The organism is Limnospira sp. (assembly GCF_051859755.1).
In the GTDB taxonomy this organism is placed as follows: domain Bacteria; phylum Cyanobacteriota; class Cyanobacteriia; order Cyanobacteriales; family Microcoleaceae; genus Limnospira; species Limnospira fusiformis.
Genome location: NZ_JBIMLI010000001.1, coordinates 4,362 through 61,472, shown reverse-complemented (window position 1 = coordinate 61,472; position 57,111 = coordinate 4,362). Strand labels below are relative to the sequence as shown.

At 44.6% G+C, this 57,111-nt stretch carries 63 protein-coding genes and 2 pseudogenes (1 of these 65 cut by a window edge); 43 read left to right on the top strand and 22 right to left on the bottom strand.

All coding sequences use genetic code 11. From position 1 onward, the window contains the following. The 11 genes and pseudogenes from ACTIE0_RS00385 to ACTIE0_RS00330 all read left to right on the top strand — a co-directional run. Positions 1-387: the end of a TRM11 family methyltransferase gene (locus ACTIE0_RS00385; protein WP_006670536.1), read on the top strand. It extends 1,074 nt beyond the left edge of the window; only the last 387 of its 1,461 coding nucleotides appear in the window; the start codon falls outside the window, past its left edge; its stop codon occupies positions 385-387. Further along, a pseudogene (locus ACTIE0_RS00380) lies at positions 384-1,339 on the top strand (AvaI/BsoBI family type II restriction endonuclease). The gene ACTIE0_RS00385 and the pseudogene ACTIE0_RS00380 overlap by 4 nt, the downstream one beginning before the upstream one ends. 76 nt (positions 1,340-1,415) lie before the next feature. Next, complete coding sequence (locus tag ACTIE0_RS00375) at positions 1,416-2,153, top strand: cytochrome c biogenesis protein CcdA (RefSeq protein ID WP_006623141.1); 738 nt, start codon at positions 1,416-1,418, stop codon at positions 2,151-2,153. A gap of 28 nt (positions 2,154-2,181) precedes the next feature. Then, the gene (locus tag ACTIE0_RS00370) at positions 2,182-3,552 is read left to right on the top strand and encodes a cytochrome c biogenesis protein (protein WP_006670539.1); all 1,371 of its coding nucleotides are present in this window, start codon (positions 2,182-2,184) and stop codon (positions 3,550-3,552) included. A gap of 346 nt (positions 3,553-3,898) precedes the next feature. After that, positions 3,899-4,015 (top strand): hypothetical protein, encoded by a 117-nt coding sequence (locus tag ACTIE0_RS00365; RefSeq protein WP_006623143.1) that lies wholly within the window; start codon positions 3,899-3,901, stop codon positions 4,013-4,015. Between the two features lie 47 nt (positions 4,016-4,062). Beyond that, entirely contained in the window at positions 4,063-4,248 is a 186-nt protein-coding gene (locus tag ACTIE0_RS00360; protein WP_006670540.1) for a PDC sensor domain-containing protein, read from the top strand. Positions 4,249-4,473: 225 nt separating this feature from the next. Then, the gene (locus ACTIE0_RS00350; protein WP_006623145.1) at positions 4,474-5,217 is read left to right on the top strand and encodes a HAMP domain-containing protein; all 744 of its coding nucleotides are present in this window, start codon (positions 4,474-4,476) and stop codon (positions 5,215-5,217) included. Positions 5,218-5,801: 584 nt separating this feature from the next. Beyond that, positions 5,802-6,146 (top strand): PP2C family protein-serine/threonine phosphatase, encoded by a 345-nt coding sequence (locus ACTIE0_RS00345; RefSeq protein WP_228116628.1) that lies wholly within the window; start codon positions 5,802-5,804, stop codon positions 6,144-6,146. A gap of 91 nt (positions 6,147-6,237) precedes the next feature. Next, complete coding sequence (locus tag ACTIE0_RS00340) at positions 6,238-6,396, top strand: hypothetical protein (protein WP_006623148.1); 159 nt, start codon at positions 6,238-6,240, stop codon at positions 6,394-6,396. Positions 6,397-6,450: 54 nt separating this feature from the next. After that, entirely contained in the window at positions 6,451-8,241 is a 1,791-nt protein-coding gene (mrdA, locus tag ACTIE0_RS00335; RefSeq protein WP_235720284.1) for a penicillin-binding protein 2, read from the top strand. 187 nt (positions 8,242-8,428) lie between these two features. Next, entirely contained in the window at positions 8,429-8,719 is a 291-nt protein-coding gene (locus ACTIE0_RS00330; protein ID WP_006623150.1) for a Mo-dependent nitrogenase C-terminal domain-containing protein, read from the top strand. Here the strand turns inward: ACTIE0_RS00330 and ACTIE0_RS00325 are convergent. From ACTIE0_RS00325 to ACTIE0_RS00285, 9 genes and pseudogenes are all read right to left on the bottom strand, one after another. Then, on the bottom strand, positions 8,716-10,341 hold the full coding sequence (locus tag ACTIE0_RS00325) for a B12-binding domain-containing radical SAM protein (RefSeq protein WP_006670542.1): 1,626 nt from the start codon (positions 10,339-10,341) through the stop codon (positions 8,716-8,718). The two genes, ACTIE0_RS00330 and ACTIE0_RS00325, sit on opposite strands and share 4 nt — an antisense overlap. 185 nt (positions 10,342-10,526) lie before the next feature. Further along, positions 10,527-11,714: pseudogene (locus ACTIE0_RS00320) on the bottom strand (RNA-guided endonuclease InsQ/TnpB family protein). Positions 11,715-11,810: 96 nt separating this feature from the next. After that, positions 11,811-11,975, bottom strand: coding sequence for a PQ-loop domain-containing transporter (locus ACTIE0_RS00315; RefSeq protein ID WP_046318632.1), 165 nt, complete (start codon positions 11,973-11,975; stop codon positions 11,811-11,813). Positions 11,976-12,082: 107 nt separating this feature from the next. Continuing rightward, positions 12,083-12,202, bottom strand: a complete 120-nt coding sequence (locus ACTIE0_RS00310) for a photosystem II reaction center protein J (protein WP_006670544.1) — start codon at positions 12,200-12,202, stop codon at positions 12,083-12,085. A gap of 78 nt (positions 12,203-12,280) precedes the next feature. Further along, positions 12,281-12,400 carry a photosystem II reaction center protein PsbL gene (gene psbL / locus ACTIE0_RS00305; RefSeq protein ID WP_006616835.1) on the bottom strand — a complete coding sequence of 40 codons (120 nt, stop codon included), beginning with the start codon at positions 12,398-12,400 and terminating at the stop codon, positions 12,281-12,283. A gap of 9 nt (positions 12,401-12,409) precedes the next feature. Then, positions 12,410-12,544, bottom strand: coding sequence for a cytochrome b559 subunit beta (gene psbF, locus ACTIE0_RS00300; protein WP_006616834.1), 135 nt, complete (start codon positions 12,542-12,544; stop codon positions 12,410-12,412). Positions 12,545-12,564: 20 nt separating this feature from the next. Next, positions 12,565-12,813: a cytochrome b559 subunit alpha gene (gene psbE, locus ACTIE0_RS00295; protein WP_006623155.1), complete on the bottom strand. Its 249-nt coding sequence runs from the start codon at positions 12,811-12,813 to the stop codon at positions 12,565-12,567. Positions 12,814-12,932: 119 nt separating this feature from the next. Then, positions 12,933-13,937, bottom strand: coding sequence for a photosynthesis system II assembly factor Ycf48 (locus ACTIE0_RS00290; protein WP_006670545.1), 1,005 nt, complete (start codon positions 13,935-13,937; stop codon positions 12,933-12,935). Positions 13,938-13,960: 23 nt separating this feature from the next. Further along, positions 13,961-14,296: a rubredoxin gene (locus ACTIE0_RS00285; RefSeq protein WP_035759049.1), complete on the bottom strand. Its 336-nt coding sequence runs from the start codon at positions 14,294-14,296 to the stop codon at positions 13,961-13,963. A gap of 77 nt (positions 14,297-14,373) precedes the next feature. Here ACTIE0_RS00285 and ACTIE0_RS00280 point away from each other — a divergent pair, with 77 nt between their 5' ends. The 12 genes from ACTIE0_RS00280 (at position 14,374) to ACTIE0_RS00225 (ending at position 28,907) form a co-directional block, all read left to right on the top strand. Beyond that, positions 14,374-14,583, top strand: coding sequence for a hypothetical protein (locus ACTIE0_RS00280; protein ID WP_050786909.1), 210 nt, complete (start codon positions 14,374-14,376; stop codon positions 14,581-14,583). 150 nt (positions 14,584-14,733) lie between these two features. Next, the gene (gene ndhC, locus ACTIE0_RS00275) at positions 14,734-15,096 is read left to right on the top strand and encodes a photosynthetic/respiratory NAD(P)H-quinone oxidoreductase subunit C (RefSeq protein WP_006616830.1); all 363 of its coding nucleotides are present in this window, start codon (positions 14,734-14,736) and stop codon (positions 15,094-15,096) included. Positions 15,097-15,121: 25 nt separating this feature from the next. Then, on the top strand, positions 15,122-15,847 hold the full coding sequence (gene ndhK / locus ACTIE0_RS00270; protein ID WP_006623158.1) for a photosynthetic/respiratory NAD(P)H-quinone oxidoreductase subunit K: 726 nt from the start codon (positions 15,122-15,124) through the stop codon (positions 15,845-15,847). After that, positions 15,840-16,349 (top strand): NAD(P)H-quinone oxidoreductase subunit J, encoded by a 510-nt coding sequence (locus ACTIE0_RS00265; RefSeq protein ID WP_006623159.1) that lies wholly within the window; start codon positions 15,840-15,842, stop codon positions 16,347-16,349. Before ndhK ends, ACTIE0_RS00265 begins: the two co-directional genes overlap by 8 nt. A gap of 321 nt (positions 16,350-16,670) precedes the next feature. Beyond that, complete coding sequence (locus ACTIE0_RS00260) at positions 16,671-18,329, top strand: SdrD B-like domain-containing protein (protein WP_006669594.1); 1,659 nt, start codon at positions 16,671-16,673, stop codon at positions 18,327-18,329. Between the two features lie 239 nt (positions 18,330-18,568). Continuing rightward, the gene (locus ACTIE0_RS00255; protein ID WP_008055480.1) at positions 18,569-19,834 is read left to right on the top strand and encodes a M16 family metallopeptidase; all 1,266 of its coding nucleotides are present in this window, start codon (positions 18,569-18,571) and stop codon (positions 19,832-19,834) included. Between the two features lie 397 nt (positions 19,835-20,231). Then, positions 20,232-22,601, top strand: coding sequence for a phosphoribosylformylglycinamidine synthase subunit PurL (gene purL, locus ACTIE0_RS00250; RefSeq protein WP_039933218.1), 2,370 nt, complete (start codon positions 20,232-20,234; stop codon positions 22,599-22,601). Between the two features lie 152 nt (positions 22,602-22,753). Next, the gene (gene purF / locus ACTIE0_RS00245; RefSeq protein ID WP_006618471.1) at positions 22,754-24,235 is read left to right on the top strand and encodes an amidophosphoribosyltransferase; all 1,482 of its coding nucleotides are present in this window, start codon (positions 22,754-22,756) and stop codon (positions 24,233-24,235) included. A 66-nt stretch (positions 24,236-24,301) separates the two neighbouring features. Continuing rightward, positions 24,302-25,915, top strand: coding sequence for an apolipoprotein N-acyltransferase (lnt, locus tag ACTIE0_RS00240; protein ID WP_006669597.1), 1,614 nt, complete (start codon positions 24,302-24,304; stop codon positions 25,913-25,915). A gap of 143 nt (positions 25,916-26,058) precedes the next feature. Next, complete coding sequence (locus ACTIE0_RS00235) at positions 26,059-27,291, top strand: type IV pilus twitching motility protein PilT (protein WP_006618469.1); 1,233 nt, start codon at positions 26,059-26,061, stop codon at positions 27,289-27,291. 132 nt (positions 27,292-27,423) lie between these two features. Continuing rightward, complete coding sequence (locus ACTIE0_RS00230; RefSeq protein ID WP_006669598.1) at positions 27,424-28,218, top strand: circadian clock KaiB family protein; 795 nt, start codon at positions 27,424-27,426, stop codon at positions 28,216-28,218. A gap of 5 nt (positions 28,219-28,223) precedes the next feature. Beyond that, a complete protein-coding gene (locus ACTIE0_RS00225) occupies positions 28,224-28,907 on the top strand; it encodes a PD-(D/E)XK nuclease family protein (RefSeq protein ID WP_006669599.1) in 684 nt (227 codons plus the stop codon). A 44-nt stretch (positions 28,908-28,951) separates the two neighbouring features. Here ACTIE0_RS00225 and ACTIE0_RS00220 read toward each other — a convergent pair whose 3' ends face one another. The 10 genes from ACTIE0_RS00220 to ACTIE0_RS00175 all read right to left on the bottom strand — a co-directional run bounded on the left by ACTIE0_RS00220 (position 28,952) and on the right by ACTIE0_RS00175 (position 38,840). Continuing rightward, positions 28,952-29,902: a F0F1 ATP synthase subunit gamma gene (locus tag ACTIE0_RS00220; protein ID WP_006618465.1), complete on the bottom strand. Its 951-nt coding sequence runs from the start codon at positions 29,900-29,902 to the stop codon at positions 28,952-28,954. Between the two features lie 216 nt (positions 29,903-30,118). Further along, entirely contained in the window at positions 30,119-31,636 is a 1,518-nt protein-coding gene (gene atpA / locus ACTIE0_RS00215; protein WP_006623168.1) for a F0F1 ATP synthase subunit alpha, read from the bottom strand. A gap of 66 nt (positions 31,637-31,702) precedes the next feature. After that, a complete protein-coding gene (atpH, locus tag ACTIE0_RS00210) occupies positions 31,703-32,251 on the bottom strand; it encodes an ATP synthase F1 subunit delta (RefSeq protein ID WP_006623169.1) in 549 nt (182 codons plus the stop codon). Then, positions 32,248-32,781, bottom strand: a complete 534-nt coding sequence (locus tag ACTIE0_RS00205) for a F0F1 ATP synthase subunit B (RefSeq protein WP_006618462.1) — start codon at positions 32,779-32,781, stop codon at positions 32,248-32,250. Before ACTIE0_RS00205 ends, atpH begins: the two co-directional genes overlap by 4 nt. Positions 32,782-32,908: 127 nt before the next feature. Next, complete coding sequence (locus ACTIE0_RS00200) at positions 32,909-33,394, bottom strand: F0F1 ATP synthase subunit B' (protein ID WP_006623170.1); 486 nt, start codon at positions 33,392-33,394, stop codon at positions 32,909-32,911. Between the two features lie 131 nt (positions 33,395-33,525). After that, positions 33,526-33,774, bottom strand: a complete 249-nt coding sequence (atpE, locus tag ACTIE0_RS00195) for an ATP synthase F0 subunit C (RefSeq protein ID WP_006618460.1) — start codon at positions 33,772-33,774, stop codon at positions 33,526-33,528. A gap of 123 nt (positions 33,775-33,897) precedes the next feature. Then, positions 33,898-34,653 (bottom strand): F0F1 ATP synthase subunit A, encoded by a 756-nt coding sequence (gene atpB, locus ACTIE0_RS00190; RefSeq protein ID WP_006618459.1) that lies wholly within the window; start codon positions 34,651-34,653, stop codon positions 33,898-33,900. A gap of 58 nt (positions 34,654-34,711) precedes the next feature. Next, entirely contained in the window at positions 34,712-35,122 is a 411-nt protein-coding gene (locus ACTIE0_RS00185; protein WP_006623171.1) for an ATP synthase subunit I, read from the bottom strand. A gap of 145 nt (positions 35,123-35,267) precedes the next feature. Beyond that, positions 35,268-37,073, bottom strand: coding sequence for a proline--tRNA ligase (gene proS / locus ACTIE0_RS00180; RefSeq protein WP_006669600.1), 1,806 nt, complete (start codon positions 37,071-37,073; stop codon positions 35,268-35,270). Between the two features lie 111 nt (positions 37,074-37,184). Further along, positions 37,185-38,840: a phospholipase D-like domain-containing protein gene (locus ACTIE0_RS00175; protein WP_006623173.1), complete on the bottom strand. Its 1,656-nt coding sequence runs from the start codon at positions 38,838-38,840 to the stop codon at positions 37,185-37,187. A gap of 162 nt (positions 38,841-39,002) precedes the next feature. Here ACTIE0_RS00175 and ACTIE0_RS00170 point away from each other — a divergent pair, with 162 nt between their 5' ends. Further along, complete coding sequence (locus ACTIE0_RS00170; protein ID WP_006669601.1) at positions 39,003-39,407, top strand: DUF7682 family zinc-binding protein; 405 nt, start codon at positions 39,003-39,005, stop codon at positions 39,405-39,407. A gap of 69 nt (positions 39,408-39,476) precedes the next feature. Continuing rightward, positions 39,477-40,646, top strand: a complete 1,170-nt coding sequence (locus ACTIE0_RS00165; RefSeq protein ID WP_006669603.1) for a cysteine desulfurase family protein — start codon at positions 39,477-39,479, stop codon at positions 40,644-40,646. Positions 40,647-40,833: 187 nt separating this feature from the next. On the opposite strand, the gene ACTIE0_RS00160 is transcribed toward ACTIE0_RS00165, so the two are convergent. After that, positions 40,834-41,970 carry a histidinol-phosphate transaminase gene (locus tag ACTIE0_RS00160; protein ID WP_006669604.1) on the bottom strand — a complete coding sequence of 379 codons (1,137 nt, stop codon included), beginning with the start codon at positions 41,968-41,970 and terminating at the stop codon, positions 40,834-40,836. A gap of 59 nt (positions 41,971-42,029) precedes the next feature. Here ACTIE0_RS00160 and ACTIE0_RS00155 point away from each other — a divergent pair, with 59 nt between their 5' ends. Continuing rightward, positions 42,030-42,614, top strand: a complete 585-nt coding sequence (locus tag ACTIE0_RS00155; protein WP_006623177.1) for a DJ-1/PfpI family protein — start codon at positions 42,030-42,032, stop codon at positions 42,612-42,614. On the opposite strand, the gene ACTIE0_RS00150 is transcribed toward ACTIE0_RS00155, so the two are convergent. Further along, a complete protein-coding gene (locus ACTIE0_RS00150; protein ID WP_006669605.1) occupies positions 42,611-44,308 on the bottom strand; it encodes an NAD+ synthase in 1,698 nt (565 codons plus the stop codon). The genes ACTIE0_RS00155 and ACTIE0_RS00150 overlap by 4 nt on opposite strands. Positions 44,309-44,656: 348 nt before the next feature. Between ACTIE0_RS00150 and ACTIE0_RS00145 the strand changes: the two genes are divergently transcribed. The 7 genes from ACTIE0_RS00145 (at position 44,657) to ACTIE0_RS00115 (ending at position 49,598) form a co-directional block, all read left to right on the top strand. Continuing rightward, the gene (locus ACTIE0_RS00145) at positions 44,657-47,770 is read left to right on the top strand and encodes an NACHT domain-containing protein (protein ID WP_006669606.1); all 3,114 of its coding nucleotides are present in this window, start codon (positions 44,657-44,659) and stop codon (positions 47,768-47,770) included. A 21-nt stretch (positions 47,771-47,791) separates the two neighbouring features. Continuing rightward, positions 47,792-48,025 carry a hypothetical protein gene (locus ACTIE0_RS00140; protein ID WP_006623181.1) on the top strand — a complete coding sequence of 78 codons (234 nt, stop codon included), beginning with the start codon at positions 47,792-47,794 and terminating at the stop codon, positions 48,023-48,025. Between the two features lie 5 nt (positions 48,026-48,030). Beyond that, the gene (locus ACTIE0_RS00135; protein ID WP_006623182.1) at positions 48,031-48,240 is read left to right on the top strand and encodes a hypothetical protein; all 210 of its coding nucleotides are present in this window, start codon (positions 48,031-48,033) and stop codon (positions 48,238-48,240) included. Positions 48,241-48,387: 147 nt separating this feature from the next. After that, the gene (locus tag ACTIE0_RS00130; protein ID WP_006623183.1) at positions 48,388-48,657 is read left to right on the top strand and encodes a hypothetical protein; all 270 of its coding nucleotides are present in this window, start codon (positions 48,388-48,390) and stop codon (positions 48,655-48,657) included. A 66-nt stretch (positions 48,658-48,723) separates the two neighbouring features. Continuing rightward, positions 48,724-48,921: a hypothetical protein gene (locus ACTIE0_RS00125; protein WP_006623184.1), complete on the top strand. Its 198-nt coding sequence runs from the start codon at positions 48,724-48,726 to the stop codon at positions 48,919-48,921. Next, positions 48,918-49,325, top strand: a complete 408-nt coding sequence (locus ACTIE0_RS00120) for a type II toxin-antitoxin system VapC family toxin (protein ID WP_006617881.1) — start codon at positions 48,918-48,920, stop codon at positions 49,323-49,325. The genes ACTIE0_RS00125 and ACTIE0_RS00120 overlap by 4 nt, the downstream gene beginning before the upstream one ends. Positions 49,326-49,415: 90 nt before the next feature. Further along, positions 49,416-49,598: a type II toxin-antitoxin system HicB family antitoxin gene (locus tag ACTIE0_RS00115; RefSeq protein WP_006623185.1), complete on the top strand. Its 183-nt coding sequence runs from the start codon at positions 49,416-49,418 to the stop codon at positions 49,596-49,598. Between the two features lie 8 nt (positions 49,599-49,606). Here ACTIE0_RS00115 and ACTIE0_RS00110 read toward each other — a convergent pair whose 3' ends face one another. After that, complete coding sequence (locus ACTIE0_RS00110) at positions 49,607-49,849, bottom strand: hypothetical protein (protein ID WP_231296489.1); 243 nt, start codon at positions 49,847-49,849, stop codon at positions 49,607-49,609. Positions 49,850-50,032: 183 nt separating this feature from the next. Here ACTIE0_RS00110 and ACTIE0_RS00105 point away from each other — a divergent pair, with 183 nt between their 5' ends. The 10 genes from ACTIE0_RS00105 (at position 50,033) to ACTIE0_RS00060 (ending at position 57,010) form a co-directional block, all read left to right on the top strand. Further along, a complete protein-coding gene (locus tag ACTIE0_RS00105) occupies positions 50,033-50,386 on the top strand; it encodes a DUF433 domain-containing protein (protein ID WP_006623188.1) in 354 nt (117 codons plus the stop codon). 152 nt (positions 50,387-50,538) lie between these two features. After that, complete coding sequence (locus tag ACTIE0_RS00100; RefSeq protein WP_006623190.1) at positions 50,539-50,772, top strand: hypothetical protein; 234 nt, start codon at positions 50,539-50,541, stop codon at positions 50,770-50,772. Then, entirely contained in the window at positions 50,762-51,034 is a 273-nt protein-coding gene (locus ACTIE0_RS00095) for a PIN domain-containing protein (RefSeq protein WP_006623191.1), read from the top strand. Before ACTIE0_RS00100 ends, ACTIE0_RS00095 begins: the two co-directional genes overlap by 11 nt. 99 nt (positions 51,035-51,133) lie before the next feature. Further along, on the top strand, positions 51,134-51,703 hold the full coding sequence (locus ACTIE0_RS00090; protein WP_006669607.1) for a Uma2 family endonuclease: 570 nt from the start codon (positions 51,134-51,136) through the stop codon (positions 51,701-51,703). A gap of 38 nt (positions 51,704-51,741) precedes the next feature. Further along, complete coding sequence (locus ACTIE0_RS00085; RefSeq protein ID WP_006669608.1) at positions 51,742-52,329, top strand: Uma2 family endonuclease; 588 nt, start codon at positions 51,742-51,744, stop codon at positions 52,327-52,329. 8 nt (positions 52,330-52,337) lie between these two features. Continuing rightward, positions 52,338-52,802 carry a hypothetical protein gene (locus ACTIE0_RS00080; protein WP_006623194.1) on the top strand — a complete coding sequence of 155 codons (465 nt, stop codon included), beginning with the start codon at positions 52,338-52,340 and terminating at the stop codon, positions 52,800-52,802. A 157-nt stretch (positions 52,803-52,959) separates the two neighbouring features. Then, positions 52,960-53,550, top strand: coding sequence for an ATP-binding protein (locus tag ACTIE0_RS00075; protein WP_006669610.1), 591 nt, complete (start codon positions 52,960-52,962; stop codon positions 53,548-53,550). Continuing rightward, entirely contained in the window at positions 53,523-53,756 is a 234-nt protein-coding gene (locus tag ACTIE0_RS00070; RefSeq protein WP_006669611.1) for a hypothetical protein, read from the top strand. Before ACTIE0_RS00075 ends, ACTIE0_RS00070 begins: the two co-directional genes overlap by 28 nt. A gap of 461 nt (positions 53,757-54,217) precedes the next feature. Beyond that, entirely contained in the window at positions 54,218-56,626 is a 2,409-nt protein-coding gene (locus ACTIE0_RS00065; protein ID WP_006623196.1) for a dynamin family protein, read from the top strand. 231 nt (positions 56,627-56,857) lie between these two features. Next, complete coding sequence (locus ACTIE0_RS00060) at positions 56,858-57,010, top strand: type II toxin-antitoxin system PemK/MazF family toxin (protein WP_187695305.1); 153 nt, start codon at positions 56,858-56,860, stop codon at positions 57,008-57,010. The last annotated feature ends 101 nt before the right edge of the window (positions 57,011-57,111 follow it).

Genomic DNA, 57,111 nt, shown 5'->3' with positions numbered 1-57,111 from the left:
GAAAATCAAACTCTATTGCAAGCCATATTACAATTTTTAGAACAGCAAAAATCACAGGGCAAATTAAATAATAATAGTATATCTAGAATGGTGAAAGGATACTTTTACGAAATGGCTTGTGTGATTCAAGAATGCTCCCGCCTACTTAAACCCGGAGGACTTTTATTTATGGTTAATGACAATGTGCGTTATGCTGGGATTAGTATTTCCGTAGATATGATTCTTTCTGATTTAGCTGAAAATTTGGGTTTGGTTGTTGAAAATATACTTATTTTACCAGGCAATAAAGGTAACAGTAGTCAGCAAATGGGAAGTCATGGTCGTGAACCTTTAAGAAAATGTGTTTATGTCTGGAAAAAAACATCAATTAATCATAATTATCTATGAATACTTATCTTAACCACCTGAAATCTAGTAACGATTTGGTGACAACTTATGAAGCTGTCCGTGCGGGTTTTGTAGCACTGGCACTGGAGAGAAATCGACGAGCCACACCTTATGTTGCAGAAGCTCAAGCACTACAAGAAGCGGCTAGTCAAGCTACCTATCCTGCTGATTTACTGAATATTAGAGGTATTGATATCGGATTACTGACGGCAGCAGGACTATCTCAGAAATCCCTGAAATATTTGATGCCAGAGGATAAAATTGATGCAATAAATGGTCTGATTAAGAATTTTCTGGAGCCAGCAGGCGCAAATTTTGTAGAGGAATTAGTATTTAGATTTTTATTAACTCGTGGTGACAGTCTGGGGGGTCAATGCGTAACATTGGGGGAGTATTAGCACAAAGGAAATTAACCCGTGCTATTCTGGCAACTCTCAGCATTGCTGGGACAAAATATTCCTGGCAAGATTCCCGCAGCAAAAAATGGTTATATATGACCAATAATGATACAAAAATTGAGTTATATTTACGAGGTATAAGTTGGGAAAATAAACTAGGCAAGCGTACACTTATTTATAATCTAACAGTTCCAATAATTAATAGTAATGTAGATTTATGTTTATTTAATATGGCTTCCACAGAACTGGTAATTAATAAATCTACTGAGATTAATTTACAATCTATCCTAGCTTTAGGTGAACTGAAGGGAGGGATAGATCCAGCGGGAGCTGATGAACATTGGAAAACAGCACAAGCAGCACTAAATAGGATGCGACAAGCATTATATCAAGTGGGATATTCTCCTTATATTTTCTTTGTCGGCGCAGCCATAGCAACTAGGATGGCTGCGGAAATTTGGGAGCAACTAGAAAATGGGACGCTCCATAATGCAGCTAATCTCAATCAAGAAAATCAAGTAGCATCTATTTCTCGTTGGCTGTGCGATCTGTAGGAGTTTTATTTGAGATGTGGACTCGCTAAAAAAACGTTACAATCTTTGATAGTTCCCAAACTAATCAACTAGACTCATGAGCGAAACCCTACAAACACAACTCTATGAAATTGCACAATTTGCTAATACCCTAGTGCGCGAACAACTAACCCATCTGGGATGGCCAAGCGTTCTCATCCTGTTGGCTGCTGGGTTGCTAACCAGTTTGACCCCCTGTATGCTGTCTATGTTACCGATTACGATTGCCTATATTGGTGGATATGAAAATCAAAATCGCACCACAGCAGCTATTCAGTCTACCTGGTTTGCTTTGGGACTAGCAACTACTTTAGCGGGATTGGGGATTTTTGCGTCTCTGGTGGGACAGGTTTATGGTCAGATTGGCTGGGGTTTGCCTATTCTGGTGAGTGCGATCGCCATTTTGATGGGATTGAACCTTTTAGACGCCTTACCCCTGCAACTTCCGGCTTTTGATACCATGGGGTGGATTCCTGAAAACCTCCCCCATTCTGCGCGGTCTTATCTGTTGGGGTTAACTTTTGGTTTGGTGGCTTCTCCCTGTAGTACCCCGGTTTTAGCGACGATTCTGGCTTGGGTTTCTACCACTGGCGATATCCTTCTAGGGGGGGTGCTGCTGCTGTCTTACGCTGTGGGTTATGTGGCTCCGTTGATTGTGGCGGGTACATTTACGGCTACTATTAAAAGGTTGCTGGCTTTGCGTCAGTGGTCGGGTTGGATTACTCCGGCTAGTGGTGTTTTACTGGTAGGGTTTGGGGTGTTTTCTCTGTTGTCCCGACTGGCTCCGATCGCCTAGTTAACTTTTGCAAAATCTTGATTTAATTATGACTGCTAAAGATGTGGTTTTCTCTAAACTTTCTAGTTGGGGAACAGGACCCAGAAAATTTTTCCGAAAAGAATTACTTCCCGTGTTGGCGGATTTGCGATTAGCGATTGTTTTATTATTAGCGATCGCCATTTTTAGCATTTCTGGAACTGTCATCGAACAAGGACAGTCCGCCGCCTTTTATCAAGCCAACTACCCAGAAGATCCGGCTTTATTTGGGTTTTTAACCTGGAAGGTATTACTATTTATTGGGCTAGATCATGTCTACCGCACTTGGTGGTTTTTGTCAATCCTAATTTTATTTGGCTCTAGTCTCACCGCCTGCACTTTCACCCGGCAGTTACCGACATTAAAATCGGCACAACGTTGGCAATATTACGAACAGGAAAAACAGTTTAAAAATTTAGCTTTAAGTGCCGAGGTGAAAAATGTATCCCTAGACCATCTCAAACAAACCTTAGAAAGCCGTCGTTATCTGGTATTTCAAGAGGGAAATAAACTCTATGCTCGCCGAGGTATAATTGGTCGGATTGGACCCATTATAGTTCACGCTAGTATGTTGATTATTTTGGCTGGTTCAATTGTCGGTTCAATGACGGGTTTTATAGCTCAAGAACTTGTCCCTAGTGGTAAGATATTTGGCATTCAAAATATTATTGATGCTGGGCCGTTTTCTGAGTCTCAAATGCCCCAAGATTGGGCGGTTAAAGTTAATCGGTTTTGGATTGATTATACACCTGATGGCACTATCGATCAATTTTATTCAGATTTGTCGGTAGTTGATCGGGAGGGACAAGAACGCGATCGCCAAACTATTCATGTTAATAAACCCCTACGTTATGATGGTATCACGTTTTATCAAGCTGATTGGGGAATAGCTGGGGTAAAAGTTCGGATCAATCGTTCCCCGGTGCTACAACTACCAATGGCGCAACTAGATACCGGGGGAAAAGGTCGCATTTGGGGAACTTGGGTTCCCACCAAAACTGATTTGAGTGAGGGAGTCTCCCTGCTGGCGAAAGATTTACAGGGAACTGTGTTAATTTATGATAATGATGGTCAGTTAGTCTCAACAGTCCGCGAGGGTATGTCTCTTGACATCAATGGGGTCACCCTCTATGTTGATGAGGTGGTGGGAAGTACGGGATTGCAAATTAAAGCTGATCCAGGTATTCCAATTGTTTATGCAGGATTTGGATTGCTGATGATTAGTGTATTAATGAGCTATGTATCTCATTCCCAAATTTGGGGACTCCAGCAGGGTGATCGGCTTTATATTGGCGGTAAAACTAACCGCGCTAAGGTGGCGTTTGAGCGTGAAGTGGTGGCGCTATTAGACCAAATCGAGTCGGAACAAACCATCAGCTAAACTATCATTCCCCCCTCTCTTAGAGTAATAGGGGGGGATTTGCTCATAGATTTTACGGGTGAGTTTTGATTAACAATTAAATCAATATCAACGTTTATTGATAGGGTGATAATTACTAAATTTCAGGGTCTTTTCAAGTTAATTTTATGGGTAAAATCCCCTATCTCGATGCGGAATATATCCCCCAGATACGAAAATTTTGATTAGCCTCATATTCTAAATATCTGCCAATATTATGCTGGTTCCAAAGTTCAACCAAGCCATTATCAAACTCTTTGGGAATACCTCGATTAGTACAATTAAAATTGTACCATTTGTAGTCCAAGTAGTGTGAGCCACCGGACTGGTGGGTTATTTATCCTTCCGCACCGGAAAAAGTGCGATCGCCGATTTAGCGAATCAATTAATCGAAGAAGTAAGCGATCGCGTTTACCAAAACCTAGAATTATACCTATCCTGCTAATATAAACCCAAAAAAACTGGATGCGATCGAGTTAGGATTTGGAGAATATGATTAATATTATCGAACCCGAGACAGATTTTAGCTTCTATTATTATCATACCAATGACCAAGGCGATCGCACTACTGTACAAGCCATAGTCGAGAACGCAGACCCACGCAAGCACACCATTTATATCACAGCCAAAGAAGCTGGTCAAGCCATCTGGAGTGATGTTTATATCTCCTACTTATAACCCACGCTACTTTTAAGCCATCTTTATCCAGTCTATGATGATAGTAATAACTTCCAAGGTGTATTAATTTCAACCTTACGTCTAGATCATATTTCGGAATTTCTCCATAGCCTTAGTATTGGGAAGTCTGGACAAGCATTTATGATCAAACGTGACGGGACTTTCTTGGCAACTTCCACCTGAGAATTACCCTTGACCATTGATGAATAAGAACGCCGAGAATTAATGAATGGTTCCCAAAGCAATAATCCCATTACTCAAGCAACGGCTAAAGATTTATTTAATACCTTGGGCGACCTCAAAACTCTAGGGAGTACCCAAAATCATGAGTTGCGATTGAATGAAAATCTGTACTTTGTGAAAGTTAGACCTTTACAGGATGAGTATAATTTAGATTGGCTGATTGTTGTAGTTGTACCAGAGTCAGATTTTATGTCCGAAATTAACGCCAATATTCGCACTACTATTAAACTTGGTATTGGTGCAATGATGGTGGCAATTATTATTGGTATGATAACAGCTAGGTGGATTACTTGGCAAATTTCCCGCCTCAATATCGTCGCCAGTAATGTAGCCAAAGGAGACTGGAAACTGTCCCTATATCTGCAAAGAAATGATGAAATAGGACAACTTACAGAGGCTTTTAATACAATGGCTACCCAACTACAAAAGTCATTTCAAGATTTAACCACCCTAAATGAAGCCTTAGCAGAAAGTGAAAGCAGACTGACCAAATTTTTAAATGTGATTCAGGTAGGAGTAGCTATTTATGCACCGAATGGGGAGCTAATTTATTTTAACATAACCGCCACCGATTTACTATCACTTGAGCAGGTGGGAGATTTAGAAACCTATAACTTACCTCTAAATAATTCTATTTATCAACAGGAAACTAATCAACCATACACAGTTAGCTATCTCCCCTATAATAGAGCCTTACCAGGTGAAACAGTGATGTCTGATGACTAGAGATCCAAGTAGGCGATCGCCGTATTACCTGAGAAATGAGAGCAGCTATTATTGTGGAAAAACAAGGCAATATTATCTATAAAATTAGGGGATTCTCAGACATTAGCGAAAACCAAAAACCTGCCAAATTTTATCATAAGTTACGGCTCTAAACCAAGGTTTAAAAGCCGAAAATCTCGCCTCATAACCGAATTACAAGTAGCTCAAAAACTGCCATACATGATTTTACCGAAACCGGAATAATTAGCAGAAATATCTAACTTGGAGGCAGCCGAATTTATGGAGCCAGCGGACGAAGTTGGGGGAGATTATTATGAGATCATACTAGAGTAGAATGGCAGATTAACAGTAGGTATTGGTGATGTAACCGGACATGGTTTAGAAAGGTGTTAATGCTGATGAAACCAACAGCAGCTCGGACTTAATCAGCCTGACCATAAGCCGATCACGTAAATTTTTTAAATGGAATTAACCAGGTAATTTATAGTAATGGTATGCCGATGAGAAACGATAAAAATTTAACCCTGTATTTTTTAACATTTCCAGATGATAAATTTCATTTAACCGGACAGCATGAAAGTTGAATTGTAGTTCGTAACCATGGAGAAGTCGAACAAATTGATAGAATGGACTTAGGGTTTCTGATAGGTTTAGAAGAAAATATCTCAGATTTTATTAATCAGCTAGAGGTGAAAGTCAATCCAGGAGAAGTGATGGTTTTATATACCGATGGTATCCCGGAAGCCGTTAATGAGCAACAGGAAATGTATGGTATGGAGCGACTTTGTGGAGTGCTTCAGGAAAACCGCCACGAGTCAGTTGATAGTATTTGTGAAAGGGTAGTTAAAGATGTCAAGCAATTTATCGGCACACAAAAGCTGTTAGATGATATAACCTTAGTAGTTTTAAAAAAAAATAGCATAGCCTGAGTAGAGACCGACTCAGGAAGCCGAGAGCCATGCTAATGTTAAAATCTAGTCAACACATATCCTCATTTGTATTGCACTCAGGATCTAAGCTATGGCTGTACTACTTACCTGGATCGCGCTAATTCTGAGCATTCTGCTAACAGAGACATTTTGGCTGGACCCTCTGAGCTTTCTTAATTGGCTACACCTACCGAATTGGACTGGGTTAGCATTTGTGGGGTTAATTGTGACTTGGTGTCTTGGGGAATAGGTACTAACTTGCCCAAAAAATAGTATGTTGTATCAGAGATTTATTTCAAGGTCTATGGTGCGTCAACTGTCTTTTAACCCTAGGGTCCATTTTACTAGTAGCGATCGCCCGACTGTCCGCAAGGAAGCGCCGCGACCGCTGTATCGTGGTTTACTATTAATGCTGGTAGCCACAGGATTGATAGGTTTGCAGGTTCATCGGCTGGTACAACTGCAACTGGTGAAGGGAGCAGAAAACCGACTGAGAGCGGAAGAAAACCGTATCCGGCTGATTCCAGTCCCCTCAAATCGGGGTCGAATTCTCGATCGCAATGGTACAGCCATAGCCGATAACCACCAAGTGCGGGGGGTTTTTTTCTGGCCAAGGGAAAAGACCCCAGAACAGTGGAAACAAGCGGCTAACCAACTGAGTGAGTTACTGGATGTACCAGTAAGCAGCATTTTAAACGAACTAGAACGCATCGGCTACCAATCCGCCACCTCAGTCCGCATTAGCAATAATCTGACTCCAGAAGCCTTTATCTGGTTAGCGGAAAATGCCGAGAAGATGTCCGGGGTGGAAATTAGGATGGAGTCGAGTCGCCACTATCCCCACGGTAATTTAGCAGCTCAAGTAGTTGGCTACATTGGGGAAGCCAACCTACAAGAATTAAAAGCTAACCCCGATTGGCCAATGGGCATGGTAGTAGGACAGTTGGGGATTGAAGCCTTAGCCAATAAAGATTTAGTGGGAGTGTGGGGCGCTCGCTTGGTGGAAGTGAACGCCAAAAACGAGGAACTGCGGATCTTTGGTGAGAAATCCTCTCAAGGGGGTACAGACGTACAACTAACCATAGATATCAATCTGCAGAGAGTGGCGGAACAGGCTCTGGGACAGCGACGGGGAGCAGCAGTAGCCCTGAATGTGAAAACTGGGGAAGTGTTAGCAATGGCGAGTAGTCCACGATTTGACCCTAATTTATTTACTCGCCCCATTACCCCCCAACAATGGGAAGAACTCCAAGGGTTAGACCATCCGTTTCTGAATCGCGCCTTACAGGGATATCCCCCCGGAAGTACATTTAAGATTGTTTCCTCTGCTGCTGGTATGGCTTCTGGCCATTTTAGTCCAGATTCGGTAATTGCGACCTCAGATTCAATTACTATTGGTGGGATTGCCTTTAAAGAACATAGTGGCGGGCTTGGGATAATTGGGTTTCGGGATGCTTTAGCCTTTAGTAGTAATACCTTTTTCTATCGCCTGGGGATGGCCATTGGCCCGGGAACCATGGCTAAATGGGCTAGAAATTTGGGAATTGGTACTACGGATTTAAGATTGTTGGGGTTAACAGAGGGGTCTAGTGGATGGGTTCCTACCCCGGAAGACAAGGAAAAAATGTTTGGGGAACCCTGGTTTTTGGGGGATACTGTCACGATGTCTATTGGTCAAGGGTCGGTACTAGCTACCCCTCTGGAGTTGGCGGTGATGGTATCGGCGATCGCCAATGGTGGACAGCGAGTTAAACCCCATTTACTCTCTTCCATGACTAATACTCCCGCTACCCAACCTGTACCCACAGGATTGGCTCCTGATGTGATTCAAAAAATTCGAGAGGGGTTAGTTGCTACGGTCCAGTATGGAACCGCTCAGGTGATGAATGATGGTAGTATCCCTTTAACTGGCGGGAAAACCGGAACTTCTGAGGTTTGGGGAAAGCGATCGCACTCGGTTTATGTCGCCTTTGGTGCTGCGGATCAAGCAGAAATTGCCATTGCTGTAGTCGTGGAAAATGGCGGTTTTGGCTCTAAGGCGGCGGCTCCGGTAGCTCTGGAGATGTTCCAAACCCACTTTGCTGGTAAAAAATAACCACCCACCCAACCGGGTAACACCAAACCCGGTTAGGTAAGAGGTTTCAGGCGGTGGCTACTTCCTCGGCGGGATATGTATAAATTTTGATAATCATAATCAAAAATTTATATAAGTAAACCCTGGCGTTATAGCGATCGCCTTGCTAAATTAAATCTATAGCAACCGAGGAGGAGCCATAGCAGATATGAATACACCCAACTTAAATACCCAGCCAAATTTCATCTTAAAACCCATCAAAACCTGGCTCGATATTCAAGTCAAAAATCCCAAAACAGCCCGGTTAATCTGCAATTTAATCCCCGCAAAATGCCCCTTTGAACGCACTATCAAAATGTTTGGGCGTACAGTTTTACAAATTCCCCCCCTCTGCAAATTCAATCCTTTTTATGAGGAAGTTGTGGCTATGCGATTTCGCGCCCTTTGCTACTTAGCCGATGAATGTGGAGAAGATATTTCTCAGTTTTTTGTAGCCTAAGATAACCTGTCTCTCGCCCAAATTCTAGCATCATCAAGATGCTTTTTAAGAGTTGTTTCTGGTAGAGGTCCTTGGAGGTGATTCCAGGGGAGAACCTGGTTTAATTCCCAGTCTTGATTAACATAAAAATCTATGGGGGGAAGCTGTCCGCGTAATTCCTTAAACCCCCGCCGATAACTTCCGGGACTGTCCCCATAATGGCGGACTTTTTCCAAGAGATAAGATAAACGGCGATCACCTCTGGAAATTAAAGCCTGAATTACCGACCATCGATAACTTTCCGGGCGAAAATCCATCCCATTGGAGCGCAGTTTTTTCTCTAAAAACTTTAATCTTTTTTCGGCGGCTGGATTAACTCCAAACCACTGAAAAGGAGTGTGGGCTTTGGGGACAAAGGTACTACAACCCAGCGTCAGACGTAAACCAGGGGCGGCTTTTTTAATCTCCTGCATCATAGCAACTGTCGCCTCTAAATCCTCTGATTCTTCCCCCGGTATCCCCACCATACCATAGAGTTTAAGGCTTTTTAATCCTCCGGCTTTCGCATTAATGGCAGCTTGGATAATTTCATCATTATCGAGTTTTTTATTGATGATTTTACGGAGGCGATCGCTACCACTTTCCACCGCTATAGTAATACTACGAGTATCTCGTTTCGCCAAAGTAGCCGCTAGTTTCACCGTGACCGTATTGGTGCGAACTGAAGCCAAACTCAATCTCACATCATCATATTCTGGCTGACTCAGATAATCCAACAATTCGTTAAATTCGGGATGTTGAGTCACCGAAGCACCCAATAAACCCAGCCTTTTAGTGACAGTTAAACCCCGATTAATTGCCGGGATTAAAGATGATTCAAGATTCGCCGTCCGGAAAGGTAAAGTCAAATAACTAGCCAAACAAAAACGGCACATTTCTGGACAACTGCGAACCACTTCCACCATATAAATATTTTCCCAAGCCGCCAATTCCGTGACTACCGTGGAAGCTGATAGAGTATTTCCGCGATAGGTTTGTTTTTGCACCTGGGGGGGAATATCACTATCAATAGGTTTAATAGAAGCGATCGCCCCATCAGGACTGTGATAAGTCACCTCATATAAACTGGGGATATACACTCCCGGAACCTGTGCTAAGTGGCGTAATTTAGTCTGTCGGTCTGCTTGTCTAACCTGTTGATAGGCGCTGATAAAATTAGGTATTAAATCTTCGCCATCTCCCAGTAAAATCACATCAAAAAAATCAGCAAACGGTTCTGGGTTGGCCGTGAGGACAGGTCCGCCGCCAAAAACTAGGGGTTGTTGATTATCGCGCGAGTGCGATCGTCTTGGTAGCCCTAAATCTTCCAACTGCTGTAAAATGTTACTGTAGTCTAATTCCCAGGACAGAGAAAACCCTAATAATTCTGGGTTATTTGGTAGAGGTTCACTCAGATCTGTAAACAGGCGGCTAACTTGTACATCTTGACGGAGTGCTAAAGTCGCCCATACTATCTGATAACCTAGGCTAGTAATTCCCACACTGTATTCATTGGGGAAAGCCAAAATCACCGGAACCGCATTAGTTTCCGGTGTAGCTGGGGTAAATAATAAACGTTCGCGGGCGAATTTGGTAACAGTCACAGTATAAAAATTGACGTAATCAGATTGAGGATATCCATATTAGTGATATTTTAACTTAAACCACAAAATAGTCGAAGCCAATACGAAAGTCGCCACATTAGTTAGGATAATCGGTAGATCTTGAATCAGGGTCCCATATACAATCCTTGACACTCCCCGGCGTGAACGCACGGGGATTCTTTGTTCTACGACACGACTTGCTGATGCAGGATTTCTCCAACAACAGTAGAGGACTTGTCTCCCAAAGCGTTGCTCGGCTATCCGAAAGTTCCGGTATGCCCTACCGTACTCAATCCTCGACTCAGAATATTTCTAGCTGCGTTTTCATCCCTATCCATTGAGCAACCACACTTACAAACGTGCGTTCTTGTGGATAGTGTTTTCTTCACAATTGCACCGCAGTTAGAGCATTCTTGGCTAGTGTATTGCGGATTTACCGCAACCGTTACTCTTTCAAAAACTTTAGCAAAGTATTCAAGCCAGACACGGAACTGATACCAAGAAGCGTCGTTGATAGACTTAGCTAAACAATGATTCTGCACCATATTTTTAATTCTCAAATCTTCGTAGGCTATCAAGTCGTTTGACTGAACTACGCACCTTGCCAACTTCACAGCATGGTCTTTACGTTGCCTACTTATTTGGAGATAGTGTTTACCTAGAATCTGTCTAGCTTTGCCTCTGTTTTTTGAACCTTTAACCTTCTTCGATACGCGACGGTGACTACGTTTTAAGGTACGTTCGCATTTTTTCAGGAATTTAGGATTTTCAACGGTGACTCCGTTTGAATCGGTGTAATACTCTTTCAGTCCAACGTCTAAGCCAATGGTATTGCCTGTCGGCGCTGTGTTTTCTTTCCTGTCAACGTTAATACAGAATTGAACGTACACACCATCAGCACGTTTCACCAGTCTTACCCGTTGGCTCTGGCTGACTTGGTAAAAGTGTAAATCGCGTGTACCCTTGATTTTGAGTTTACCAATTCCTTTTTTATCTGTGAAAGTTATTGATTTTCTGTCGTCTGCAAGTTTCCACCCGGTTGATTTATATTCAACTGAGCGACAATCTTTCGGAAACTTCGGATACTCCTTTTTACCGGGAATCTTCTTCTTGCAGTTTTCATAAAATCGAGAGATAGCTGACCAAGCTCTTTCAGCGCTGGCTTGTCTCGCTTGAGAATTGAGTTCGTCGGCAAATGGAAAAGTTGCTGCCAGCACCGCACAGTATTTGTTCAAATCGTACTTATTCTTTTTAGGATTATCCATCCAATAGCGCAAACAGCTATTGCGGACAAACTGCGCTGTACGAATGGCTTCAGCTACTGCGATGAACTGGCTTGATTTTCCGTAGGTTTTGAACTCAAAAACTAGCATGGCTCTACCTCCTATCTTATGCTAACGCCATCAGCACAAAACATTCGATATTGCCACAAAAATTTACAATTAAAGCCGTCCTAGAAGGACGGGGTTTTAGACCCAGTTTCTTGATAAAAATACCCCCGTACAGAAAATTACGAACATTCCCAGGGAGACATCACGGGTTGATTTAGTTTTCCAGGTTTTAATTGCTTGGGGAAGAAATGCAATAGTCGTCAGCATCCCCGCTAATAGCCCAATTCCAGTAATTGTGTTCATAAATTGATGAGCAAATCCTGTGCTTAATTCAATAAAAATCCCACCCAAAACGAGTGGGATATTATCAACACTTGAGTATTAACACTCAGATTTTATGGTTCTTAAAATTAGAGTGCAGAACCCACACCGACGTAAGCCCCATAGAAAAACAGACCAACCACAACCAGAACACCAGTTCCGGCTACCGTGGCGACCAACCAAAGGGGAAGTTTAGCATCTCCAGACACAGCTTTATACCTCTCTATTCAAAATTTAAATTACTGGGGAAAAGGGTAAATACCTCCAAGGTATAATGGTACTTCTAGTTAGTTAAAGAAATAACTAGAAAACAGGATACCCAGGACAAAAATTAACAGCAAGCCCAGATACAGAGAGGTTCTGTTCAGTTCAACAGGCTGCTTATTGGGGTTACGACTACGATCCATGTATGTCTCCTATCGTTGAATAAACTGCATAGCGGCGATCGCACCCAGGAAGAAAACTGTAGGAACAGCCAGGGTGTGTACAGCCAACCAGCGAACCGTAAAAATCGGATAAGTTATCGGTTGGTTTTGATTTGCATTCGTCATGTTTTTAAGTTCTCCTGGATCTACTTACCAATAAATTGATCAATTTGTGTCTTGCTATCTTGGCGTTCAGTGATAATCGGTAGTTCCTGGCGCTCTTGAGTAAAATACTCATTAGGGCGAGGTGTACCAAAAGCATCATAAGCCAATCCGGTGCTGACAAATAACCATCCAGCAATAAACAAAGCCGGAATTGTCAGACTATGAATCACCCAATAACGGACACTTGTAATAATGTCACCAAACGGACGCTCACCAGTAGTACCTGCCATTTAAGTCTCTCCTGTTAACAAATCCACAACTTACAGACTCTCAATCATATTATAATAGGGTAGAGAGTCACTGATAACAAGCCAATTTTACCAACATTTTTTAAAGGCTGGTTTTGCTCTCAACTAGATGCTGAGGTGTTTCCGGTGTATCTAAGTAATGTTCCCCGTTGACCGAGTATAAATCCCCGTTCAGGACTGATAAACTCAATGCGGTAAAAATTCGAGGGAATATCTTCAACTTCCCTATCTTTTTGCCAGGCTTCACCCCCATCAAAACTACAGAGAAGGTTTCCACTACCGCCAGCGACCCAAATCTCCTCTGGGGTACGATAAGCCAAATCGAGTAATCCCCAACTGGTGGAAAACTCTGGCTTAATAGGATCACTCCACTCTTCAGGATCATTAGGATCGCTAAATCGGATTTCACCGCCGCGCGCTAACATCCACAGGCGGTTATCCTGACCAAAGCCAATTTTTTCTAGGCGTTTAGAACTATAGCGAATGTGGGGAGTCCAAGAGGTCTGTCCCGGTTCCCAAGTCGAGTAAAAATTACCCTTAGCCGAAACGGTAACATATTCGCCTTGTTCCGAGCGAGACAAGCTGCGAATCACCCCCACAGCATCTTCTACCATAGCTTGCCAAGTTTTACCGCCATCTTTAGTTTGATAGATGGCTCCGACATTAGTAGTCATTTCCGCCGCACTAGGTCCGAGGGCGACAATATTATTAGGAGCGCCGGGGAGTTTATTGCTGAGGGCGATGCGAGTCCAGGACTTACCGCCATCAGTGCTATGGAGAAGTACAGAAGGCTCACCGACAATCCATCCCTCCGAGCCACTAAAGCTAACAGAGGTCAGCAGAAGATTAGGTTCATCGAGATCTAGCTGTTTAGTTTCCCAGGTCTTACCCCCATCGTAAGTTTCTAACAAAGTGGCATTGCTACCGACAATCCAACCATGATCGGAGTTATCGACAAAATCGATATCAAATAACTTGGCATCTGTAGCCACCGGGACTAATTCCCAAGGATTATAGCTAACATCTGGCAGATAGTCACAACTTGCACAGAACAAAGCCACAGCTATCAAAATCGCCAATTTTTTCAAAAATTTAGGGAACTGCATTTGATTCAATCTGGTTAAATCCCTTAACGTAAACCATACAAACTAATAAAAAACAGAAATGCCAAAGCCAGCCCGCCAAAAATGAGAAGACTTTTCTGTTGAGAGGTTAGGGTATTGACTCCCAGACCAAACCCGAGATTCTCCTCAAATCCAGACGGACCGGAGGAGGAGCCAATATTCCTAAATTGGCTACGGGGCGCACCGCAAACGGGACAACGCCACCTAGCTGGCAGATCTTCAAATTCAGTACCTGGGGGAATATTGCCTGTAGAACTGCCTTTGGAGGGTTCATAGACGTAACCGCAGGCGTTACATTCATATCGGTCTGGGGATTTGACTTCAGTGGCTGGCTCACTCATAGTACGGACGGTCGGGGAGTTAATTATTAAAAGTCTATTACATAATATTACAGAACCTGACAAAGTTAAATCAATCTGTGGCGATCGCCCAAAATCCTCGAAATCCCCAAAATCCCCAAAATCCTCGAAATCCCCAAAATACCCAAAATCCTCGAAATCCCCAAAATCCCCAAAATACCCAAAATACCCAAAATACCCAAAATACCCAAAATACCCAAAAATCTCAACAGTCCCCAAAATCCCCAAAATCCCCAAAAGCCAGTCAACAGGTTCAGCCCTGTTGGTAAGGGCGATAATCGCGGATTTCTGTTAAGATCCAACGAGAGCGATCGCGATCATCTAGTCCCACTGAACCGATCAGATCTTTGATTTATCGGTACAAGTGATCCAATAATATAAAGAACCGGTTACCAAAACTATAACTCTGCTGATCTACTGTGTTTTTTCTGAACGGTTACGAATATTTCCTGGGCTTCCTAATCATCTGTAGCCTAGTCCCGATACTAGCTCTAGGAGCCTCCAAAATCCTCCGACCCCAAAGTAGAAGCGCCACTCGTCGCATAACCTACGAGTCTGGCTGTGAACCCATAGGGGGGGCTTGGATTCAATTCAACATCCGCTACTATATGTTTGCCCTAGTCTTTGTCATCTTTGATGTAGAGACAGTATTTCTGTACCCCTGGGCGGTAGCATTTCATAGGTTAGGCCTACTAGCCTTCATAGAAGCACTCATCTTTATTACCATCCTAGTCATTGCTTTAGTGTACGCATGGCGCAAGGGTGCGTTGGAATGGTCATAGGTACGGTATTACAGGTTATAAAAATATGACAACTCAAAGTCCTTCACCGAATACAACTATCATCAACCCCATTGAGCGACCCCAGGTAACTGAGGAATTGTCGGAAAATGTGATCCTGACCACGGTTGATGATCTCTACAACTGGGCTAGATTATCTAGTCTGTGGCCGTTGCTCTATGGGACTGCCTGTTGTTTTATTGAATTTGCGGGTCTAATTGGTTCGCGGTTTGACTTCGATCGCTTTGGATTGGTGCCACGGTCTAGCCCCAGACAAGCGGATCTGTTAATTACGGCGGGAACCATCACCATGAAATATTCCCCCATGTTGGTCAGGCTTTACGAACAAATGCCGGAACCCAAATATGTGATTGCTATGGGAGCGTGTACCGTCACCGGGGGAATGTTTAGCATGGACTCCCCCACCGCAGTGCGGGGGGTAGATAAGCTGATCCCGGTAGATGTTTACATCCCCGGCTGTCCTCCTCGCCCAGAAGCGATCATTGATGCGATTATTAAACTACGCAAGAAAATCGCTAACGAATCATTCCAGGAGCGGGGAAATCTCCAACAGACCCATCGCTACTATACGCGATCGCATAATCTGAAAGTAGTCGAACCGATTTTAACCGGGGAATACTTAGAATCAACTACCCGTCAAGTCCCCCCGAAACAACTGACCGAGGCGATCGGGATGCCTGTGCCTCCCGCCCTACAAACCGAACCCATGAAAAAGGAGGAACAGCGTGGCTGAGACCGAAACCGAAGCCCCCATCATTGAAGCCGGACTCGTCTCCCAGTGGTTAAGTCAGAATGGATTTGACCATGAATTTCTGGGTCCCAATCATGTGGGAGTCGAGATGATTAAAGTAGACCGGGATTATTTAATTCCCCTAGCTACTGCCTTATATGCCTATGGTTTCAACTATCTACGGTGTCAGTGTGCCTATGATATGGGACCAGGGGAAGATTTAGTCAGCACCTACCATCTCGCCAAAGTTCAGAACAATGTGGAACAACTAGAGGAAGTTTGCGTCAAAGTTTTCGTTCCCCGAAGCGACCCAAAAGTTCCCTCAGTTTATTGGATTTGGAAGGCAGCGGACTTCCAAGAACGCGAGTCCTATGATATGTATGGTATCGTCTACGAAGGCCATCCTAACCTGAAGCGGATTTTAATGCCAGAAGATTGGGTAGGCTGGCCACTTCGGAAAGACTATATCTCGCCAGACTTCCATGAATTGCAAGATGCGTATTAGTGGATTAGTGGAGTGTTATAGTTTTTTTCAGGTCAGACCATAACCGTTATGGTTGTTGACTGTTAAGAACAGTGGGTAGCCCTAGAGCGCCCACCACTCCCCTGGGGCGGAAATGAGGATGTCCCCCATTCACAACCCAATTGCAATCTTTCTCAAAAGTCTGGTATATTTTCTTAGGCTCATGCTGTTATATTCAATGTGGTCTTAAGAATACGCACTCAGAGCAAGCGAGTGTATTCTGTTGGGATTAAGTCAAGGAACATAGACTTGATCTTGCAAAAACTGTCTTAGTCCAACATTTTGGTGGAGGAGTTCAAGCTAATGTCAAACCTTACAGGTACTAGTTTTATAGATGTCAACCGCACTGGCGTATTCGATCCTGGTGATCTGCCAATAGCTAATGCTGCGGTATTCACAGATTTGCCGCCTTTTGATGGTATATACCAACCGGATCAAGGTGAACGGAGCGCCATTACTGGTCAGGATGGCAGCTTTGTAATCACTGATTTACAGACTTTAGGAGCCGGTACTCCGTTCCAACTGCAACAAATCCCTCCTGCTGATGGTAGTGTCAGCAGTCCTGGGAACAACCTACCCCTCCCTTTCACCGTTCCCGCCGATCCGACCCAGAACATAGGCCCAGTTGCCATTGCTAACTTGCCTCCCGATGTCCCTGTACCTTCAGTTCCCCCCATTACCAGCAAGGGTAACATCCAAGGTCGGACTTTCGTAGATAACAATGTTAATGGTCGCTTTGACTCTGGTGAACCTGTTATCGGTGGTATTCCTCTGTTCCTTGACTTAGACGGTAACGGAGTCTGGACAGCCAACGAACCCATTACAGTAAGCCGTCCTGATGGTTCTTTTTCCTTCAATAATCTGACTCCGGGAACCTATCAACTGCAGCCCCTATTGCCTGGGAACGACGTACCCCCAGGATTAGGTGGTGTAACTCCCCTTGCAGATAGATTAGTTGCCACATCTGTATCTGTTAGCCCCAGTTCTTTAGATGACCGATTGGGGGGTTTTCTTGGGGGTATTGCCAGGCGATTTTTAGGAAGTGATCGGACTGAACAATTGGCTCAAGCTACTAATGAGCCTAATGCTCCAGAATTAGTTACTGTTTCAGCCGGTGCTGTTACCTCCCAGGACTTGGGCTTTGTAGTTCCCGGAAGCATCTACGGTTTCGTAGTTTCCGATGCAAACAGTAACGGTGTTGCCGATCCCGGAGAAGCAGGTATCCCTGGCATTACGGTGTCTGGCGGCGGAAGAACTGCGGTTACAGATGCCAATGGTTTCTACATCCTTGATGTAGATGCGAGATTCCCCACCTTCTCGGATGCGGAGTTAGCCCAAAATCCCTACCTACACTATGTACTTTCCAACGAGCCTGGGTTGTTGACAGAAAGTTTTGCAGTCGAGGTGGTTAATCCTCCTGGTAACTTGGTAGCTACCGGACCTGATCCTGATTTTGATGTGGCTTTGGGTCGTGGTCAAGCCGCACAAAAGGACTTTTTCTTTAACGTTCCCCCCGCGCCGGTCGGAGGTCCTGGAGTTCCAGATAGTATCACTGGCTTTGTGTTCACCGATGTTAACATTGACGGTGGCTACCAAGTTGGTGAACCCCTCCTGGAAGGTGTAACCGTTTACCTGGATCTGGATAAAGACGGACAGTTAAACAGCGGTCCCCTGCGTGACCCAGTAACTGGGGCTGTGATTCTGGATGAGAACGGCAACCCATTCCCGGCTGAACCCAGTACAGTAACTGGCCCTGGCGGTAATTTTGGCTTCTTTAATGTCTCCCGCTGGTTGCCCTTTATCGAACCTGGGGATGTTGAATTTCAGGTCCGGGTGGAAGCACCTGCTTCGTTGCCTTTCGTCACCACTCCCGATGTATCAATCTCTGGTGAAGGGTTGGGAGTTTTGGCGGAAGTGGGCGCATCTGGCGTAGCCTTCGGTATGTCCCAGTTCCCCGTTTAGCTTCTCGCGGAGAAGCCCCGCGCTGTAGTTTTCGATTCAGGGTCGGGTAGTTCACGCGCAGTATTCTGGCAGCGTTGCTGATTCAGGAGTCAAAATAGGCGTAAAAATATAATGGCGAACATCCCAGGCAGAAGGTTGGCTTGGGATGTTTTTTGTTTTGTATCAAAATACTCAATTTTTGTGGTAAGGAGGTATTATTATATAGCGAGAGGGTTAACGGGGGTTTAAAAGATTAAAAGTTGTCTAAACTGTCAACGATCGCAACGTTTCCCGCTAATGTCTTCACCCTAGACAATGGTTTAACCGTCATTCATCAGGAAATTCCAGCTACACCGGTGGTCGTGGTAGATGTTTGGGTTAGGGCGGGAGCCACAAGAGAGCCAGAGCTTTGGTCGGGGATGGCTCATTTTCTGGAGCACATGATTTTTAAGGGGACTGAAAAAATCGCCCCCGGTTTGTTCGACTGGGTAATTGAAAGCCGAGGGGGGGTGGCTAATGCAGCTACAAGCCACGACTATGCCCATTTTTTCATTACCAGCGCGGCTCAGTATTTAGAGGAAACCCTGTCTCCGCTGGCTGATTTACTGCTGCACGCGGCGATACCTGATGATGAGTTTGTGCGAGAACGTTCGGTGGTGTTAGAAGAACTGCGCCAATCTCAGGATAGCCCAGATTGGATAGAGTTTCAAGCGATGATGGAAACTCTCTATGGTAATCATCCCTATGGGCGATCGGTTTTGGGGACGGAAGCGACTCTGATGCCGCGAACTCCTGACGAAATGCGGCAGTTTCATCGCTGTCACTACCAACCGGAAAATATGGCGGTAGTGATTGTTGGGGGAGTCTCGGAAAAGCGATCGCAAGATTTAGTTTCGGAGGCTTTTGGTTCATTTTACCACCGGGAAGAATGCCCGATCACAAACGGTTATCATCAACCCCAACTTAGGGGTATCCTGCATGAGGAACTACTACTACCTAATGTAGAACAACCTCGGATAACTATGGCTTGGTCAGGACCTGGGGTTGAAAACATACGACATGGCTACGGACTAGACCTAATCTCAGTTTTATTAGCAGAGGGGAGAACTTCTCGCCTAGTGCAATTATTACGGGAAGATAGACAGCTAGTAGACTGTATCAGTAGCGGTTTCTCCCTACAGCGGGAGTCGAGTCTATTTACGATTAATGCGTGTTTAGATATTGACAATATCGAAGAAGTTGAACACCTAATCTGCGAGTGTTTAGCGAATTTAGCAGCAACTCCGATGTCGTCAGCGGAACTCGATCGCTGTAAGCGTTTACTGTGTAATGACTACGCCTTCTCAACGGAAACACCGGGACAATTAGCGGGTTTATATGGCTATTATTTCACAGTAGCGAAACCAGAGATTTCGGTAAGTTATCCCCACCAAATCAAATCCCTAGAAGCGGAGGAATTACAGGAGATTGCGAAAACTTACCTGAGCCAGGAACGATATGCGATGACTGTAGTGAAGCCCATATAATTAATAATTAATAATTAATAATTAATAATTAATAATTAATTGTAGGTTGGGTAAAGTAGGTGGGGTGAAACCCAACAGAGTAGTTAATAATTAATAATTAATAATTAATAATTAATAATTAATTGTAGGTGGGGTGAAACCCAACAGAGTAGGTTGGGTAAAGTAGGTGGGGTGAAACCCAACAGAGTAGTTAATAATTAATAATTAATAATTAATAATTAATAATTAATTGTAGGTGGGGTGAAACCCAACAGAGTAGGTTGGGTAAAGTAGGTTGGGTGAAACCCAACAGAGTAGGTTGGGTAAAGGGCAGGGAAAGCGAAGTCCATGGGATTGATTGATGATGTAATTTAGGCTTATGATGTTTGGTTGTAGTCCTGACCGAGCGATCGCCACTATGTCCATGATTGCGGAATCCCCATTTAGTCCCGAAGAAATAGCCTCAGAAGGCTTAAAACCCGAAGAGTATGAGGAAATCTACCAAAGACTAGGCAGACACCCCAACAAAGCCGAATTAGGGATGTTTGGGGTAATGTGGAGTGAACATTGCTGCTACAAAAATTCTCGCCCTCTCCTGAGCCAATTTCCCACCAGTGGCGATCGCATTCTTGTCGGTCCAGGAGAAAACGCCGGAGTAGTAGACTTTGGGGACGGTATCCACCTAGCCTTCAAAATAGAATCCCATAATCATCCCAGTGCGATCGAACCATTCCAAGGAGCAGCCACCGGAGTGGGGGGAATTTTGCGGGATATTTTCACCATGGGAGCGCGTCCGATCGCCGTACTCAACGCCCTGCGATTCGGTTCCCTAGAAGACCCCAAGACCCAGCCAATTTTACTGGGAGTAGTCGCCGGAATTTCCAACTATGGTAACTGTTTTGGAGTCCCAACCGTGGGGGGAGATGTATATTTTGACAGCTATTATAGCGGCAACCCCCTAGTGAACGCCATGGCGATCGGCATCATGGAAACCCCAGAGATAGTTAAATCCGGTGCTGCTGGTATTGGTAACCCAGTGCTGTATGTAGGTTCAACCACCGGAAGGGACGGAATGGGAGGCGCAAGTTTTGCAAGTAGCGAACTCAGCGAAGAGTCCATAGCCGATCGCCCTGCTGTACAAGTAGGAGACCCATTTTTAGAAAAATCCCTAGTCGAAGCCTGTTTAGAAGCCTTTAAAACCGGGGCTGTAGTCGCCGCCCAGGACATGGGAGCGGCTGGAATCACCTGTTCCACCTCGGAAATGGCTGCTAAAGGGGGAGTCGGTATCGAACTAGATTTAGACCTAATCCCCGTGCGAGAGACGGGAATGGTCCCTTATGAATATTTATTATCCGAATCCCAGGAGAGAATGTTATTTGTCGTCCACAAAGGACGGGAATCAGAATTAATTGAGATTTTCCATCGTTGGGGACTACAAGCGGTCGTCGCCGGAAAGGTGATTCCAGAAGCGATCGTGCGGATTTTGTTTAAAGGTGAAATCGCCGCCGAAATCCCCTCCACAGCTTTAGCTGATAATACCCCCATTTATCACCGGGAATTGATGTCAGAACCTCCCGAATATGCCCAAACCGCCTGGGCGTGGTCGCCGGAAACTTTACCCGCCACCACAGTATCAGGGATGGAAATAGAAAATCAACTGGTAACTTGGAATCAGGTATTATTGAATCTCTTAGATACCCCATCGATCGCCTCTAAGTCTTGGGTATATCGTCAATATGACCACCAAGTGCAAAATAATACCGTCATTGTACCGGGTGGCGCTGATGCGGCGGTGGTGCGGTTGCGCCCTCAAGAACCCATTGGCAATAATCCCGGTAAAATTTGGCCGGGGGTGGCTGCCACTGTTGATTGTAACGCCCGCCATGTCTATCTTGACCCCTACGAAGGCGCTAAGGCTGTGGTTGCAGAGGCGGCGCGGAATTTAAGTTGTGTCGGGGCTGAACCTGTGGCGGTGACGGATAACCTCAATTTTGGTAGCCCGGAACATCCTATTGGTTATTGGCAATTAGCACAAGCCTGTAAGGGCATTTCTGAGGGCTGTAAGGCGTTTTCTACTCCGGTGACGGGGGGGAACGTTTCTCTGTATAACGAGACTCTGGACGCGCAAGGAAAGCCACAGGCAATATATCCGACTCCCGTGGTGGGAATGGTGGGATTATTGCCAGATCCGGCTCTCGCTTGTGGTCAAAGTTGGCAACAACCAGGAGATTTGATTTATCTGTTGGGGGTGACTAATTGGTTGGCTGATGAGGATCATGGTTATATTACCCTGGGAGGATCGGAGTATTTGGCGGTAATACATAATCTGGTGGCGGGTAAGCCTCCTCGGGTCGATTTTGACTTGGAACTAATGGTTCAAAAGGTTTGTCGCCAGGGAATTCGTAACGGTTGGGTGCGATCGGCTCATGATTGCGCTGAGGGAGGCTTGGCGATCGCTTTGGCAGAATGTTGCATTGGCAACCGATTGGGGGCTACCATTAACCTAGGGTTAACCTCAGATCCTTGGCAACGCTGGGATACGATCCTGTTTGGTGAGGGGGGAGCTAGGATTTTGGTTTCCGTTCCTACTCAACACCAGCAGGCTTGGGAGGGTTATCTGCAAGAAATCTGGGTGAGCGATCGCCAATTTTGGCATCACTTGGGTACAGTGACCGCAGTTGACTCGTCTTTGCAAATTCTAGCCGATGATAACACCAGTTTAATTGGGGTTAATGTGGCGGAAATGGCCGATCGCTATAATTATGCGATCGAGCGTCGTCTATCTTAAAATTCCCTCCGGGGGATTTGTTTATCAGCCTATCGGCGATCGCATCTCATTTGCTACCGATATAAGAGATAACTGATAATTGGTAATTGACAGTTATTAACTATCCTATCTCTTGCGGTTTTCACCAACTCAGTTAACATCACAAGATTACCATGATTCCTAATAAGTCCCATGTGACCGATGACCAGTTTCACACCGAGCTAATCCCCGATAAACCAGAGGAAGCCTGCGGTGTGTTTGGGGTTTATGCTCCCGGTCAAGATGTGGCAAAATTAACTTATTTTGGGCTATATGCTCTCCAACATCGAGGTCAGGAGTCAGCCGGAATAGCTACTTTTGAAGGGGAAGATCTGCATTTATATAAAAATATGGGACTGGTTTCCCAAGTATTTAATGAGTCTATTTTACAACAGTTAAAAGGTGATTTAGCCGTAGGTCACACACGCTATTCGACCACTGGCTCTAGTCGCATCGTTAATGCTCAACCTGCGGTTTCCGAAACTAGATTGGGACCTGTGGCTGTCGCTCATAATGGTAACTTAGTTAATACTGCTGAATTGCGGGAGGAAATGAGTAGACGAAAGTTTGATTTTGTCAGCACTACCGACACCGAATTAATTGCTTTGGCGATCGCTTCCGAAATTAATGGCGGTAAGGATTGGTTAGAAGCTAGTATTACCGCTTTTCAAATGTGTGAGGGAGCATATAGTTTGGCTATTGGTACTCCCGTCGGTTTAATGGGAGTCCGAGACCCACACGGAGTCAGACCTTTAGTAATTGGAACTTTGGGAACTAATCCCCAAAGATATGTTTTGGCTTCCGAAACCTGCGGCTTGGATATTATTGGCGCTGAATATCTCCGAGATGTTGAACCGGGAGAATTGGTTTGGATTACTGAACAGGGGATTTCCTCATTCCATTGGAGTCAAAAACCTGCGCGGAAATTGTGTATTTTTGAAATGATTTATTTCTCCCGTCCTGATAGTGTCGTCGAAGGAGAAAGTTTGTATAGTTATCGTATGAGAATTGGTCGGGTTCTGGCGACTGAATCTTCTGTTGATGCTGATATGGTTATTGGAGTACCTGATTCCGGTATCCCAGCAGCGATCGGCTTTTCTCAACAGTCGGGAATTCCTTATGCGGAAGGATTGATTAAAAACCGTTATGTCGGTCGCACCTTTATTCAACCTACCCAAGTTATGCGAGAGTCCGGTATTAAAATGAAGTTGAATACCCTGAAAGATGTCCTGGAAGGAAAACGGGTAATTATGGTTGATGATTCCATTGTTAGGGGGACTACTAGCCGTAAAATTGTTAAGGCTTTACGAGATGCTGGTGCGACTGAAGTACACATGAGAATTTCATCGCCTCCCGTCACTCATCCCTGTTTCTATGGGATTGATACCGATAACCAGGACCAGTTAATTGCGGCGACTAAATCTGTCGCGGAAATTCAAGAACAAATAGGCGTCGATTCTTTGGCTTATCTCAGTTGGGAAGGTATGCTAAATGCTACTAAACAAGACCCCTCGACTTTCTGTTCCGCTTGTTTTACGGGGGATTATCCTATTGATGTACCGGAAACCGTTAAACGCTCTAAATTGATGTTAGAAACGCCTCCGGTTAAAGCCTAAAATTATCCCCGATATCATGGTGCGTTATGGAATATAACCCCAATTCCGCCAATTATTAACTCCTAGATGAAACTGCTTTCATTCGAACATTTTAACCTCAAGTTACCCGCTAATCTTAACCTCCGAAAAGTGCGCTATATCTCCCTGTCTCTATTCAGTGGGATATTGATGGGGTTGGCTACCGAACCTCTGGGGTGGTGGCTAGTGACTTGGGTGGCTTTTGTTCCTCTGTGGGTTATGGTGGTGGAAGCCAAAAGACGGGGACGAATACCCTGGGAAATAACCGCTGGTTGGGGTGTTGGCTATTATGGCTTTTCCCTGTTTTGGATGACCGGAATTCACCCCATGACCAGTCTGGGAGTTCCCTGGTTGGCTAGTTTGGCGATCGCTATATTTTCCTGGGTTTTTATTACCCTCTGGGGAACAGCGATCGTCATCGTTTGGGGATGGTTATTTGCGAAATTAATGCCATTAAATATCGGCGCTAAAACCTCGTTAATTAGAATCCTAATAGGGACGGCTTTATGGTGTGCTTTAGAAGCCGTTTGGAGTGGGGGTCCCCTGTGGTGGTCAACACTCGCTTTAACCCAAAGTTTCGGTAATTTGGTGATTCTCCATTTGGGTCAAATCTCTGGACCTAATACCGTTGTGGCTACTATATTAGTCGTCAATGGGACTGTAGCTGAACTCTGGTTAACACATAAACAGCAGAAATCGTCACTCTATTTAATTCCTGTCGGAATATTTGCGATCGCTCATTTAATCGGATTGAGTCTCTACAATATTCCCCTAAATTCTGACCCCGAAACTTCTCTGAGAGTCGGAGTTATTCAAGGGAATATCCCTAATGAAATTAAACTCAATCCCCAGGGTTTTCGACAGGCTTTAAATGGATACACGCGGGGATATTTAGAATTGGCGGCGCGGGGTGTCGATGCAGTCTTAACCCCCGAAACCGCTTTGCCTTTTGTCTGGAACAGACATGACAGCTATCACTACAATTATAGCTTATATCAGGCGATTTTGCCACAAGGTGTTATAGCTTGGGTGGGGGGATTTGGCGAGACCGAAGGGGGATTAACTAATAGTTTATTTACCATTAATGGTGAAGGGGAAATTATCGGTCAATATGACAAAACTCATTTAGTTCCCCTGGGTGAATATATCCCCTTTGATGCCATTCTGGGAAGGGTCATTAATCGTCTGTCACCCCTGGAAGCGCGGTTAGTCGCCGGGGAAAAACAACAAAAATTTGAGACTGGTTGGGGAAAAGCGATCGCTGGAATTTGCTACGATTCCGCCTTTGCTGACCATTTCCGCCGTCAAGTAGCAGCAGGAGGGGAATTTATCCTAACAGCCTCTAATGATGCTCATTATGCCACTATGATGCTATCACAACATCACGCCCAAGATGTGATGCGCGCCATAGAAGGCGATCGCTGGACAGTTAGGGCTACTAATACAGGTTATTCTGGCATTATCGACCCCCACGGTCGCACCTTATGGATTTCTGGTATCAATACCTACGAAATCCATGACCATATCATTTACCGCCGCCATAGCCAAACCCTTTATGTCCGTTGGGGAGACTGGTTAACTTTCCTTTTACTAGCCATAAGTGCGATCGTCATTTTCTGGAATCGTTTTCTGTCATTAGCGATACCACAAAATAGGCGCTAATATTAATATCATGGTTAGAGCTGATAAATCGCTGCCAATTTCTTCCTTTGTTAGCCTTAGTCACACAGGAAACAAGAATCGGCTAGATTGCCTTTCCGCCGCCAGCTATAGCTAGGCGGTTTCCCAGCTACCGGAGATATTCCATGACACAATCACAACGCCCCCCAGCCCCCCCGCGTCCACCTAGCCCACCTGCACCCCCTCGCCCACCTGCACCGGGCGCTCAGAAAAGTAGCCCTCCACCTGCACCCGCCCAAGCAGCAAGTCCCGTCGCCGTGGGAATTACCAGCAGAGGACCAGGACCTAGCCCCGGACAGCCAACCTTGCGAGAGATTGTCCAACGCGCCGATGAGTTAGGCGCATCTGATGTTCACTTAGGGGTTAATGAAACACCTCGCCTGAGATACCGAGGCGATATGACCCCCCAAGAAGATTGGCCAGTCACAGACCTTAATAGCTTTATGAGTTGGCTACGGGAGGTCTTAACCGATGAGGAAATCCATCAGTTTCAGGAAAACCTAGACTTTGACGGAGCCGCAGATTTAGGCTTTGTGCGGATTCGGATTAGTATTTTTGACTCTCTCAGTGGTCCGGCGATGGTGCTGCGGCTAATTGGTGCTACCATCCTCACCCTAGAACAGTTGAAATTACCCGAGGTTTTTAAAAAAATCTGTAACTATCACAAGGGGTTGATGTTGATTACCGGCCCGACGGGTTCAGGTAAGTCTACTACCATGGCCGCGATGATTGATTACATCAATAAAAACTACGCCTATCACATCATCACCATTGAAGACCCGGTGGAGTTTGTACACCAAAGCCGAAAATCCCTGATTAAACACCGGGAAGTTGGACGACATACCCTCAAGTTTTTTAATGCTCTCAAGGGGGCTTTGCGTCAAGACCCTGATATGATGCTGGTGGGGGAAATTCGGGACAAGGAAACCATGCAGATTGCCATTAAAGCTGCATCAACAGGTCACTTGGTAGCTGGAACCCTCCACACTAACAGCGCCATTAAGACCCTAACCCGGGTTTTGGATATGTTCTCGGCTGAGGAACAGTTATCAATTAAAACCGCACTGGGGGAAACTTTGGTCGCAATTATTGCTCAACTGTTGTGTAAGACGACAGATGGCAAGCGGGCCGCCTTCCATGACATCCTCATCAACACCGATGTAATCAAAGAGTATATCATGAAGGATCAGTATGAGGAAATTAACCAGATTATGCTCAAAGATACTTATGAAGGGATGACGACTATGAACAGATCCCTTTATGAATTGTATCAAGAGGGGCGCATCACTGAGGAAATTTGTCTGGATGTGTCGCCTTTCCCCAACGAGATGAGTCAGATGCTACGGGGTAGAGTCTAACAAAAGTGTAAAGTTTTGACCATTAGCCCGAACTCTGAAATACACTATAAATGGTCTAATCTTAAATAAGGTTGCTCTCCTGGGCAACCTGAGTCGTTTTTGGCAAACAGTTATAACTGTGAGCGCATATCATTGAGTTTTACCCCCTTGGCTGTTCCTAATTTATTTAAAGGGATTGCACTTTTTACGCCGGGTGGTGACCTAATTTATTCCATTGACTACAGTAAACAGCTTAGGTGGCATCTAAATCTGTGTACTGCTTTACAGGAAATTTTAGGTTTACCTGAACCCCCCCATTTTCTTGTTCCTTGTTATACGGCGAGTTTTGACCGGTGGATTGATCCAATTACTCAGAAAGTGAGAGTTTCAGTAGAAGCATACCCTCCGGTGTGGCGATATCAGCCGTTGCTGAATGCTATTTTTGAAACGGTAGACCTGGTTTGGCAACCTGTGCAGATTGGTGAGGAAGTTTGCAATCCCTTGGTTTTAGCAAGTTATTATCAACAGTTTCCAGAACTTTGGAAAAATCATGACCTCATTATGAGGTTTAAAACCATGGATAATCAAACCAAATTTTCACACCAAGATAGTGATTCTGGGTCTGACTCCCAGAATCCCACACCGTTGGCATCTGATTCTAATGGTACACCAACCGAAGGATATGTGTTGAGGCTGTTTGTTTCTGGTCACAGTTTAGCCACAGAAAATACCCTGGAAACTTTGCATCAACTACTTGAGCGATCGCTCAATCACCCTTATACTTTGAAGGTGATTGATGTACTCAAACACCCGGAACAAGCAGAAGCTAGTCATATTTCGGCTACTCCTACTTTGATGAAGGTCTGGCCGCAACCTAAGCGCCGGATTGTCGGAGAACTCAATGATGTGGATACTATTCTAGAACTTTTGGGTGTGCTGGAGGATTAATAATTTTGACGGGTAAGTTAAGATTATCCCAAAACCATTTCAATCTCCTAGAAACCTGTCCCCGGAAATTTCAGGAGACCTATTTAGATGGGTTGGTCTCTCCGAGAACCTGGGAACAAGAAGAACATCTGGGTTGGGGAAGTCGTTTTCACCTGTTGATGCAGCAGGGAGAATTGGGTTTGCCAATTCAAGGTTTTATGGCTGAGGATCAGGAGTTACAAACTTGTTTATTAGCCTTGGTTAAAGAGGCTCCCGAGGTTTTTCAGCCTCAGTATAACTATGTATCGGGAGAATTTCGGGAGGCTGAACATTATCGCACCTGGGGTTTTGGGGATTATGTTTTAGTGGCGATTTATGATTTATTAATTGCTCATGAAAATCAAGCTCAAATTATTGATTGGAAAACTAATCAACGCTTAATTAATCGGCAGAAATTGGCGAATAATTGGCAAACGCGGCTTTATCTTTATTTGTTAGTAGAAACCAGTGACTATAGCCCAGAACAGGTATCTATGACTTACTGGTTTGTGCGTTTAAGAGGGGATGAAGTACCCCAGAAAATGACTTTTGTTTATGACGCACAGCAGCATGAAAAAAACCACCGCGATTTAACTAAATTGTGCGATCGCCTCAGTCATTATCTGCATCAATACCAACGGGGGGAGGCATTCCCCCAGGTGGCATCTTGAGGACTTGACAAGGGAGGCGATCGCCTTTCTAGGCTTTCTAGGCTTTAATTTTCCAAAGCCACCGCGCCGCCAACAACTTCCAGGATCTGCTGGGTAATTGAGGCTTGGCGAGCCTTGTTGTAAGACAGGGTAAGGGTTTTCACCAAATCACTAGCGTTATCGCTGGCGTTGCTCATAGCAGTCATCCGAGCCGCCAATTCACTAGCGGTAGACTCCTGCCATGCTCGTAGCAATTGGTTAGTCAAAAACAGAGGCAACAAGGCATTAAGGATCTCAACCGGATCTTGCTCAAAAATCATATCCTGAGCGAGGGCTTCCGGCTCAACATTAACCTTTTCTCTAGTTACATCAAACTTACCACCTTTGCTAGTGAGGCGAAACACCTCATCATCCTGAGCCTCTAAGCCTTGCAGGTCTAGGGGTAGCAGAGTTTGGGTAACAGGTCGTGAACTAATCAGAGAGACAAATTTAGTGTAAATCAACTCAACGCGATCTACTGCTCCCGACTCAAACCAGGTGAGAATTTCATCAGCCGCACCGGATACCTTTTGTAGATCTGGGGTTTTCTCTGGGTTATCGCGACATTGAGAGATCGGAGCATCCCGACGGGTAAAATGTTGAATAGCTTTGCGACCCACGAGAAGATAGCTATATTCCAGGCCTTCCGCTTTCAATTCGGCCGCCCGTGCTTCTGCCCGTTTAATAATATTACTATTGTAGGCTCCACACAGACCCCGGTTTCCTGCCAGCACCACCAGTCCCACCTTTTTCACCTCCCGCTGTTGGAGCAGAGGACATTCTACATCCTCAAATTGAAGGCGACCTTGGAGACCATACAGAACCCCTGCTAGACGGTCAGCAAAGGGACGGGTAGCTAAAACTTGTTCTTGAGCGCGGCGCACCTTAGCGGAAGCAACTAGGCGCATGGCTTCGGTAATTTTTTTGGTATTTTTGACTGACTGAATGCGATCGCGAATCGCTTTTAAGTTTGACATAGTTTTATGATCAGTAATTGTTATCCACAGACTTAGTAGGACTCTGGGAGTTAATCCGGGTTCAAGCAAGAGTTATCTAGTCAATAACAGACTTATATTGAGGAAGGGGGTCAGTTCCCCCTCAGCCCTCAATTGTTGCCTTTCCCGGTTTTAACTAATTGGTGCGCCGCAGCATAAAGCGTTTCGTTTCCACCAATGGCTGATCCCGTGCGTGTGCTACGCGGAAACTAAGAAAGTCTGCTTAAACTCAGAAATTGCCTCTTTCAGCATAGCCTCAGCTTCTTCGGTGAGGACTTTTTGGCTTTGAACAATCTCACCATATTTGGGCTTGCTATTTTTCAGATAATCCCGCAGACCTGTAGTAAAGGCTACAACTTTATCTTCGGGAACATCATCAAGATAGCCATTAATACCAGAGTAAATCACAGCTACTTGTTCAAACAGTTGTAGGGGGGAATTTTGAGGCTGTTTGAGTAATTCTTGCAGACGTTTACCCCGTTCCAACTGGTTACGAGTGGCTTGGTCTAGGTCAGAAGCAAACTGAGAGAAGGCTGCCAATTCGGCAAACTGAGCTAATTCTAGTTTAACCTTTCCAGCCACTTTCTTCATTGCCTTAGTTTGGGCAGCAGAACCCACACGGGAAACGGAGATACCAGCATTCACCGCCGGACGCAGACCGGAGTTAAACAGGTCAGCGGACAGGAAGATCTGACCATCAGTAATAGAAATTACGTTAGTGGGGATGTAAGCGGAAACGTCACCAGCTTGGGTTTCGATGATTGGTAGGGCTGTCATGCTACCGCCGCCGAGTTCATCATTTAATTTAGCGGCGCGTTCTAACAAACGAGAGTGCAGGTAGAATACATCTCCGGGGTAGGCTTCACGACCGGGGGGACGACGCAGCAACAGGGACATTTGACGGTAGGCTTGGGCCTGTTTGGAAAGGTCATCGTAAATAACCAGGGTGGCTTTACCTTGATACATGAAGTATTCCGCCATGGCTGCTCCGGTGTAGGGAGCTAGGTATTGCAGGGTAGCGGGGTCACTAGCGTTAGCTGCGACAACAATGGTATAGGGGAGAGCGCCTTTTTCTTCTAGGGTGCTGACCACTTGAGCGACGGTTGAGGCTTTTTGACCGATCGCCACATAAACACAGATTACATCTTCTTCTTTCTGGTTAATGATGGTATCAATAGCGATCGCTGTTTTACCAGTTTGACGGTCACCGATGATCAATTCCCGTTGACCCCGACCAATAGGAATCATGGAGTCAATAGCGGTAATCCCTGTTTGCATAGGTTCACAAACAGAGCGGCGCTCAATAATACCCGGTGCGGGGGATTCTAGCAGACGGGTATCGGAGGCTTGAATATCTCCCTTACCATCGATAGGACGACCCAGGGAATCAATCACCCGTCCCAGCATAGCTTCTCCCACGGGGACTTGGGCAATTCTTCCGGTAGCGGTCACAGCGGAACCTTCTTGAATTTCCAGGCCTTCGCCCATGAGTACCGCACCCACGTTATCCTCTTCCAGGTTAAGGGCGATACCAACTGTTCCATCGGTAAATTCTAGCAGTTCTCCGGCCATGGCTTTATCTAGGCCATAAATCCGGGCAATACCGTCACCAACTTGCAGTACTGTACCCACGTTAGAAACTTTAACGTCTTGGCCGTACTGTTCGATTTGGTCTCTGATAATATTGGCAATTTCGTCAGGTCTGATGGATACCATAGTTAGTGTTTGTGATCCGTTGCTAAAGGTTAAACTAAGATAAATGGCTAAGTTGTCGGCGAATTATTAACCGACAGTTAGGCTCATACCAATGCGGCGCAGTTGTCCTCGGATGCTGGCATCAAACAATTGGGAACCCGCTTTAATGATGACACCACCGAGGATCTCGCGATCGATTTTCAGATCCAGCTCTACATTTTGCGCCCCAGTTCTAGCCTTGATCTGCTCAACAACCATGTGTTTTTGGCCGTCGTTTAGCTCTACCGCCGAGGTAACTTCTGCCAAAACTGTTTGATTAAGTTTCCGCAACAAAGCCAAGTATTCTTGGGCTATTTCTGCTAGAAATAGGATGCGACCGCGATCTACTAGGAGCATTAAGAAGTTCCGCAAGTAGGGGTGTACTTCCTCTCCTAACATTCGTGTAATCACGGCTTTTTTATCTTCTCCTTTCACCACCGGACTGCCTAAAAAATCCTGTAGTTCGGGGGAATTTTTGAGCAAATCAATAAGCGATCGCATTTGATTGCCAAAATCTTCCGTGACATTATTTGACTTAGCCACAGACATCAAAGCCGTGGCGTAGGGTTCTACTAATTGACCAACAATTGAACTCATGAACCTCCTCCAAGTAAAGCCAAGGAGCGATCTACCAGTTGTTGCTGGGAATTTTCATCTAGGCGTTCTCTAATTTGCCCTTCGGCGCGTTCCAACGCTTGAGACACAGCCAAAGCCCGCAACTGAGCGATCGCCCTACTTCTTTCCGCTTCCAAATCCTGATTAGCCGTCAACTTCATCTGTTCAACATCTGCCTTAGCACGAGCTGCAATTTGCTCTCTAATCACTTCGGCACGTTCCACAGCAGAGGCTTTAATTCTTTCAGCTTCCGCCTTAGCTTGAGCCAAATTTTCTTGTTGTTCAGCCAGAGCTTTTTCAGCTTCTTTCAAACGTTGATCGGCTTCTTGAATTGCTTGCTCAATTTGAGCGCGTCTTTCACTCAAAATTTTATTGAGAAAGCCCCGCCCATAGTAAACTAGCAAACCAATAATAATGCCTAAGTTTATCAGGTTAGTTTCAAACAGATTAAAATTCAGTCCAAAACCACCCTCATGACTTGCTTCTGTCGCCAGTAATACAAGATTCACCATCTTCCTCTTCTCATAATTTCATGTGATTGCCCTTTCCTCAACCGCCGAATGGCTTAATTAGGGATGGTATGTAGGCTTAACTTTTCCCCCATTTCTAGGGGATTGAAAATAATTTTTGAGAGGACAGCTACCCAATCATTCCAGCTCCTAAAAGTTTATCAAGAATCAGGCGACTAATAGAGTCTACCTGTTGTTCCAAACCTTTTCGAGCCTCGATTTTATTTTGTTCAATTTCTTGATAAGCTGCTTCTCTAATTTTCTGAGCTTCTTGTTGAGCCGCTGCCATTTCCCTAGCCGCAATTTTTTGAGCTTCAGCCTGAGCATTAATAATTAGTTGTTGAGACTCTTTACGAGTTTCTGCCAACTCCAGCTCATACTGTTTAGCCAAACTTTCTGCCTTGCTCAAACGTTCTTTAGCACTCAGCTTATTTTGGCGAATGTAGTCAGCCCTAGAATCAATTGCATTTCCCAAGGGCTTGTAAAAAATTTGGTTTAAGATAGCTGCCAGAATTAGAAATTGTACAGCCATCAATGGCAGTGTAGCATCAAAATCAAACAGACTACTCTCCGTAGCTGCCTCTTCTACGGCCAGCAGAATTGTCGAGTGTATCATTTTTTTGAAGGGTGTTAACCAATGGGCTTGCGAACTTTCTTTTTTTTTTCAGACCACCATAAATGGGTAGATTTCAGATTTGAGACTAGATAAATCCGCCCAAATCCGAAATCTAAGAAATCTGAAAATATCTATACGAAGGGGTTGGCAAACAGCAACACCAGAGCCACTACCAGACCGTAAATAGTCAGTGCTTCCATGAAAGCCAAGCTCAACAGCAGAGTTCCACGAATTTTACCTTCAGCTTCAGGCTGACGCGCAATCCCTTCCACCGCTTGACCAGCAGCTTGACCTTGACCCAGACCAGGTCCAATAGAGCCTATACCTACTGCGAGAGCAGCAGCGATTACGGAGGCGGCAGTAGTTAAATTAGATTCCATAGTTGGTTTTGACCTCAATAAAAAAAGTTGACAAGTGAAATTAAGGGTTGGATTTTTAGCCCCCAAACAATCTTATCAGTTTGTTGGCATTTTAACTGAACAAATTGCTCAAACCGAATCAAACTACTCGTGATGTTCTTCGCCGTGTCCTTCCATGGCTTCCGCGATGTAGTTAGCGGCTAGAGTCGCAAAAATCAGGGCTTGAATTGAACCGAGAAATAGACCCAAAACCATCATCGGGATTGGCACAAATAGCGGCACCAACAGCACCAGAACACCGACTACCAACTCATCGGCCACGACGTTCCCAAATAAACGGAAACTGAGGGACAGAGGTTTAGTAAAGTCTTCCAGAATGTTGATCGGTAATAAGATGGGTGTCGGCTGAATATATTTCAGCAGATATCCCAAACCTCTACGGCTAAACCCTGCATAAAAGTAAGCCAGGGATGTTAGCAGTGCTAAGGCTACCGTGGTATTAATGTCATTAGTTGGGGCTGCCAATTCACTGTTAGGGATTTCAAATACCCTCCAGGGAACTAATGCACCAGACCAGTTAGACACAAGGATGAACAAGAATAATGTACCAACAAAAGGTACCCACGGACGATATTCTTTTTCCCCTATCTGATTTTTCACCAGATCGCGAATAAATTCTAGGGCATACTCCATAAAGTTCTGTATACCGCTGGGGATTGTCTGAATATTTCGCGTTGCCGAAATTGATAGTAGCAGGAGTACGCCAATCACGAACCAGGAGGTCATAAATACCTGTCCATGGATTCGCAGATTACCGATATTCCAGTAAAAGTGTTTGCCAACTTCCAATTCCGCAAAGGGAAGTGAACCAAAGGCGTTTACAACATCAAACATTTGCATTTAGGAGAGTTCCCCTATAGGTCAAGGAGTGGAGAATAATTACAACAGTATTTTTACGTCATGGGTTGGGCCTAACCAATAGGCGTAACGTATAGACTAGCAGGGCGGCTTTATAGGTGAGAAACCCCAGAAAAATCGGTAAGATTTTGAGTTGATTCAATTGAGTAGCCACAATTATCAGGGCTGCGAACACAGCTAAACGATTTTTGCTTGGGGATAATTTTTGTGTCCCAATTCGTTCCACGTCTTTCCCCAGCATTCTCAAGTAGACGACACTCAACAGGGCTCCCAAGAGGTAATTTAGGGCAATGGTCCAGGGATAGAACCAATAAACCACCAGGAAGATTACCACTGCCAGCACAATAGTAGTGAGCAACAACTCCCGTTGAAGCTGATAATACTCTCCCATAGAGGAGTCTGGCTCCTGAACGGGAGACCCCATCTCTACAGTATCCCCGGCATCAGACATAAGTTACAGCGATATGATCGGCACGTTTACCCACGGCGTGAACTCCACGAAGCTCTCTAGTGAAGCTTTGTAAGCCAACACAAATAATATCACGGAACGGAAACAATACTTAAAATAAAATTAATTGTTCCCTGAGTACAGAAATTTATAGAGATTGGCTAATTTTTTGTTGAAGTAGGGAAACTACTTGTTCTATGGGGACTTCGGAGGATTCATGGTCTGCTCGTTGCACTAACTCAACTTTACCGGATTTGATGGCTCTCCCTGTGACTATGCGATAGGGAATCCCCACTAGGTCAGCATCTTTGAATTTTACCCCGGCTCTTTCGTTGCGGTCATCTAGTAGGGTTTCGACTCCGGCTTGGTTAAGTTGGCTGTAGAGTTGTTGAGCGATCGCCATTTGTTGATTATCGCTGACATTAGGAACTGTAATGATGACGTGATAGGGAGCGATCGCCACTGGCCAGATTATACCGTCTTTGTCATATGACTGTTCTACCGCCGCCTGAGCCAAACGAGACACTCCCACCCCATAGCATCCCATAACCAGGGGTAAATCCTCACCTGTTTCGCTGGTATAGGTAGCTCCCATAGCTTGAGAGTATTTTGTACCGAGTTGGAAGATATGACCTATTTCTATTCCCCTGGCGCTTTCCAAGGTTTGGCTTGGGTCATGGATACTGCGATCGCCTTTTTTAGCCTTCCGCAAATCAGCGACCAAATCGGGGAGTTTAAATTCCTGTCCCCAATTAGCACCAACGACGTGATAACCGGACTGATTAGAACCTGTGACCAAGTTCTGCAACTCAACTGCTGTGTGATCAACCAATCGCAGGAATTTCGGGGCTATTTGCTTATTATCGCTGATAATGTAGTCATCTTCGAGTGAGGGGGCGATATATCCCAAGGGCAAAGGTTTACTCGCCCATTTTGCTTGTGTCTCTGGGTCGGGAACTGTGAGGGATAATAAGGCTTTCCCCCCATAGCGACTAGCAGCATTAGTGAGTTGATTGTGCAACTTCACCTCATTGACATCTTGATCACCGCGAATACTAACCAGGACTAAAACGGTGATTCCGTTATCATAGACTGCCTGATATAGCACATTTTTGACAACTTGGGTGGGGGAACATTTGAGAAACTCACAGAGGGTGGCGATCGTAGGGGTATTAGGGGTTTCGAGTTTTTGGTAGGTAGTAAAACCGGAGGCTACCGCATCAGGGGGTAAAGATACAGCCTTTTCGACATTAGCCGCATATTTTCCGTCAGGGGTGTATAGTACCTCATCTTCCCCAGCATCAGCTAAAACCATAAACTCCTGGGAACCAGACCCACCAATAGCGCCAGAATCAGCTTCTACTGCACAGAAATCTAACCCACAGCGTCGCAAGATATTACGATAGGCGCGATCCATATCTTGATAGGTTTGTTTCAGGCTATCTTCGCTGGTGTGGAATGAGTAGCCATCTTTCATAATAAATTCACGGCCACGCATTAAGCCAAATCGCGGGCGGATCTCGTCTCTAAATTTAGTTTGGATCTGATATAAATGTAGGGGCAGTTGTTGGTACGAGCGGATCATGTCCCTGGCTACGGCGGTAATTACCTCTTCGTGGGTGGGTCCGAGAGCCAGAGAGCGATCGCGTCTATCTTTCAGGGAAAACATGATACCTTCTGCTTTCGTGTAGGTATCCCAGCGCCCTGACTCTTTCCATAGTTCGGAGGGTTGAACCTGGGGAAGTAGACATTCCTGCGCCCCGGTAGCGTTCATTTCTTCTCTCACAATTTGGGAGACTTTCTGTAGCACCCGCCACATTAGGGGTAAATAGGCGTAAACTCCGCTACCGATACGACGGATATAGCCAGCGCGGAGGAGGAGTTTATGGCTAGGGATTTCTGCCTCTGTCGGGTCTTCCCGCAGGGTGACAAAGAGCATTTGGGAAAGTCGCATCGGTTTGGTTTCCAGAGATATTACGCAACTTTCCATTATAGCAGATATATTTATCCCCTGTCAAGCATATTATGAGTAATTCCCCAGGGAGATTAGGTGGGGGTAGTGATTTTACCAGGTTACCAGATTTTCCCATCTTTCGATAGTTTTAGGTCCAATACCAGAAACACGGGTAACATCATCTAAACTGGTAAAAGGCTGCTGACTGCGTGCTTCTATAATTCGCTGCGCCAAACCGGGACCGATACCGGGAAGGCTTTCTAATTCCGGCTGAGATGCGGTATTGATGTTAATAATTTCTCCTGATGGATGAAAGGGTGTTTCAATGACACCGCCACAATTTTGTTTTTCCCGTTCAATTCTACTTAAAAGCCAACCAGGAACGCCCAAACTTGAATTTTGATATAAGCGCTCAAATTCCCGTTGAAAATGAGCGTTAACGGTGGGATTATTAACGACTAATAAGGTCTCATCATTGGAGTGATTAGCGGCTCGACTCCAGTTATGGGAACCGGTAATCACGATTTGATCATCAATGACGGCAAATTTATGATGAAGGCGATCGCCTTCAGCCAAATTCGGAACTCCGACGGTAGAAATAGGTTGTGACCAAGGGTTATTTCCGGGTTGATATCGACAATTATTAGGCAAAGCAATCCCCATCATATCCAGGGCTTCGCTATAGTAGCGGTAAGCAAACCCAACCTCAATTAATCCCCGGATTTCCACTCCCCTTTGATGAACTGTTTTTAAGGTATCGGACAATTCCTGAGCCGAGAACACAAATAAAGCAAAATTTATGTCATTTCTAGCTCGTTGTAAGGTTTGAGCAATCAAGCCATTAACGCTATTTTCCCAAGGTCTAGTAGCCGAAATAGGGGCAAACTGAACGGTAACAGTTCCTTGACCGACGGAGACTTGTTTAACTCCCCGATGTGGTTTATTAATCCCAAACAGACTATCATTTTCTCCTCCGGGTCCATCTCCCCACATAATTTCAAATTCCCGGGTAAAAATAGCGGCTAACTCCCGGCTATTGATAGACAGCAAATTATTAGGATTACCCCGGCTTTCGGCGGAGTAAAAATCTCCGTGAATATCACTGGTAGTAAAATTCGCAGAGGTGACAATAACTGTATTTTGGTCAACTATGACAAACTTATGGTGCATCAAACCGCTACCCTTCGACCCATCCTCGGTATCATCGATTAAGGGAACATTAGCATTAGCCAGCATAACCAGAGCATCTCTTTGGTTAATTTCTTCAGGTTCGAGGCGACCATTTTGGTTTAAATCCGCCAAGTGCATAAATTCTTGATAACGACCTTTTTCTCTATCGGAAAAGGCGGCAATTTCGGCGGGGGTAAAATCACTAAAGGGGCGACTATATTCATTTTCAATAATGACGCGCACCCGGACTCCTTTTTGATGTTGATTAACTAAGGCTTGAGCGATTTTGGGTAAACGTAATTCCTGAATGGCGACATCTACACTTTGGGAAGCACTGTTAATAGCATCGACTATAATTTGTTCAAGGTTATCACCGAGTCTAGTTTTGGGGCGATAGGGTTCGGTATAGACGGAAGCCTGGGAATGATTAAAATAAACCCGAATCTGTGGATCTTGAGGTAAGGGGTCAACTAAGGGTTGAACAGAAGCATTATGATTAGACCTGATGCTATGGGAATTGCAAGCACAGGAGTTGAGTATAAATACCAGACTAGCGCCCAGCCCAAATAAGCGGGTGACAGGAAGCAAACGCACCATTGATAGTTAATTGTATAGGTAATTGAGAGTTACCGAATTTTTTAGCACTTTTGTTGTGGTTGTTGGGGGAAAATTAAATTAGCTTAACAACTTGAGACTCGGAAAGTCGCTCTGGTACAATAGTCCAGGGGCTAGGGTTAGTTGCAACCCTCATACTATGCTATGCCAAAGAGAAAAAAGACCTTTCCTTGTGGCCATAAAGGTTATGGCCGTGTTTGTCATCGCTGTGAACAAGTCCAAATAGCGGAGGAACAAGAATATCGGGAGTTAGAAGACAGAAAGAACAAGAAACTGGAGTGGGAGGCTTCATTTGCTCAGGATCTTATTGATTTAAGGGGATTACCGGACTATGTTGTAATTAAGGCGAGGGTTATTATTGATGGACTGACCAGCAATAAAAATTATCGGGAGTTTGGTGGGAAGCGGTTGCGCCATAATCGTTTTGTGATCAGTATTCCTGTAACTCGTAACTATCGGATGTTATGCCAGGATAGTGGCAGTTTTCTGATTCCTCAAAAGGTCCTATCCCATGAGGACTATAACGTTTGTAAGCCGGGTAAATTATGACTGTGGCTTTAATGAAGGTTTTTGGTGTGCCTGAGTTCCCTAGTTTGATGATCACTTTGGGTGAGACTAATGCAAATTTACTTAGATTATAGTGCAACTACTCCGACTTGTGCAGAGGCGATCGCTGCTATGCAAGGGGTATTGACGGAAAGTTGGGGTAATCCTTCTAGCTTGCATGAATGGGGTCAGAGGTCGGCTACGGTTGTGGAAGTGGCTAGAACCCAGGTGGCACATTTAATTAATGCGCCGCCTGATGGGATAATTTTCACTTCTGGGGGAACAGAAGCGGATAATTTGGCGATATTTGGGGTGGTCGGTCAATATGATCAGCCTCAACATCTGATTATTTCTAGTGTGGAACATTCGGCGATCGCTGAACCGGTAGGACTATTGGAAAAACGGGGCTGGTCGGTGACTCGTTTACCTGTCGATCGCCAAGGTCGCATTCATCCCCTGGATTTAAAAACCGCTTTACAACCCAATACGGTTTTGGTATCGGTGATTTATGGTCAGAGTGAGGTGGGAACTTTACAGCCGATTGAAACTTTGGGGAAAATAGCCCGATCCCATGGGGTTTTGTTCCATACTGATGCAGTCCAGGTGGCGGGAAGATTGCCCATTGATGTGGAAAATTTGCCTGTGGATATGCTATCGCTATCTAGCCATAAAATTTATGGTCCCCAAGGTGTGGGGGCTTTGTATGTGCGTCCGGGGGTGGAGTTGATACCACTTATGGGCGGCGGCGGTCAGGAGTTTAAATTGCGATCGGGAACTCAGGCGGTCCCGGCTATTGCTGGGTTTGGGGTGGCTGCGGAATTGGCGGCGCAGGAACTTTTATGGGAAACTCCCCGATTGATTAAATTACGCGATCGCTTGTTTGATTTGCTGGCGGATATTCCCTATTTAGTCCCTACTGGCGATCGCTTACACCGACTACCCCACCATGTTAGTTTCTGTGTGGTTCCCCCGGCTGAGGTGACTGGAATTACTGGGAAAACTCTAGTCCGACATCTCAATTTGGCGGGAATTGGTATTAGCGCCGGTTCTGCTTGTCATAGTGGTAAACTTAGCCCTAGTCCGGTTTTGCTGGCTATGGGATATAGCGATCGTGAGGGCTTGGGGAGTATTCGTCTAACTTTGGGACGACAAACTACCGAGGCTGATATCGAGTGGACGGCGATCGCCCTTAAACAAATTTTAGATCGTCTGATTTCTAAACCTCTAGCGATCGCTTTTTAACTCACTCACTCACAGCGCTATCTGAATCAACCCGCCCCACCTATCATTAATTATTAATTATTAATTATTAATTATTAATTATTAATTATCGGGGTGGGTTCTGTCAATTCAATTCCCCAGGACTATCTGAATCAACCCGCCCCACCCATTCATTAATTATTAATTATTAATTATTAATTATTAATTATTAATTGTCGATTAAGGAAAATAGACGATCGCCTGTGCGTTTATTTTCCGCCGGAGTTCCTATGGTAATTCTTAAACCACCTCCTGTATGGCGAATTAAAGAACCCTGAGATTTCATAGCCTGTACTATTTGATTTAATCGCTGATCAGAATTATTAGACTTGAGACGACCATAGATAAAATTAGCATCACTCGGCCAAAATTTGAACAGAGGATGATTAGCCAACCGCGTCCAGAGGCGATCGCGTTCCCTAATAATTTCCGGGATGACCTGTTGTAATTCTTCCCGGTGAGTTAAGGCTAACAAAGCCGCTTCTTGGGAGAAACTAGGGAGGTTATAGGGAAGGCGCACCTTTTCTAAGATAGTAGTCAATTCCGGGGAAGTTATAGCATAGCCAACCCGCAAAGAAGCCAACCGAAAAGCCTTAGAAAAAGTCCTTAAAATCACCCAATTAGGATGTTGGGTAATTTCTCCGGCTACTGTGGTTTGACTAAACTCAAAATAAGCCTCATCAATGACTACTAAGATATGTTGGGGAAGACTCCGCAGCCAGTCTAATTCTGCCTCGGTTAAAGCATTAGCGGTGGGGGAGTTGGGATGCACCACAAACACTACTTTAATGGGGGGGTTTTGCTGGTCGAGAATAGCCTGTTTGGCGGCGATTAAATCTATTTCAAAATTCGCCTCCGACCGATTAACTGTGACTACCGGAACCCCTAAAGTTTGGGCGAGAATAGCATACATGGAGAATGTAGGGTTGGCTACTAAAATCGACCCAGAACCATTTAAGCAGGTGGCAATTAACAGAGAACGGATCAACTCATCAGAACCGTTCCCTACAGACACATAATCAGCGGTTATCGGGGTGGAAACCTCGGAAATGGCAGAATTAACATAATTAGCGATCGCCTTTTTAACAGGCTCGTGGCTGCCGTCTGGATAACGATTGGTTTCAATATCCCGTTGATAGATACTCGCCAATTTCTGTTTCAACTCCCCTGGTAGGTCATAGGGGGACTCGTTAGTATCCAGGCGGTCCATAATTAGATCAGACTTAACCGCACTACCAGAGTCTCCACCTGGGTGGGGGGTGTAGGCTTCAAATTGATTCAGATCTTCGCGAATAAATGGCAACATATATTATAGACTGATTTGAGAAACTATTACTCAACCCAAGCAACTAGAGGTTTAAATCAATGGCTGGAAAACAGATTTTGATGCTGGTGGGTGACTTTGTAGAGGACTATGAAGTTATGGTTCCTTTCCAAGCCTTACAAATGTTAGGACATACTGTTCATGCTGTTTGTCCGGGGAAAAAATCCGGGGAAAAAGTCCGAACTGCTGTCCATGATTTTGAAGGCGATCAAACTTACACGGAAAAGCCCGGTCATAATTTTACCCTGAATGCGACATTTGAGGATATACAACCAGAAAATTATCACGCTTTGGTAATTCCTGGGGGCAGAGCGCCGGAATATATTCGCCTCAACCCCAATGTCATTCAAGCGGTCAAGCATTTCGCGGAAACGAATAAACCTATTGCGGCTATTTGCCATGGCGCTCAACTTTTGGCGGCGGCAAATGTTCTCCAGGGTAAACGCTGTTCAGCTTATCCGGCTTGTTCGCCTGATGTTGTTCTGGCTGGCGGACAATATGCTGATATTGCGGTTGATGATGCGATCGCTGATGGTAATTTAGTTACAGCACCAGCATGGCCGGCTCACCCCCGTTGGTTGGCTGAGTTTGTGAAACTACTGGGAACCCAAATTATCCATTCTTAGATATCTTTCCCCCTGGCAATAGGCATTCGCCAACCTGTCCCAAAAGCGCGATCGCTAATTTTCAACCCAGGGGGTGCTTGGCGGCGTTTAAATTCTGCGCCCATAACCAATTTTACCATACGTTCCACCGTTTGGCAATCATGTCCGGCTGCAATAATTGTGGCAACAGATTCATGTTTTTCGATGAGCCGATAGAGAATATCATCTAAGATATGATAGGGGGGGAGAGAATCACTATCAAATTGACCGGGTTTTAATTCGGCACTGGCGGGTTTAATCAGGACATTATTAGGGATAATTTCTCGACCTCTGCTTTCATTTAACCATTTGCAAATTGAGTAAACACGGGTTTTCGGCACATCCGCAATTACCGCTAAACCACCATTCATGTCACCATAAAGGGTACAGTATCCGACGGCGATTTCTGACTTGTTACCTGTGGAGAGTAACAGATGACCGAATTTGTTAGAAATTGCCATTAATAAAGTCCCCCTAATTCGGGATTGCATATTTTCTTCAGCAATACCAAATTGAGTCCCGGCGAACAAGTCATATAGGGTGGTATCAAAGGCATTCATAACCGACTCAATTGGCAGTGTTTTGGTGGAAATTCCCAGGTTGTTAGCTAAATCAAAAGCATCCTCAAGGGAATGTTCGGAACTGTAGGGAGATGGCATCAAAACCCCTAAAACTTGCTGACTGCCTAGGGCTTCGGTAGCAATAGCAGCGACCAAGGAAGAATCAATCCCTCCACTTAACCCAATTACCACCTTAGAAAAGCCACATTTTCGGGTATAGTCTCTCACGCCCAAAACCAAAGCCCGCCATATTTCCTCATCTTCATCGAGCAATTGTGTATCGTCACTATTGACGGATTCACCGACAAAGGTAGAACTGTTTGAATCCCATTCAATTATTTGAAAATCGGTCTGAAAAGGGGCTAAACTTTTAACTACTTCACCCCCACCATTAATCACTAGGCTAGAGCCATCAAAAATGAGGTCATCATTAGCGCCGACTTGATTGGTATAAATAATGGGGATTGCGTAGCGGCGGGCGCTGTGAGTTAGCATGGCTTTTCGTAATTGTTGTTTCCCGGCGCGATAGGGGGAACCGGACAAATTTACTACCCAATCAACATGGCGATCGCTTAAATCTTTCATGGGGTCACAGGGATAGTTACGGTGTCCCCAAAAGTCCTCATCATTCCACAGGTCTTCGCAAATAGTCACCCCAATTTTTACTATCTCCTCGGAGCGAGGTTTTTTGAAGATTAAAACATCACTAGCTGGGGCGGGTTCAAAATAGCGATGTTCATCAAATACATCATAGGTGGGGAGTAGACGTTTATGGAACACCTGTTTAATCTCACCACCCATTAATAATGCTGCTGTATTAAATAGGGGTTTTCCTCCCAATTCGCTGGCGCGAGGATTGGGGAAAACTGTACCTACTAAAACGGCTAATTCTACGGGTAGTTGTTGGGCGAGTTTTTCGAGTTGTTGTTGGGCGGCATTAATAAAACTGGGGCGGATTAATAAGTCTCGCGGGGGATAGCCAATTAGGGCTAATTCCGGGGTGATGAGTAAACTAGCATCCTCGTTAATAGCGGACTGGGCGGCTTCCAAAATTAGTTGAGCATTACCTGTTAAATCACCGACTGTGGGGTTAATTTGAGCGATCGCAATTTTCATAATTTCACGGCTACCATTTAGGATTGTTGATAAATATTACCATACAGATAGAACTTGCCCATTTATCTAATTTGGACATCTGGTGGTTAGGGAATCTTAAATAACTCAACTCATGGTTATGTTTCCTGAGCGAAAATATGCGTTTTCAATGTTAGTATCCAGGGGAGGGTTCACTAAGGAGGGCAAAATCGGGTTTTGGTCAATATTTCTGCTGAGTTTAAGTCAATTTCTCAGTGTTGACTATTGCCAATCGCCATGGTATCATAAATATGGGAAATTTGGGGTAAACTATCACGGAGGGACGACAATCGCGATCGCTCATGAACGGACAAAAACCTACTTAGAATCATGACAGTAGCAATGGCTGTAGCGCGAGATATCCTCAAATTAACCATTGGTGGGGGGTGCGTCCTGGGTAGCTTGGCGTTCCCCTCCCTAGTCGCGACAGAAGGGATGGTCTGGGGAAACATCTTAGCCACGGCGTTAGGGAATGTGGCGGCGGGGAATACGGCTAATGCGATCGATGCTTTAATCGATGCACGAGAGGGGGGAGTTTCCCTAGAAAATCAGGATTTAACCAAAGCAGTCGGAAAAGCCATAGCTGCCGTTATCACCCTCGCAGCCAAACAACAGGGCGGCAAAACCCGCCAATATCTGGAAAAAATTGCTGCCCAAGCCAAGGATAACTGGGTTGCGATCGCCCAACAGGAACTCACCAAACAACGTTACCCCGACCTGCGAGAAGCCCAACTCGACCAATTCCTTACCCCCCAAGAATACCAACTCACCCAACAAGGCAACCTCACCGCTACCGAATGGGGTGATATTTTTATCCGCCTCAACATGGCAGCTTGTAAAGGGGGTGGCTTTCCCATTCCCGCCGAGGTACGTCAACAAGTCGCCGAATTACTCCACACCACTTTCCCCAAAGCCTTGCGGGAAACCCTGAAAGAAGACTTTGCCAAGGATGGGAAAGCCTTTGCGGGGTTAACCTTGCAGTTACTCACGGGAATGCAGGCACAACTGAGGCAACTGCAAGCGAATCAAGGGGGGGTGAATGTTGAGGAGTTCAGCCAAATCCTGCAACAGTTTCAGGAATTGGAAACCCAGTTACGGGGAAGTGTTAGCCAGCAGCAGGCGTTTTTTCGGGAGATTTCCCGTGGTATTGAGTCCGGTTTTGCGGAAGTCTGTCAACGGTTGGGGGTAATGGAAACCACCATCAGCGACTTGTTACAAACCCTAGAGGAACGCCTAGAGGAGTTGCGCCAAGAAGTGACGGAATTTCGTCAAGAGGTGCGGCAGGGGTTGGAGGCGCTGCACAATCAACCGGGGGGGCGATCGTTATCTAAACAGGAGTATCGCGATCGTCAAAATATCTTGACTCAGATGCGAACCGAGGTAGAAAGCCGTTTAACCCAGTCTATCCACCGGGCGGCGATCGTGAATTTGGGCAAAGAACAGCAACCCCAGCAGGTGCAACGTCCTTGGGATATGTCGGTGAAAGTGGGGGAACAGCGCAGCGTTAAGTTACCCCCCCAGACGACGATTCTGGATGTGTTTGATAATCCCACCATTTCCGGCAAGTTCCTGATTTTGGGCAAACCGGGGGGCGGCAAAACCACGACGTTATTAGAGTTAGCGGAAGCCTTGCTTGATCGGGCAGAAGGGGATAGCAATGCCCCCATTCCGGTGATTTTGGAGCTTTCGACTTGGCAGGAGGTGACAAAACCGGAAAAATATGACCCTTCGATTAAGGAGTGGGTTCTGTCTCAGCTTATCAGTAAGGGGGTGAGTCAGGACATCGGCGAACAGTGGCTTCGGGAGAAGGAGTTAGTGCTGTTGTTGGATGGGTTAGATGAATTGCAAGCGGAACGTCAGGGGAAGTGTGTCCGAGCAATTAATCAGTTTTTAGGCAGTGAGTTTTCGCCGTTGCATTTGGTGGTGTGCAGTCGCAAGGAGGAATATGAAGTCTATGAGGAGATATTGCAGTTAAATGGGGCGATTTGTTTGGAGGATTTGACGAATGAGCAAATTCGGAATTATTTTGCTTCGGTCAATCTAGGGGAATTTTGGGAGAGGATTAAGGGTTTTGAGAAGATTATCGATTTTATTCGTCAGCCGTTGTTTTTGGCGGTTACGAGTATTGCTTATCAGCAAATTGATGTTGAGGAGTGGCGGGATTGTAATACGGAAGAGAGAGCGATCGATTATTTGCTGGGTGTTTATCGAGTGACCATGATTAATAAAACACAGCTAAGTCATTTTTACAAACCACAAAAACATCCTAAATCCACTGTATTCCAAAACAGATTAGTCAGGATATCTTGTTATTTGAATTGTCAATATTTTGACACAAAACAAATAAGTATTCACTCTTTACAACCATCATTTTTAAAACCCAAACATCATAACATTTATACTATTTTAAACTTTGCGATTTTGATGGGAACTGGGTTAATGGTTTTGGGCATATCTATGCAACCAAGTTTCAATTCATCAAATCATATAATAATCAGTGACTATTTAACGGTGATATTTGCATTTTTAGGTTTTTTATACGCTTTTTATGTCACCACGGGGTTTTTAGGAAATTCATTCAACTCTGTATCTGAATTATCAGAACATTTGTCTAAGAGCAGCAATACTAACAAATTACTTCATAGATGTTTACCTGTTTTTTTGATATTAATTTTGGCAGCATTATTTTTGACGTTTTCGTTATATGTGTCGTTTTTATACTTTAGTCAAAGGGTAGATACTATTTATGATAGTTGGCTATATCCAAATAACCCTTTCATAAGATTATTTGTATTGAGTTTTGGGATTTCTATAGTTTTGACTGGGTTGAAAGGTTCATCAATTGAAATCAATCAAAAACTCAATCTAAATAAGGATAATTTTATTCCTATTTTAGCTATTTCTTCATTTGGAACTTGTATTTTTTTGATATCTTTTTGGCATAGTCTAGCTATTTGGATAAGCAATCAACTTATGAATTCCCCTGAAATCCCCCATGATTCTCAATATGGAATACATCTCTTAGGGTTTATGTTATCAATATTTTACTGCTTAACCATTGTCTTTTTCTGTAAGATTAGCTATAGCCAAACAACAAAATCAAAAAGTAAATTAATACTAGATATGATTTTTACTTCAGGATTTTTATTCATTATTGGAGGAATTGCAGGATTCATTCCAAGTCTAAGTTTTGGGATGGACATAGCGTTAAACAATGGCTTAACCCTAGCATTTATATTTAGCTTGTTATCAGGATTTTCTTGCATTCAATACTTTTCACTCCGCCTCATCTTGTGGCTAACAGGTCAAATGCCCTGGAATATCACCCGTTTCCTGGACTACTGTACAGAACGCCTCATCCTGCAACGAGTCGGCGATCGCTACCGCTTTATCCATCGCCTCGTGCAAGAACACTTCGCCAACCTAGAAATCCAGAAAGAGTAAAACCTTGGGAGTAAAACGCACTTGAAATTTGACATTTTAGGAGAGATTGATGACATTGAAACTATTGCTTTTAATCGCTCAATTCGAGAACTCGAACGACTGGAAAAAGCCTATGGTTCTGGACGGTGGCGTAAACTGAAAGGCATCGCCACCATTCAACTCGAAGATGGCACAATCTGTCAAGCCGAAATTCATTGGTATGAAGCCCACGGCATTGGGCGCAAAGAATTCAAGATTAAATATCTACTGGAGTAAAAGCCATGAACTTTGTTGTTTGCATCAAAAATACAGACTATGCCGCTTCCCTAGAAGTTCGCAAGATTTATCAAGTCTTACCCGACTCAAAAGCCGATCGCCATCAAATGATTCGGGTTATTGATGAATCAGGGGAAGATTATCTCTATCCTAACTCCTATTTTATGCCTATTGAACTCTCTGCCCCGCTCCAACAAGTGTTAAAAATGTCTTAGGCTGCGTGAAATCAAAGAAACCCGGTTTCTGGAAAATTGGCTATAATAGTCCTAGCCCCCTTAGCCCCTCCTCAACTTAAATCGGTTTAAGGATGAGTCGGCATCAATCAGGTACAATTAGACATCAATCACCAATCCGAAAGACTCATGCTGAACATACAACTAGACCCCGAAACCGAAGCCCGTTTAGTGGAAATTTTAGCCAAGGAAAAAACGACCAGCGATGAATTGATTAAACGTTTGGTTAAAGAACGCTGGTTGAGTTTACAACCCCGCCAAACTATTGTCGAAAGATTGGGCGGACATCCTGAACATCTGTTAGAAGATGCGCCGCCTGATTTGTCGGAAAGGGCTAATCGCAAAAAGGCGATCGCTCATTATTTGCAAAAGAAATATCCTCAAGATGATTTGCCATGACCTACTATCCTGTAATTATTGGATATAAACCGCTGAAATTAGCAGTAAACATTGAAGGATAAAATCATGCCCATTATTAAAATTTCTAAGCAGTATTTAATTGACCAAAATGAGGAATTTATTACCGTAGATGTGCCTGCTTCAGTGGTAGCCCTCTGGCAACGGGATTATGCCAAGGTTGCCCAAGCCAAGGGATTGCTAAAAGATAAGCGAGACAAAATGCGGGCTCATCTCGACACAATGCGTCAGGAGTGGGAGCGGTGAAATATCTCTACGACACCAACATATTTATTGACTACTTGGCTGACGAAGCAGCAATCTTGCCATTTTTCTCAGAATCATTTATCAGACAAAATGAGGTGATTATTTCCTGCATTGTGCGAATTGAGTTGCTGAGTTTCCCAGAATTATCCAATGAGGAAGAAGCGGTCATTACTGATTTGTTGATGCAGTTTGAACAAGTCCCCCTACTGCCCCAAATTGAAGATCGCACCATTCAATTACGGCGACATAACCGCCTCAAACTTCCCGATGCCCTGATTGCGGCAACTGCATTGCACTGCTCTGCTTGTGTGATGACTAGAAATGTGGATGACTTCAAGCGCGTACCTGAGTTAACATTATGTAATCCCTTTGAAGGGGTGAAGGAGGGTAATGATACAGATTAACCATTCCCCACCCAAGCTGCCAAATCATTTGTAACGGCTAATGGGCGAAGAAAAAATTTTGTTTAACGGCAGTTTACTAATACTTAGCTTATGAAAATTACAGCAATTATTCATCCAGCAGAAGAAGGTGGCTATTGGGCAGAAGTTCCGGCACTTCCGGGTTGTATTACCGAGGGAGATACTATAGAAGAGGTTCGGCAAAATTTACAAGATGCTGTTCAGGGGTGGCTCACTGTTGCGAATAATAGCCTAAACAAAATAGAGCCAACATAGTCATCGGCTCAAATATCTTGTAAAATTTCTGGCGTTAAGCCTCGTTGTTGTGCTTTGTCTGAAATTTCTGCCATCACCTCAGTTAAACGCTTGTCATATAAATTTCGTCGTAAAAATAACTGAACAATATGACTTAACTGTTTCTGGATTTCCGGGTTAGCCTGTTCAAATGCCGCCTTAATCTCTTCATCAACCTGAAGAATAATACTAGCCATAGTTTTCTTGTCAATTAGCAATTTAGGGTTTGACACAATTATAGCACCATATCACCCCCCGTTTAACCATCCCATCCCCCCGGTGGTTGTCCCCCAACCCCTCGCGCTCGTGGTGACTGCCGCAATACCTAGAAAGGGACCCAGATTTTTTCTCCATATCGCGATCGCCCCTTGACAATACTTGGCTATAATAGTATCAACCCTTGCCCTGTCCTCAAGATGACATTCACCACCGATACTCCTGTAACTTGGCAATACCTAGAGATTGATGCTCAAAATCAGGCAACCATTGCCCAGAGTCGCGTTTCAGTTGCCCAACTAATTCAAGAAAAACACGCCCACGGCTGGAGTCCAGAAGAACTGCACTTTCAACACCCAGAAATTTCCCTGGCTGCCATTTATTCTGCCCTCAGTTATTACTACACCTATCAACCCCAAATTGATGCTCAAATTGCCCAACAACAGGAAGAAATCCAGAACCTGCAAGCTGATTTAATTACAATAGGAGTCGGTCATCATACTGCCGATTTTAAACAAAGGCTTCAGCAAAAGAGGAAAAGCTATGAACTTTGAGTATCTGAGAAATCGTGTTTCTGCAATAGTTTCAGGGACTAACCAGAGTTTTGATACAAACCCGGTTTATGATTCCCCACCTTCAAAATAAACCCGGTTGAGCCAATAGCGAGTATAATAAAAACATCACCTGAAAGCTGACTCCAAAACCGATGTCTAATTACCAAGAAATTCTGCATCAAGCTCAAACTCTAACCTCAGATGAGCAAAAACTTCTGTTAAAAGAACTAGCTACCCTAGTTTCTCAGGGTGAACCCTCTGAAGAGGCGCAAAACACTACCGAATCACCCCGACTCAACTTGAATCGATGGCGTGGTTTTCTACCCAAGCGCGTTGATGCTCTGAAATTTCAATTAAAAATTCGACAAGAATGGGATGCCGACTAAATACCTTCTTGATACTAATATCCTGATTTATTATTTTAATAATCAGCCCGAAGTTCAGGATGTATTTGAGGAAATTGACAGCCGACAAGCAGAGGGATTTTACTGTCCAATTACTTGGGTTGAATTGCTTTGTTACCCTGGTCTAACCGAAAAACAAGCCCATCAAATGCGAGAAATTTTAAGGCTAATTAACTGCGTATCATTGACCGATTGTCCAATCAGCGGCAAGCCAACGCCAAGCAGCCGACCATTGGCAACCTGAAGGAGTCGGCACCGCCTCTGGTGACAATTCGGGAGAATTGGCGAGGATTAGGTTTTCAGGTTTGAGTTAGTGTTCGTCTTTTTCAACTAGGAGATAGCTATGATTGCAGCCAAAGAAAAAGGGCGCTACTTTACGCCGGAGGAGTATTTTGCTTGGGAGGAGCAACAACTCGAAAAGCATGAGTTAATCGATGGTCGCGTGTATGCGATGACGGGTGGCACGCAAAATCATAGTGCGATCAAAATTAATATCGTCAGCCTCATCAAAGCGCACTTGCGGGGAAGTCGATGTCGAGTTTTTAATTCGGATCTAAAGGTCAATATTCTTGATACCTCTAACTATACTTATCCTGATTTGAGTGTGACTTGTGACGATCGCGATCGTGAGCATACACAATACATTACCTATCCCTGTCTAATTGTCGAGGTTTTATCCCCCAGCACTGAGGCTTATGACCGGGGCAAGAAGTTTGAAATGTACCGCCAAAATCCGAATTTGGTGGATTATGTGTTAGCTAGTTCCGAGGAGATGGCGATCGATATGTATCACAAAAACGAGGCGGGGGATTGGTTAATTCTGAGCTATCGACCCGGCGATGTTGTGGAGCTAAAAAGTATTGGATTCAGTGTGGCGATAGAGGAATTTTACGAAGAGGTTGTCTTCGAGTAGGGCAATTATTCACTGTTGTTATGAGCTAAGAAATAGTGATGATCGCAGCCAAAGAAAAAGGGCGCTACTTTACGCCGGAGGAGTATTTTATTTGGGAGGAGCAACAACTCGAAAAGCATGAGTTAATCGATGGTCGCGTGTATGGGATGACGGGTGGTACCAGAAATCATAGTGATGTGGCTGGTAACTTTTTAGCGATTATCAAGCCTCATCTCCGAGGCAGTGGTTGTAAAACCTACAATTCTGATTGTCGCGTAAATGTTCTCAACACTGACAACTATATCTATCCAGATCTGAGTGTTACCTGCGATCAGAGAGACAATTCTAGCGCCCAATACATTACCTATCCCTGTCTAATTGTCGAGGTTTTATCCCCCAGCACTGAGGCTTATGACCGGGGCAAGAAGTTTGAAATGTACCGCCAAAATCCGAATTTGGTGGATTATGTATTAGCTAGTTCCGAGGAGATGGCGATCGATATGTATCACAAAAACGAGGCGGGGGATTGGTTAATTCTGAGCTATCGACCGGGCGATGTTGTGGAGCTAAAAAGTATTGGATTAAGTGTGGCGATAGAGGAGTTTTACGAAGAGGTTGTGTTTGAGCCATCGTCTAATGCGGTTTAGTGTACAAGATGGATGACTCCAGTGCGATCGCCCATATCTCCACCCGCCACCCCCACCAAAGCAGCCTCAAACCGTGTAACTTCCTGGGTGTTAGAATAATCCCTAATGTTCCAGGCATCAACATGAAGTTCGAGCGCGACACCATCGTAAAATTAACCATCGGTAGCGGGTGCGTCCTGGGTAGCTTGGCGTTCCCCCCCCTAGCCGCCGCAGAAGGGATGGTCTGGGGAAACATCTTAGCCACCGCGTTAGGGAATGTGGCGGCGGGGAATACGGCTAATGCTGTTGATGCTTTAATCGATGCACGAGAGGGGAGAGTTTCCCTAGAAAATCAGGATTTAACCAAAGCAGTCGGGAAAGCGATTCTCTACGAGACGCTACGCGAACGCCGCCGTTATCACCCTCGCAGCCAAACAACAGGGCGGCAAAACCCGCGAATATCTCGAAAAAATCGCCGCCCAAGCCAAGGATAACTGGGTTGCGATCGCCCAACAGGAACTAGCCAAACAACGTTACCCTGAACGACGAGAAGCCAAACTCGACCAATTCCTCACCCCCCAAGAATACCAACTCACCCAACAAGGCAACCTCACCGCTACAGAATGGGGTGATATTTTTATCCGCCTCAATATGGCAGCCTGTAAAAGGAGAAACCTCACCCAGCAGCAGGCATTTTTTACCGAGATTTCCGGCACAATTGAGTCGGGTTTTGCCGAAGTCTGTCAACGGTTCGGGGTGATGGAAACCCAGATAACTCAGTTGTTGCAAGGACTGGAAAGAACCCTCGAAAGTTTGGTGGAGGAAATTCGATCGCATTTTGATGCCGCTAACCCCCATCTTTCCTTAGCAGAATGGCGAGCGATTGCGGAGTTAATGCTGCCTAACCGACAGGTATTCTTAACGGCTAATCCGGCATTTAAGCGGGTGGATGTTTATGTGCCGTTGGCATTGGTGGAGCTATACCCAACTAAGGAACGGAAACCGGGGCTAAGTCTGGAAAACCGAGAACAGTGGGAACGGGAAGAAGAGAGAATGACTCCTATTAGTGAGGATGAGTTTTTTAATCGGGTTTTGCGGCAGGGAAAAACTCCCCAAAGTCAGGGGCGACGGATTGCCGTTATTGGTGAACCGGGGTCAGGAAAAACGACACGGTTACAGGCGATCGCCAATGGGATATTCGGGCTTGGGTTTACTTGGCACAATTTACCCAACCGACCCTAGTAGATTATCTGGAAAACTGGCTGAAGTCGGCGGGAGTTGAAGGAGCGATCGCGGAGCGTGGCGGTAGCCGTATCGCCTTTTGTCGGGTGAATGTGTGGGAACCGGATAAAAATGCCTTTTCCGGGTTTGATGTATATCGGAATTTACCCTTTCAGTCGGAGCAGATGGAAACCTTGATCCGGGGATTGTTTGCCCAGAGTGATTAAAAACAGTAACTCCTGGTAGTAAAGGCTTGTAGCTTTTTGAGGCTAAGGTGCATATCCCCTTGATTCTGTATAACATCCACCTTTAAAAAAGGCTGAACCCCTTGCCATTTAAGGAATTGGGCGAGTAATGAAGTTTTGTGTATGCTAGATCTAGAAATTTTTGACACCTCGATATTTATGTGCTAAAATCCCAGCACAGCTTAGTTATGGAGGGTTCAGCTTCCTAAAGTCTTAGGTATGTTAGGCTGCTAATCGCCGCCTAATTAATAATGGTTATGTCGCCAGCCCTCGGTGGAGTCGTGGCTAAATGCTGTCGGTTTTGCAGCCAGGTTAAGTTAGACCAGTTGGCAGAGAGTTACACAAGATCTTGAGCAAGGATGAATTAACCCAAATGCCTAAAGATATGGTGATCATACAAACTATATTTCTCTAGTTAAGTCAATTGATTCTAATAACCCATCATGAGTACAGATTTTCTACAACCAAATCTTGAGGACTTGCAACAAGACGTAATAAGTCTACTTAAGAAAATCGAAGAGTTAATGTATCGTGCCAGTAATCTGTTGATTTCTGACCCTTCAGGTAAGAAGTATGCCGGGTTTCAAAAAGAAGTTGTAGATGCCAAAAAGAATGTAGAAGATCTTGAGTTAGTCATGGCGATCGTTGCTCCTATGAAGGCGGGGAAGTCTACGATTATCAACGCGATTGTTGGACAAGATATATTACCTAGTCGGGCATCAGCCATGACTACGTTACCCACGGAAATTATTCTTCGTTCTGATCAAGCACAGCCAGTTTTAGAGCTGAAGCCAAATACTATTTCATGTTTAAAGAGGACTCTTTCAACTCTACAGCAGAAAATTCAAACAAACGGTCTAAATCAGGCAGTTACCAAAATGGCAAAGTATCCCCATTTAACTTCACTGATTCCGAAAATTCAAGATGGCTTCTCGATTCAGTCTGAGATAGGGGGGTTAGAAGGCATCAAACAAACATTAACGGATTTGAATGACATCGTTCGCGTTTGTACAGTTCTTGAGCCGTTGATAGATCCATTAAATCAAGAATATTTTGACGTTCCCTGCATCTATACTCCTTTCTGGAAAGCCACAGATGCTGGTCAATCTAAATTCTTAGGAAATCTCGTTATTGTTGATACTCCCGGACCTAATGAAGCCGGAGAAAACCTGAGATTGTCTGCGGTTGTAGCAGAGCAATTACGCCGAAGTTCAATGGTTCTAATTGTCCTTGACTTTACACAGTTAAATAACAAAGCAGCAGAGGAAATTAAGCGCCAAGTTGAACCGGTTGTTCGATTGTTAGGGAAAGAGAATTTATATGTTCTTGTCAATAAGGTTGATCAAAGAACTGAAAAAGATCCGATGACATCTGAGAAGGTGAAGCAGTTTGTCATTGCTGATTTGGGATTGGGTGAATCAAGTGATGCAGGAAGGGTGTTTGAGGTAGCCGCCAGATGGGCTTTTTGTGCGGCGAGTTTCCTTTCGGAAATGCAACATCACCCTAATATTAAAAAAGAGGAGATGAAAACTGCAAGAGCTTTAGCAGAGCAAGTTTTTGGGATTGATTGGGAAGAGGAACTTGAAGATTGTTCATTGGAACAATTGCAAAAAAAGGCTCAGAGATTATGGAAGAAGTCCGGTTTTGAGCCCTTCTTGGAGAACGCCATCAATGTTCTCATGGAAAGTGCTGCTCCCAGATGTATCAAATCTGCACTTAATCTTAGCCGTCAACGTTTAGAAGAATTGAGAGATGACGTTATACTAAGAAGTAGTGCCATTGCTAAAGACGAAGAGAAACTCAGGTTAGAAGTGGCAGCGTTGGAGCAAGATCTTGAACATCTTGAACTGAGTCGTAAGCGACTTAAAGAAGTTGATAATATCAAGAATCATCTTCAAAAAAATCTTGAAGACTTACTTGGGAAATTAAAGGAAACAGCAGCCATAAGTCTTGAAGATTACTTTGCCAAAGAAGACTATGAGCAAGCTAATTTAATCCAAAGGCTAGACATAGAAGCAAGAAAAATTTTTACGACTCCGCTGGGTAGCTTTGAACTATTTCCTAAATGGATTTCCCAAAGACTGAAAAACGCCGTAGAATTGAAGAGTTCTGGAATCTTGGAATTTAAGAGTGATGATGAAGCAGAGGAATTTGCCAATGGAGCCGTTGCTTATGCCAAGCAACGAGCAGAGAGTCTTCTGGTCGCCGTTCGAGAGGAAACGATTCGCGAGGTTGAGAAAGCACGTTCAAAATTAATGAGTTTTTTGGAACAAGAAACAAACCCCATTATTGAAAGAGCACGTACCCGTCTTAATAAATCTTTTGATATCACCCTTTCTCTACCCCCTCCTGTTGTAGATACATCTGACCATATATCTGTTAATAGACCTCCCATTAGAAGCCAAACCAAAACCATAGGTCAGGGATATGAAGAAGTAACAGTTAACAAAAGAGTGTGGTGGCATTGGCTTTGGATAATACCAATCGATCTTACAGAAAAACGAAAGCGTCCTGACAAGAATGTAGATTATTATACGGTTTCACTAAATGAGTTGATTCCTGAAATCAATTATTCAATGGAAGCGAGTATTACTGCTCTTGAAGAAAGTTTGAATAAGTATCTTGATGATGATTTCCAACAGCGGGTTGATCAATTTTTTGCCTCTTTGGATGCCTATTTAAGTAACTACAGGGATAGCTTAAAGCAGGCTCAGGAAGATCAGCAACTTGCTGCTGAGGAGAAGAAAACGCTTATCAGTGGGTTGAACTCAATTGTCCCAGAGGCAACTGCACAAATAAAAAAGTGTAGAACTTATGCTGAGTCTGCCAATTCATTACTCCTAAGACAGTGAGGAGCAAACCATCTCGAGGAACTCAAAAAACTAGAGCGTTGAGTTCCTATAGTTAGCGATAAAGCACTGCTCAACTTAGTGAATGGAATTCCCATAAATGGTGACCTTGTACGATTCACAATGTGAAATTAAAAGTGAGTCTCACATATAAACAGTACCGATTGGGAACAAAGCGAATGGGAGTCGTAGCGATCGCATTTCGATGTTTTTTGGGTTAATCTTGACCCCACAATTGGCAGTGAAATTCAGAAAAAACGACCCTGTGTGATGATCTCACCGGATGAAATGAACCTTTATATTGCCACGGTGATTATTGCACCAATGACGACAAAAGGGAAAGCCTACCCGACGGGAATTTCCTGCCAGTTTCAGGGTACAGTTTGATCACACCTTGCCATTATTGATATTGTAGGAGTGATTTGTGAAAGCCCGTGACTTGCTCAAGCCAGGTGAAAAGGTAGTTGTTATTTTTACAGCCGAAGGTC

Excerpts from the sequence above, each read along its gene's own strand:
- ACTIE0_RS00150 (WP_006669605.1), bottom strand. The coding sequence starts at position 44,308 with ATGAAAATTGCGATCGCTCAAATTAACCCCACAGTCGGTGATTTAACA.
- psbL (WP_006616835.1), bottom strand. The coding sequence starts at position 12,400 with ATGGATCGTAGTCGTAACCCCAATAAGCAGCCTGTTGAACTGAACAGA.
- psbF (WP_006616834.1), bottom strand. The coding sequence starts at position 12,544 with ATGACGAATGCAAATCAAAACCAACCGATAACTTATCCGATTTTTACG.
- atpB (WP_006618459.1), bottom strand. The coding sequence starts at position 34,653 with ATGCAAATGTTTGATGTTGTAAACGCCTTTGGTTCACTTCCCTTTGCG.
- ACTIE0_RS00360 (WP_006670540.1), top strand. The coding sequence starts at position 4,063 with ATGATTAATATTATCGAACCCGAGACAGATTTTAGCTTCTATTATTAT.
- ACTIE0_RS00170 (WP_006669601.1), top strand. The coding sequence starts at position 39,003 with ATGCCAAAGAGAAAAAAGACCTTTCCTTGTGGCCATAAAGGTTATGGC.
- ACTIE0_RS00370 (WP_006670539.1), top strand. The coding sequence starts at position 2,182 with ATGACTGCTAAAGATGTGGTTTTCTCTAAACTTTCTAGTTGGGGAACA.
- ndhK (WP_006623158.1), top strand. The coding sequence starts at position 15,122 with ATGACAACTCAAAGTCCTTCACCGAATACAACTATCATCAACCCCATT.
- ACTIE0_RS00090 (WP_006669607.1), top strand. The coding sequence starts at position 51,134 with ATGATTGCAGCCAAAGAAAAAGGGCGCTACTTTACGCCGGAGGAGTAT.
- atpH (WP_006623169.1), bottom strand. The coding sequence starts at position 32,251 with ATGAGTTCAATTGTTGGTCAATTAGTAGAACCCTACGCCACGGCTTTG.
- ACTIE0_RS00105 (WP_006623188.1), top strand. The coding sequence starts at position 50,033 with ATGACATTCACCACCGATACTCCTGTAACTTGGCAATACCTAGAGATT.
- ACTIE0_RS00095 (WP_006623191.1), top strand. The coding sequence starts at position 50,762 with ATGCCGACTAAATACCTTCTTGATACTAATATCCTGATTTATTATTTT.
- ACTIE0_RS00155 (WP_006623177.1), top strand. The coding sequence starts at position 42,030 with ATGGCTGGAAAACAGATTTTGATGCTGGTGGGTGACTTTGTAGAGGAC.
- ACTIE0_RS00200 (WP_006623170.1), bottom strand. The coding sequence starts at position 33,394 with ATGATACACTCGACAATTCTGCTGGCCGTAGAAGAGGCAGCTACGGAG.
- ACTIE0_RS00340 (WP_006623148.1), top strand. The coding sequence starts at position 6,238 with ATGGCTGTACTACTTACCTGGATCGCGCTAATTCTGAGCATTCTGCTA.
- ACTIE0_RS00135 (WP_006623182.1), top strand. The coding sequence starts at position 48,031 with ATGAACTTTGTTGTTTGCATCAAAAATACAGACTATGCCGCTTCCCTA.
- ACTIE0_RS00175 (WP_006623173.1), bottom strand. The coding sequence starts at position 38,840 with ATGGTGCGTTTGCTTCCTGTCACCCGCTTATTTGGGCTGGGCGCTAGT.
- ACTIE0_RS00160 (WP_006669604.1), bottom strand. The coding sequence starts at position 41,970 with ATGTTGCCATTTATTCGCGAAGATCTGAATCAATTTGAAGCCTACACC.
- ACTIE0_RS00235 (WP_006618469.1), top strand. The coding sequence starts at position 26,059 with ATGACACAATCACAACGCCCCCCAGCCCCCCCGCGTCCACCTAGCCCA.
- atpE (WP_006618460.1), bottom strand. The coding sequence starts at position 33,774 with ATGGAATCTAATTTAACTACTGCCGCCTCCGTAATCGCTGCTGCTCTC.
- ACTIE0_RS00080 (WP_006623194.1), top strand. The coding sequence starts at position 52,338 with ATGGATGACTCCAGTGCGATCGCCCATATCTCCACCCGCCACCCCCAC.
- ACTIE0_RS00315 (WP_046318632.1), bottom strand. The coding sequence starts at position 11,975 with ATGAACACAATTACTGGAATTGGGCTATTAGCGGGGATGCTGACGACT.
- ACTIE0_RS00205 (WP_006618462.1), bottom strand. The coding sequence starts at position 32,781 with ATGGTGAATCTTGTATTACTGGCGACAGAAGCAAGTCATGAGGGTGGT.
- ACTIE0_RS00260 (WP_006669594.1), top strand. The coding sequence starts at position 16,671 with ATGTCAAACCTTACAGGTACTAGTTTTATAGATGTCAACCGCACTGGC.
- psbE (WP_006623155.1), bottom strand. The coding sequence starts at position 12,813 with ATGGCAGGTACTACTGGTGAGCGTCCGTTTGGTGACATTATTACAAGT.
- ACTIE0_RS00115 (WP_006623185.1), top strand. The coding sequence starts at position 49,416 with ATGAAAATTACAGCAATTATTCATCCAGCAGAAGAAGGTGGCTATTGG.
- lnt (WP_006669597.1), top strand. The coding sequence starts at position 24,302 with ATGAAACTGCTTTCATTCGAACATTTTAACCTCAAGTTACCCGCTAAT.
- ACTIE0_RS00065 (WP_006623196.1), top strand. The coding sequence starts at position 54,218 with ATGAGTACAGATTTTCTACAACCAAATCTTGAGGACTTGCAACAAGAC.
- purF (WP_006618471.1), top strand. The coding sequence starts at position 22,754 with ATGATTCCTAATAAGTCCCATGTGACCGATGACCAGTTTCACACCGAG.
- ACTIE0_RS00330 (WP_006623150.1), top strand. The coding sequence starts at position 8,429 with ATGAATACACCCAACTTAAATACCCAGCCAAATTTCATCTTAAAACCC.
- mrdA (WP_235720284.1), top strand. The coding sequence starts at position 6,451 with ATGGTGCGTCAACTGTCTTTTAACCCTAGGGTCCATTTTACTAGTAGC.
- ACTIE0_RS00165 (WP_006669603.1), top strand. The coding sequence starts at position 39,477 with ATGCAAATTTACTTAGATTATAGTGCAACTACTCCGACTTGTGCAGAG.
- proS (WP_006669600.1), bottom strand. The coding sequence starts at position 37,073 with ATGCGACTTTCCCAAATGCTCTTTGTCACCCTGCGGGAAGACCCGACA.
- ACTIE0_RS00220 (WP_006618465.1), bottom strand. The coding sequence starts at position 29,902 with ATGTCAAACTTAAAAGCGATTCGCGATCGCATTCAGTCAGTCAAAAAT.
- ACTIE0_RS00085 (WP_006669608.1), top strand. The coding sequence starts at position 51,742 with ATGATCGCAGCCAAAGAAAAAGGGCGCTACTTTACGCCGGAGGAGTAT.
- purL (WP_039933218.1), top strand. The coding sequence starts at position 20,232 with ATGTCCATGATTGCGGAATCCCCATTTAGTCCCGAAGAAATAGCCTCA.
- ACTIE0_RS00145 (WP_006669606.1), top strand. The coding sequence starts at position 44,657 with ATGACAGTAGCAATGGCTGTAGCGCGAGATATCCTCAAATTAACCATT.
- ACTIE0_RS00375 (WP_006623141.1), top strand. The coding sequence starts at position 1,416 with ATGAGCGAAACCCTACAAACACAACTCTATGAAATTGCACAATTTGCT.
- ACTIE0_RS00285 (WP_035759049.1), bottom strand. The coding sequence starts at position 14,296 with ATGAGTGAGCCAGCCACTGAAGTCAAATCCCCAGACCGATATGAATGT.
- ACTIE0_RS00075 (WP_006669610.1), top strand. The coding sequence starts at position 52,960 with ATGGCAGCCTGTAAAAGGAGAAACCTCACCCAGCAGCAGGCATTTTTT.
- ACTIE0_RS00100 (WP_006623190.1), top strand. The coding sequence starts at position 50,539 with ATGTCTAATTACCAAGAAATTCTGCATCAAGCTCAAACTCTAACCTCA.
- ACTIE0_RS00185 (WP_006623171.1), bottom strand. The coding sequence starts at position 35,122 with ATGTCTGATGCCGGGGATACTGTAGAGATGGGGTCTCCCGTTCAGGAG.
- ACTIE0_RS00125 (WP_006623184.1), top strand. The coding sequence starts at position 48,724 with ATGCCCATTATTAAAATTTCTAAGCAGTATTTAATTGACCAAAATGAG.
- ACTIE0_RS00130 (WP_006623183.1), top strand. The coding sequence starts at position 48,388 with ATGCTGAACATACAACTAGACCCCGAAACCGAAGCCCGTTTAGTGGAA.
- ACTIE0_RS00290 (WP_006670545.1), bottom strand. The coding sequence starts at position 13,937 with ATGCAGTTCCCTAAATTTTTGAAAAAATTGGCGATTTTGATAGCTGTG.
- ACTIE0_RS00350 (WP_006623145.1), top strand. The coding sequence starts at position 4,474 with ATGAATGGTTCCCAAAGCAATAATCCCATTACTCAAGCAACGGCTAAA.
- atpA (WP_006623168.1), bottom strand. The coding sequence starts at position 31,636 with ATGGTATCCATCAGACCTGACGAAATTGCCAATATTATCAGAGACCAA.